Here is a 56,920-nt window from a genome sequence, read left to right on the forward strand (position 1 = left end):
ACCGCCCGCCTGCTGACCGGCCTGGGTCACGAAGTGGAGCTGGCCGGGCCGGACTTTGACGGTATGGCGCTGGCGCGCTGTTACCTGGCACTGTACTTCGGTGAAGTCTCTGCCCTGATGGCCCGGGCACAGGAGGAGTTTGGCGCCCGTGACAACGACTTTGAACTCGAAACCCGGCTGATCGCCATGCTGGGCAGGAGTATGCCACTGCCCGATTATGTGCGCCGTCGCCAGCAGTGGAACGACTTTGCCCGTGCCCTCGGGTCGTTCTTTGAGCGCTATGATCTCTACCTGTGTCCGACTACCGGCCAGTTGCCGGCCCGTATCGGACAGCTGGACACCCCGGCACACATGCAGCTGGCGGCACGGCTGATGCTTGCCCTGAAGGCCGGTACCCTGGTGCATCGCAGCGGCCAGGTCGATCAGATGGCGCTGGAAAGCCTGGCGCGAACGCCGTTTACCCAGCTCGGCAACCTGACCGGTACGCCGGCCATGTCGGTGCCGCTGCACTGGACTGAATCGGGTTTGCCGGTGGGGGTCCAGTTTGGCGCTGGCCATGGCGAGGATGCCCTGTTGCTGCAGCTGGCGGCCCAGCTTGAAGAGGCGTCACCCTGGTTTGCCCATTACCAGCGGGCGGAGGCTGCGGTGGCCCAGGGTGATCCGGGATAACGCTCTGCACGTTTATCTTTGTAGCCGGAACAGGCTATGCTGTGAATCAGGGAGTGCGCTGCTCCCTGATTTACCCCTGATGGCATCGAGGAGGCGAGCGTATTATGAACCAACCGATGGCAATCGACGAACTGGTGTCTGTAGCACAGGCTGAAGCCATGGGGGAACTTGACGCCCCCATGATGGCGATCGTCCTGTCCAGCGAACAAAGCTACGACTTGCCCATCAATTCTCTTGAAACTGATGCCGACAAGGCCCGCTGGGCCCTGATCCTCCGCGCTGCCCGGGAACACGTCGAGGCGGATGCGGTGGCGGTACTCTACCCGGCCTGGACCACCATCCGCCGCAAGCCCGGTGCGGACCCGGTCGTGGACGACGAGGACGACGGCACTTCCGGTGCCGATCCCGAACACCCCATCGATACCCTGTTTGTCCAGCTGCACACCAGAGACCGCATTTACTGGCGCGGCTTCGAGCAGATCCGCGATCCGCGTCACCAGCGCATCATCGGTTTCCGCCGCATCGGTGCCCTGTCCACCGATTACGACCGCAGTGAGGCGCCCTCCGTGACGGCCTGGCTGAGCACCCTGTTCGAGCCGTTGCCGGACGAAGGTGAGGAAACCGACGTCGATCGTGAGATGGCCGAGTTGCTGGAGGAGCCGGAAGTCAGCGCGGCGCTCTACCCCAGGCAGATGCGCGCGCTGCACTGACTGGTAGAAGACGGTAACGCCTGCCGGGGCTCACAGCGCCCCGGCGCGTTCCAGCATCCAGAATACACTCATCCCGCACACCCCCAGGACGACCATGGGCACCGCTGCGCGTCGATACAGCCGGTGACCGGCCAGCAGGTACAGCAGGGGGAAGGTCACCAGTAGCACCGCAAGTTGCCCCAGTTCCACGCCCAGATTGAAGCCTGCCAGTGCAAGCGTCTTGCCGCTCAGGCCACTGGTCAGTTCCGCAAGCACGCTGGCGAAGCCGAAGCCGTGGACCAGGCCGAAGCCGAAGGCCAGTTTCCAGGTTTTCTTGCCCAGGAAGGGCCACACCGTGTTGATCGCGGCCACCGCGATGGAAAACGCAATCACCAGTTCGACCCAGGGGACCGGAAGCCGCACGATATCCAGTGCCGCCAGCGCCAGGGTGATGGAGTGCGCGACGGTGAAGGCGGTGACCACCCACACCAGCCCGCTGAGCCGGGCCCGGAGGCCGCCCTCCCGGGCAGGCCGCTGGCGGAAGGTGGCGGGGAGGATCAGCACCAGCAGGAACAGCAGGTGATCCAGCCCGAGCAGCAGGTGGATAACCCCCTGCTGGACAAAGCTGGCAAAAACCCCGATGGCGGACGGGCGTGCGCCGGTCAGTGCCAGATGCCGCTGGTCGGGGCTGAGGACCGCAAGCTGTTCACCGTCCTGGCGGATGACCTGTATCAGGCCCCGGTGCAGGGGGTCGCGATCGAACAGCAGGTTATAGGTCAGACGGCCCGGCGACTCGCCCTGCGGGCATTGGATGTGCCACCGTCCGGCAGCGTAGGCGCCGTCACTGTGGCGGGACAGGCCCCAGGATGCGCCGCGCAGGGTGCAGGATGAGCCCCTGACATCCTCTATCCGGACAGTGTCGGTCACCGCCGCGATGATTGCGGAGCGCGCGGACCGCAGTTCGGCGCCGGTCACCTGACCGTCACGGTTGCTGTCGAGGCTGGTTAGCAGGGCGATGTCCCGCAACGCCACATCCACCCGCAGGGTGGCCGTGGCGCCGCGGTTGTCGAGGTACAGAAAGGCATCACTGGCCTTGTGGGCAGCGGCGGTGGTGGCGAGTAAACCGCAGCACAGGGCAAGCAGCAGGGCAAGCGGCCTGGTCATGGCAAGGGTGCTCCGGAAGGCGGCAGGTCAAATCTCCGGTCGCTCTGGTTGACACTGGCCAGCCATTGCCGCACCTGGCGGATAGATTCCTCATCGCCGGCCCGCTGTGCTGCCCGTAACAGCAGCCGGGTATCGGCGGCTTCCCTCTGGTCGCGCCAGTTGGCCACGGCGTAATCCAGGGCTTCCCCTGGCCGGTTGTCGATATCGAGCAGGAAGCGGGCATAATCCCGCCGGTGCAGGTCGCTCCCTCGCCACAAGGCTTCATCAAACCTTTCCCGCAACCTGCGGGTCAGCGAACGGGCCGCATCGGGCTGGCCCCCCGCTTGCAGGGCAATCACACGACGAATGGCCAGCGGGTCGACGCTGTCGTAACCATTGGTGAGTGCCACTGCCGCTGCGGGCTGTCCCGCCGCCAGCTGCCAGTCGGCAAGCTGGGCGCGGACATACAGGTCATCCGGGGTGAGTTGAAGGACGGTCTGCCAGTGAGTCACTGCGGTGACCAGGCCCTGTTGGGCGGCCATGTCACCGAGGGTGCCTTCCACCCAGGCCCGGAGCCGCGGATCTTCCGGGGGCCGTTGGAGCAGTGCACTGGCCAGCCGCTGATACGCGGTGGCGGCCTTGCCGGTGCGGGCGTCGACCCGGGCGAGGCAGTGCTGGGCCAGCAGTCCGGGGTAGCGTGTGGTGAGGTCGTTGCAGGCGTCCCGCGCGGCGCCATAGCGGCCGCGGACCAGCTCCATGTTGGCGAGGGTCAGGGTGGCCTGCAGGTACGGTTGTCCGCCGGCGGACCGGCTTCGTACAGTATCGAGATCCGCCCGTGCCTGGTCGAAGCGGTGCAGACTCTGGTTCAGGGTGGCCCGCAGCACCCGCAGGCGGTCGGTCATCGCGGTATCGGGCCAGGGCTCGAGCAGTGCCATGGCGTAGCCGAGGTGGCGGGGGTCGCCTGCGGTCCGGGCCCGGGTGATATGCCCCTGAATCCGGTCCGCCAGCCGATCAGGGTTGCCGGTGTCCGGGGTGTCATGGAACCCGGCGGGCAACAGGGCCAGCACTTCGGTATCGGAAAAATCGTTGGCAATGGGGGCCGGGGCGGCCTGCAGGCCGGTGGCCAGCGCCATCAGCCAAAGCATAAGTAAAAGCACCCTGCTCCGAAGAGCAGGGTGAAAGGCCGCCGGGAGGCGGCGGGGAGTGGACTCAGAACAGATCGTCATAGGCCTGTTCGTTGTCCTGGTCGTTGAACCGGAACGTCACATTTCGGAGGTCGACCGCCTGGCGATCATCACGGGTGTTGTTGATCTGCTGCTTGACGAACACCGTGAAGTCGGCACTCAGGGTGCCGCTGTGGTTGCTGCTGTCCGCGCAACCCGCGACGGCCAACCCAATCAGGGCTACTGCCAGCCATTTCAGTGTGATCATGGGGTTCTCCTTGCGCTTACATTGCAGTCACTGAGCCGGCCAGCGGGTGCCCCAGATAGGGGAAGCTGTCGAGTAGTCGGGTCTGGTCGGTGACCGCGCCATCGTCCAGGGACACGCCGTCGTTGGGGTTGGTTTCACCGAACAAGGGCAGCAGGGCGCCGATGGTGGCGTTCAGTGCCACGTCCACCACATCATCCACCGGTCGCCGTCCGTTGGGGAAACCGGCGGCGTCCCCGGCCACCAGGCCAAGATCGTTCTGGCTGGCAAGGTCAACCGGCGCGATGGCGGTGTTCAGTCGCAGCATGTCGGAGGCCTGTACGCCACCGGGCTGGTTGGAGAACAGCACGGCACCGGTGTCGTCGGTCACGGTCAGCCCGGTCAGGAAGGTGGCAACCAGATCAACCCGGGGAAACACCTGGGGTTCCGCGACCGCTTCGCCGGTCACAATCTGCAGCAGCTGGGGCAACGTCGGATTGGTCACGTAGGTTGCGAACTGGCCGTCGTCCTTCGGTTCGCTGGCGTTGAACGCATTCTTGTCGCGCAGGCCGATGACCACTTCGTTGACCAGCGGCATGCCGAGGCGGGAGACCTGGGCGTAGGCGCCGCCTTCCACGGTTGCGCCCTTGCCGTTGGCGCCGGGCGACGGATTGACAACCCTGGCCTGGCGGATGCTGGCGGTGGTCCAGGCGCCGATCACCGGGTCACCACTGGCACTGCGGGCGCTGCCGGTCAGGCAGGCGGTGGGTACCTCAAGGGCAAAAGCGGTGACGTTCTTGTCGGCGAGATCGTCAATGCCATCGTCCCGTATGCCGTTGGTGGCCTCAGCCAGTGGAATGCTGACCAGATCGAAGATCTTGCCGAGGTTAACCGCAAAGGCGTCCTTGCGCTGGCCGACGAACACCCGACCGGAACCGGTACAGCCCGGAATGGCCATGTCATAGACATGGGCAGCGGCATAGGCCGGGTAGTCCGGGATGGAGGTGGTGCCAATGTTGTCTATCGGCCTGGTGAAGGTTTCGGAACCGTCGGCATTGTTGGTGACGGCCATCACCGAGCCGGTACGGCGATCGCCCTGCACCAGCTTCACGCTGTAGGTCTGGCGTTGCTGCACTGCCCCGACATCGGCAGGCCCGGGGCCGATCGCGCCGGCATTCTTGAGCGGAATCGCCACTTTTTCCCCGCCCACGTCCAGCTCGATGTCACTGGTGACGTCCGTTAGCTGGAAGCGGAAGGTCAGGTCTTCAACCGCGTCGCCGGTATTGTCGACGTGGATCTCGTAGATGGCATCGGCATCCAGGTCGAAGTAATTGGGGCCGCCGTAGGCATCCTGCAGTGGCAGGTAGTTGGCGATCAGCGTGACAAAATCCTCACGACCGGCTTCGTAACTGCGGAACAGGTAGAAGTCGGAGCCGTCGACCTTGGGTATCTCGGTGATAAAGGGCGCTTCCCGGTGGCTGGAGCCATGGCTCAGGGTGGCGGTCATGCCCAGCCCGGCGAGCGCAAGTACGAGGGCGGAGCGCTTTAACATGATGTTCATTCCGTATTCCTCATCTGTGGTTGGTGGTACAGAAGAACAAACGGGTGGGTGTTGCCTCCGGATGCAGCGCCGTGAAAAAAAAACAGCAAGTCCCGTAAAAACCGGGAACCTCCGCATCCCCGGAGCGTGGTTTGTCGTAACAGTCTTTAACACCACCAGTAAGACCACGCCGGGACGGGTACCGTCAGGGCGTGGAATCCACCACTATCCGGTAGGGAGTCGGGACCACCATGGCGTTGATGGAAGCGGAACAGGAGGAGCTGATGCGGCTGCTGGGCTCGGTCGCCCAGGGCAATCGCAAGGCCTTCCAGCAGTTGTATGAGCGGATTTCCGGGCGGATGTACGGGCTGTGTTTCAAGCTGGCGGGCCAGCAGGAGCTGGCGGAGGAAGCGCTGCAGGATGCTTTCATCCGGATCTGGCACCACGCCGGTGAATACCACAGCGAACGGGGTGCCCCTTTGAGCTGGATGATGACCATTGCCCGGTACCGGACTCTCGATCTGATGCGTGCCCGCAAGGTGCGGCAGACGGCGGGCGACGACCTGCTCGAACATGTGGAGGACGAGCGCCACGGCCCGCTGGAAGCGTCTCTGCACCAGGCCGGCTCGGCGGCACTGACCGGTTGCCTGGAAGAACTCAGTGAGGTGCAGCGCGACAGTATCCTGCTGTCCTACTACCGGGGCTTTACCCACGATGAGCTGGCGGAAGCCCTCAGTTCGCCCATTGGAACGGTGAAAAGCTGGATCCGTCGCGGGCTGATCGCCCTCAAGAGGTGCCTCGAGCGATGAACAAGACACCGGAACGGATAGAGAGCCTGGCGGCGGAATATGTCCTGGGCAGCCTGCGGGGACCGGCACGCAGACGGTTCGAACGCTGGATGATGGAATCGGTGCGGGTGCGCCAGGAGGTCTGGTTCTGGGAAACGCGGCTCGGTGAACTCACCGGTGCAGTGGAAGAGAAGCGGCCCCCGGAAGCGGTGTGGCAGCGGATTGAACAGCGGTTGTGGTCTGACCGCGGCCATCCGGCGAAGGCCCGCACCACGACACCTCCTACAAGAACACCCCGGGGCGCCTGGTTCTGGCCGGGCTGGAGCCTGCTGGCTACCGCCGCCGCGCTGGTGATGGCGGTGGTGCTGGTGCGCCAGCCGGCCCCGGTTGCCTATCCGCAGTTGTCGGGTGCGATTGTCCAGCAGAACGTCGCCGATCCGCTCTGGCTGGTCAGTGAAACCACGGTGGACAACCGCCTGAAACTGCGGCCGGTGGCGGCAGCGGAGCCCGAACAGGGCAAGGATTACGAGCTGTGGATTGTTCCGGAGCAGGGTGATCCGCTGTCCCTCGGTGTCTTGCCGGTGGGTGGTATCTATCAGGTGACCCTCACCGATGCCGCCCGTGAGGCCCTCAGTCGCAGCCGTACCCTGGCCATCAGCCTGGAGCCCAAGGGCGGTTCGCCGACCGGTGCACCCACCGGGCCAATTCTTCACGTCACCAAGCTGTACGAACTGTAGACGGAGGCAGCGTGCCGGCCGTGGCTACCGTGGCAGGTGAGCGCACCGGGCCCCTCGCGGTGTAGGGGGAACTCCCGAGAGGGTTCCCCTCGGGTTTGGCGGTTAATTGGTCTATAATGGCCGGTTTTAACGCTGCACCCACAAGGCGCTGACAGGGCTCACACGTGATTGAATTTGATCAGGTCCAGAAGTCATACCAGGTGGCGGGCCGGGCGATCCCCGCGCTCCATCCTACCAGTATGACCATCGCAGCTGGCGAAGTCTTCGGCATCGTCGGCCACTCCGGGGCAGGGAAATCAACGCTGGTGCGTCTGATTAACCTGCTGGAACGCCCGACGGGCGGCCGTATTCTTATTGATGGCGAGAATGTGACCGGCTATGACGCCGGCGAGTTGCGGGCCTTTCGCCGCAAGGTCGGGATGATCTTCCAGCATTTCAACCTGCTGTCATCCAAGACCGTGGCCGACAACATTGCCTTCCCGATGAAGCTGGCCGGTATTTACTCCCGGAGTGAGATCCGTGACCGGGTCAGCGAGTTACTGGCCCGGGTCGGGCTGGCCGATCATGCGGACAAGTACCCCTCCCAGCTGTCCGGCGGCCAGAAGCAGCGGGTCGGTATTGCCCGTGCCCTCGCCTGCCGGCCGACCATCCTGCTGTGCGATGAAGCCACCAGTGCGCTGGACCCGCAGACCACCCAGTCGGTGCTGTCGCTGCTGGCAGACATCAACCGTGAGCTGGGGCTGACGATTGTACTGATTACCCATGAAATGGACGTGGTACGCCGGGTCTGTGACCGGGTGGCGGTCATGGACGCCGGTCGCGTGGTGGAGATGGGGGCGGTGAGCGATGTCTTCCTGCATCCGCAGCATCCCACCACCCGGGACTTCGTGTTTGAAAGCGAGAACATCGATCGCGGTGAGATGCAGCAGGATCTGGCCCATGCCGATGGCCGCATCCTGCGGCTCACCTTCCGCGGTGAATCCACCTACCGGCCGCTGCTGGGCAGTGTGGCGCGGCAGTCCGGTGTGGACTTCAGCATTCTGTCCGGGCGGATCGACCACATCAAGGATACCCCCTACGGCCAGCTGACCCTGTCCCTGGTCGGCGGAGACCTGGAGGTTGCCATGCAGGCGCTGGAAGCCGCCGACGTTCATGTGGAGGTACTGCGCTGATGGAAGCCTTGCTGAACGGATTGTTTACCAACGTGGACTGGGCGGAGATTGGCTGGGCGAGCTGGGACACCCTGGTGATGGTGGGGCTGTCACTGCTGTTCAGTGTGCTGATCGGCCTGCCGGTCGGCGTGCTGCTGTTCCTCACCGGCAAGCGCCAGTTGCTGGAGCAGCCGGTGGCCTACGCCATCCTGTCGTTTGTGGTGAACGTGCTGCGCTCGGTACCGTTTATCATCCTGCTGATTGTGATGATCCCGTTTACCGTGATGCTGATCGGTACCTCGCTGGGAGTGGCCGGCGCCATTCCGCCGCTGGTTGCCGGCGGTGCGCCGTTTTTCGCCCGGCTGGTGGAGACCTCGTTGCGGGAGGTGGACCGCGGCATCATCGAGGCGACCCAGGCGATGGGTGCCAACGTGCGGCAGATTATCCTGGGTGCACTGCTGCCGGAGGCCCTGCCAGGCATCATCGCGGGCATTACCGTCACCGCGATTACCCTGGTGTCCTACGCGGCCATGTCCGGCGTTATCGGCGGCGGTGGCCTGGGTGACCTGGCCATCCGCTTCGGTTATCAACGATTCCAGACCGATGTCATGGTGATTACTGTAGCCTTACTGGTAATTTTTGTGCAGTTGCTGCAGATGGCCGGGGATCGGCTGGTGCTGTATTTCAGCCGCAAATAATTCAAACAGGAGAATGCTTCTATGAACGTCAAGAAAACCCTGGTGGCACTGGCTGCCGTTGCAACTTTTTCCGCGGCCAACGCCGCTGACAAGCTGAGCGTGGCCGCCACTCCGGTGCCCCATGCCGAGATTCTGGAGTTCGTGAAGCCGATGCTGGCGGAGCAGGGCGTGGAGCTGGACGTCAAGGTGTTCACCGACTATGTGCAGCCGAACATCCAGGTGGACCAGAAGCGGATGGACGCCAACTTCTTCCAGCACAAGCCTTACCTGGACGAATTCAATGCCGGCCGGGGTACCGACCTGGTGACCGTCACAGGTGTCCATGTTGAGCCCTTCGGTGCCTACTCCAGCAAGATCAAGTCACTTGATGAGCTGAAAGAAGGCGCGGTGGTTGCTATCCCCAATGATCCGACCAACGGTGGCCGCGCACTCCTGCTGCTGCAACAGGCCGGCCTGATCAAGCTGGAAGATGCCAGCAAGATCACTGCCACGCCGCGGGATATTGCCGAGAACCCGAAGGATCTCGACTTCAAGGAGCTGGAAGCCGCCACCCTGCCCCGCATCCTGAACCAGGTTGACATGGCGCTGATCAACACCAACTACGCCCTCGAAGCCGGCCTCAACCCGACCGAGGATGCCCTGCTGATTGAAGGTGCCGAGTCGCCCTACGTCAACATCCTGGTGTCCCGTCCGGACAACAAGGACAGCGCCGCCATGCAGAAGCTGTCCGGTGCCCTGACCTCCCAGGCGGTGAAGGATTTCATCCTCGAGAAGTACGAAGGTGCCGTGGTACCGGCGTTCTGATCCGCGGTTTCATGGCTTACTGAAAAACCGGCTCATCGCGAGCCGGTTTTTTGTGGGCGACGAGTCTCGGTATTGACCCAACTGACGGACCGCCCGGCGAGAATGTCAAAGATCCCCGTGGTTGTTCAGTGTACAAGTGTGCGCTGAAGTAAAAACAACAAACTCTGGGGATACCCGATATGACATGGATGAATCGCAACCCTGGCCGGTTACGGCCGGTCACCCTGCTGCTTTGCACACTGTTGGCCCTGGCCGCGCCACCGGTACTGGCGGGCTGGTTTGGCACCAACGACAGCCGTGACACCAACCCCGGGGTAACCCGGGCGGTGATCTTCGTCGGTAACAACTGGGACGGCACGATCGATGTCGTGGATGCCGGCAGTTACCAGAAGCTGGGCCGGATCAATGGCATCCCGGACAAGCGCCAGCGGATGACCGAGATTATCCTCAACCCGGTACGACTGGCCTTTTTCGAGGCGATCCGCTACCTGATCGGGGAAGGCCATGACCAATACGTCGACGATATGTACAGCAGCCCCGATGGCCGCCTGCTGATCGTGTCCCGGCCCAGCTTTGGCGATGTGGTGGCGATTGAAACCGACACCGGCCAGATCGCCTGGCGCTTCCGGGTGGAGGGTTACCGTTCCGACCACATGGCCATCTCGCCGGATGGTACCCGGGTGGCGGTGTCCGCCTCCACTGGTAACGTGGTCCACATTCTCGACCTGCAGACCGGTACCGAGCTGGGCCGTTTTCCGACCGGCAACTCGCCCCACGAGAATGTCTATTCCAAAGACGGCTCGAAGATCTACCATGCCAGTATCGGCCACGTGTTCACCCCGCTCGACAACAACCTGCTGGACTTCACCAAGGGTGAGCGGGTGTTCCAGGTGGTGGATGCCGAGACCCTGGAAATTCTCCAGCGCTTCGATTTTGCGGAAAAGCTCAGTGCCGCCGGTTATCAGGATCTGAGCCCGGCCATCCGGCCCATGGCCCATACCCCCGACGAGCGCTTTTTCTACTTCCAGTTGTCGTTTCTGCACGGCTTTGTTGAATACGACATGCAGCAGGGCGTGGTCACCCGGCTGGCGCGGCTGCCAAACCTGGTGCCGGACTTGCCGGAGGAGCTCTACGTCAATGATTCCGCCCACCACGGCATCGCGATGAATGGCGCCGGAGACACCCTGTGCGTGGCCGGCACCATGAGTGACTATGTGGCCATCGTTGACCGGGAAACCTTCAGTTACCGGTTGCTGACCGGGTTGGGGGCGAAGCCCTACTGGGTCACCTCCGATGCCTCCGGCGACTACTGCTACATTTCCTGGAGCGGTACCGACCAGATGTCGGTGATTTCCTACCGTACCGCGACGGAAGTGGCACGGGTGGATGTGGGTGACCATCCCCAGCGGATCCGTGAGGGCCGGGTACCGGCCGGCTGGTGACGAAGGCGACCGACAAAAAAAGCCGGACAACGCAGGTTGGCCGGCCTTTGGTTTACTGCGGGATGGTGATCAGTCACCGCTCCAGTTGGTCTTCGGGTCCGGTGTCATCCGCAGGTAGGATTTCACCGCCTGGTAACCTTTCGGGAAGCGTTGCCTGATTTCATCCTCGTCCTGCAGGGACGGCACGATGACCACGTCGCTGCCGCGCTCCCAGTTGCCCGGGGTAGCCACCTTGTGCTCATCGGTCAGCTGCAGCGAATCAATAACCCGCAGCACTTCATTGAAATTACGACCGGTGCTGGCGGGATAGGTGATGATCAGGCGCACCTTCCTGTTCGGGTCAATGACAAACAGCGAACGCACGGTCAGGGTGTCGTTGGCGTTCGGGTGGATCATGTCGTAGAGGTCGGAAACCGTGCGGTCTTCGTCGGCAATGATCGGGAAGTTCACCACACAGCCCTGGGTTTCCTCGATATCCTTGATCCATTCCTTGTGGGAATCCACCGGATCCACGCTCAGGGCAATGGCCTTGACGTTGCGCCGGGCAAATTCATCCTTCAGCTTGGCGGTCAGGCCCAATTCGGTGGTGCACACCGGGGTGAAGTCCGCCGGGTGGGAAAACAGCACACCCCAGCTGTCACCCAGCCAGTCGTAGAAGCGAATCCGGCCTTCGCTGGAATCCTGTTCGAAGTCCGGTGCGGTATCTCCAAGACGTAAACTCATAGTGCTTTCTCCTTGCTCGATCAACATCGTTGAGGGTTACAACACGCTGTTGCCTGTGCCGACCCGGGGCCGGGACCTGCTTTGAGTCTATACGATAATGAGTGGGGATGACGGGGCCGGAACACAAGGGCGATGACCTGTCTCATCTGCCCTCGCCTTCCCGCCCCGCCGATTGCCCGGGTTTTCCCCGGCTAACCCCGGGAGTCCCCGTTACCCTTTTTGCACGCCGAGGCTCTTTTGCTTGTCAAAATGCTCGCGGGTGAGTTTGAACACCACCGGGCTGAGCAGCAGCAGCGCGATCAGGTTGGGCAGCGCCATCATCGCGTTGAGGGTGTCGGCCACCAGCCAGACAAAACCCAGATTGAGGGTGGCGCCTACGGGGATCGCCAGGATCCACAGTACCCGGTACGGGGTGATGGCTTTCACGCCGAAGAGGAATTCAACGCAGCGTTCACCATAGAACGACCAGCCCAGGATGGTGGTGAAGGCAAACACCGCCAGCGCGATGGCGACCACATAGTTGCCAATGCCCGGCATGGCTTCGGCAAAGGCCAGGGAGGTCAGCTCGGCACCGGACACACCGGAGGTCCAGGTTCCGGAGGTGATGATCACCAGACCGGTGATGGAACAGATGATGATGGTGTCGATGAAGGTACCCAGCATGGCCACCATGCCCTGGTTGATCGGGTCCCGGGTCTGGGCGGCTGCGTGGGCAATCGGTGCCGACCCGAGGCCGGCCTCGTTGGAGAAAATACCCCGCGCCACACCAAAGCGGATGGCAGCCCATACCGCCGCGCCGGCAAAGCCGCCTTCGGCGGCAATCGGGCTGAAGGCATGCTTGAATACCAGCGCAAAGGCGGCCGGAATCTCGCTGGCATTGATGGCCAGTACAACCAGTCCGGCAATGACATAGGAAATCGCCATCAGCGGTACCAGGGCGCTGGCAACATGGCCGATCCGGCGGATACCGCCGATCAGCACCAGGCCCACCAGCACCATCAGGATCAGGCCGGTTACCCAGTGTGGCAGCTGGAAGTTGGCCTCCAGAACATCCGCCACCGAGTTGGCCTGCACGGTATTGCCGATGCCAAAACCGGCAATGGCCGCGAAAATGGCAAACAGTACGCCGAGCCAGGCCCAGTTCTTGCCCAGGCCGTTGCGGATGTAATACATCGGACCGCCAACGTGAGCACCACGCTCGTCCACTTCGCGGAAACGGACGGCGAGGACGGCCTCGGAATACTTGGTGGCCATACCCACCAGGGCGGTCAGCCACATCCACAGCAGGGCGCCCGGTCCACCGAGGAACACCGCGGTGGCAACCCCCGCGATATTGCCGGTGCCTACCGTTGCCGACAACGCTGTCATCAGCGCCTGGAACGGCGGAATCTCACCCTCGCTGGCATCGTCCTTGCTGGCATGGCGGCCCTGCCACATCAGCCGGAAGCCGGCGCCGAGCTTGAGGATCGGCATGAGTTTGAGGCCGAGACTGAGGAACAGGCCCACACCGAGAATCATGACCAGCATGGGCGGGCCCCATACCAGGCCGTTAATGTCACCAATGAACGCTTGAATGGCTTCCATGGTTTCTCCTGTTGGTTCCGGGCGCGAAGCGGCCGGAAGGTGTAATGGATCGTCCTGCGGACGCATCAGGAATAGCTTTTTGCTATCGTAACCCGTTGAGTTTAGTCATTAATATTCAGCTGTAAATGGAAAAGTCCGATGAGCCGGCTGTGGCAGCCGGAGCGCGGGATTTTTTTTACCCTCTGCGTTGCCTGTTCCGGCCGGGATTGCCTATGGTTATAGGTACCCATCGGAAATCTGCAGCCGGTAAACCCTGGCCGCGTGAACTGCCCGATCCGGACCAGAAGGAGATTGACCATGCGTTCGCTCAAAGTGTCTGATGTAATGTGGAACCACATCGAACCCATCCGTTGTGGCACACCGCTGACCAGGGTGGTCAAGACCTTGCTTGCCAACCATGTAACCGGTTTGCCCGTTGTCGATGAACACCGTAAGGTACTCGGCTTTGTCTCCGAACAGGATTGCATCCACTCGCTGCTGGTGAGCAGTTACCATTGCGAAGGTGAACCCACGGTGGATGACGTGATGTTCCGCTCACCGCTGACGGTCGGTCCCGAAATGGCGGTGATTGACCTTGCCCAGAACCTCGGTGCCGGCAAGCCGAAGGTCTATCCGGTGGTCGATCATGACCGGCTTATCGGCGTCGTCACCCGTACCGCCATTCTGGCCGAGCTGGCAAAATCCGGGTGCGGCATTGAATTACCCAAATTTGTCGAGGCCGACTAGGCCCCGCGATCTCTCAAGCAACCGAGGTGGCCATGGAACTTATCTCAACCAACGTCAGCTTTGACGGTGAGCACCGCCGTTACCGGCACCGGTCCGCGGTGCTGGACTGCGATATGGAGTTTGCGGTTTTTCTGCCACCGCAGGCTCTGGGCCGGGAACCGCGGAAGGTTCCGGTGCTGTACTGGCTGTCGGGGTTGACCTGTACCGATCAGAACTTCATGCAGAAAGCGGGTGCGCAGCGGCGGGCCGCCGAACTCGGCCTGGCTATTGTGTGCCCGGATACCAGCCCGCGGGGAGTTAACCTGCCGGGTGAGGACGACAGCTACGATTTTGGCAGCGGTGCCGGCTTTTATATCAACGCCACCCGGGAGCCGTGGTCCCGTCACTACCGGATGTATGACTACGTGGTCAGCGAGCTGCCCGCGCTGCTGGAGAGCGAATTGCCGTTCACTGACCAGCGGGGGGTAAGTGGCCACTCCATGGGCGGCCACGGTGCCCTCATCTGTGCCCTGAAGAATCCGGGGCGTTATGCCTCGGTGTCGGCGTTCGCACCCATTGCCAACCCTACCGAATGCCCCTGGGGCATCAAGGCGTTTTCCGGTTATCTGGGGGATGACCGCGAGGCCTGGGAAGAATGGGATGCCACCCTGCTGATCCCCTATGCCCGTGAGCGCCTGCCGTTACTGATTGACCAGGGCACCGCGGACGAGTTTCTCGATCAGCAGCTCAACCCCGATGCGCTGGCGGACGCCTGCGAGAAGGTCCACCACCACATCAACCTGCGGATGCACCGGGGTTATGACCACAGCTATTTCTTCATTGCGACCTTTATCGACGACCACCTCAACCACCATGCCCGGGCGTTGGGGCTGCGTTAGGGCTGCGCTGGGGCGTCGGAGCGAATTCAGATAACCTGGCCCGCCGCAGGCGGGGGCGTTCAGCCCTTGCCCGCGGCGTGCAGCTGGAAAGCCTGCAACACGTGGTTGCGGATCTGCTGGTCGTCCCAGGGTTTGGTGAGGAACTTGTAGATCGCGCCCTCGTTGATGGCCTCGGTGACGGATTTCAGGTCGGTGTACCCGGACAGCACAATCCGCACGGTGTCGGGATAGATGGCTTTGACCTCGCTGAGAAACTCGGTCCCCGACATCTCCGGCATCCGCTGGTCGGAAATGATCACTTGCACGTCGTTTTCCGCCAGCAGTTCAAAGGCTTCACGGACACTGGTGGTGGACAGGATCCGGTAGCCGTCGCGGCGCAGCACCCGGGTCAGTGCGCGGAGGATGTTGGTTTCGTCATCCAGCAGCAGCAGGGTTTGTGCCGGTTGCGGCGCATCCTCACCGGTGGTTGCGCCCGGGTAGCCATTCCGGCCCTCACTGAGATAGCGGATGAGTTCGTCGAACGGCAGCGGCCGGGCGAAGGCAAAGCCCTGCAGCAGGTCGCACTGGTGTTTGCGCAGGAAGGCCGCGTGGGCTTCGGTTTCAACCCCTTCCGCCACCACTTCCAGGCCCAGGTGATGGGCCATGGAAATGACCCCCTGGGTGATCGCGGCATCGCTGCGATCCTTGATCACGTCTTTGATAAAGGTGCGGTCAATCTTGATCTTGTTGGCCGGTAACAGCTTGATGTAACTGAGACTGGAGAAGCCGGTCCCGAAATCGTCGATGGAAATCCGTACCCCCAGTTCACGCAGGTCGTTAAGGGCCTTGACCACTACCGCCGTATCGTAAAGCAGGGCCGACTCCACCACTTCCAGCTCGAGGAATTCGGCGGCCAGCCCGGACGCCTGCAGCACACTGCTGACCTCATCGACAAAACCGGATTTGCGCAGCTGGATCGGTGATACGTTGACCGATACGGTGCAGTCACGGAACCCCCTGGCATGCATCCGGATGGTGTCCTGGCAGGCCCGCTCCAGCACCCAGCGGCCCAGCGGGCTGATCTGTCCGGTTTCCTCGGCCAGCGGAATGAAGTCCTGGGGTGAGATCACGCCCCGCTCCGGATGCTGCCAGCGAATCAGCGCCTCGACGGATTTCGGGACGTTGGTACGGGCATCGACCAGTGGCTGGTAATAGACCGCGAGCTGGTCGTTATCGATGGCATCCTGCAGTTCGTTGCGCAGGATCACCCGTTTGTTGGCCTCGTCGTTCAATTCCGTGGAGTACCACTGATAGGTGTTACGGCCCATCTGTTTGGCGCGGTACATGGCCAGGTCCGCCTGCTGCAACAGTTCGATCGGGTTGTCGATGTGGCCACCGGCGGTGGCGATACCGACGCTGGCGGTCAGGTGCAGGGTGCGGTCATCGATACGGTAGGGGGCGGCAATCTCGTTGATGACCAGTTCCACCACCAGCAGCGCATCGTCGGCCTTGGCCAGGTCCGGCAGGACCACGATGAACTCGTCCCCGGAGAGGCGGGCGACGGTGTCGCCGGACCGCACCAGTTGTCGCAAGCGGCGCGCCACTTCCACCAGCAAGCGGTCGCCAATCCGGTGGCCGAGGGAATCATTGATCAGCTTGAAGCCGTCCAGGTCAATAAACAGCAGGGCGAGCTGGCGGCCGTAACGGTCGGCAAACTGGCAGGCCTGGGTAAGCCGGTCCTCCAGCAGGGAACGGTTGGGCAGCCCGGTCAGCACATCGTGGCTGACGTTATAGGCCAGTTCGCTCTCGGCAGATTTCTTGTCGGAGATGTCGTTCTGGACACCGATAAAATGGGTGACCCGACCCTGGTCATTACGTACCGGCCCGATGAAGAGGTCATTCCAGAATGGCGAACCGTCCTTGCGGAAGTTACGCAACACAACGGCAACATCCCGTTGTTCGGCGATGCTCTGGCGAATTTCCTGCAATGCGCTATCGTTGACCGCATCGCTGGTGCTGCCCTGCAGGAAGCGGCAGTTCCGCCCCAGCACTTCCTCCGCCCGGTAGCCGGTAATCCGCTCAAAGGCCGGATTGACATAGATCAGCGGCATATCGGGGCTCAGCGCATCTGCAATCGCGATGCCGTTGGAGGTGGATTCGATACCGCGTTGGAGTAGCCGCATCTGGCGGTTGCTCTGGATTTCCTCGGTCCGGTCGGTCAGCATCAGCAGCTGGTGGGGGCGCTGGTTGATGGCAATTTCCCGGGGGATGACTTCCATGCACAGGGGGCGCCCGGCACGGGTCAGGTGGAATTCCAGGCGACCGCCATTGCGGACAATGACACCTTCGCTGTCCAGCGGGCCCGTGGTGCCGGCCCTGAGCGTATCCAGCGTCAGTCCGGGCAGGTCGTCGGCGTGGTAACCATAGAGCTGCTGGGCCGCCTGGTTCATCGAGGTGATGGCGTCGGTTGCGGTGTCCAGCAGGCACATAGGTGCCGGGTTGGTATCAAACAACAGCCGGTAATGGGCCTCACTGGTGGCCAGCTGCTCGGTGGCCTGGGCGCGGTCAATGGCATAACGGATGCTGCGGATCAGGCCGTGGCCATCGAGCCGGCCCTTGACCAGGTAATCCGAGGCGCCCAGTTCCACCGCGCGGTTATCGAGGTCCTCGTCGCCCTGGCCGGTCAGCAGGATGAGCGGTGTGGTCAGTCCTTCGTCCCGGGCCTGGCGGATCAGGTCGAGACCGGAATCCGGACCCAGCCGCAGGTCTACCAGGCCGACGGCATAGCTGCCGCTGCGCAGGCCGTCGAGGCCGTCATCGAGGGAGTCGGCCCAGGTCAGTTGCACGTCTTTCCGGCCGGCGTCCTGCAGCAGGTCCCGGGTAATCAGAAAATCGTCTTCGTCATCCTCGATGAGAAGAATCTGCAGGTTCGGCTCGGTCTCACTCATGGTGCGGGTTCTGTGGCGGCAGGTTGACGGTGTCCATCCAGTAGCTTTGCAGGGAAGTCACGACCTCAAGCAGCTCCGAATAGCGATTGGGCTTGATGATGTAGGAGTTGGCGTGGTGGTCATAGCAGTCGTCGATGTCGTCGTCGCTGTGCGATGTGGTGAGAATCACCGTGGGGATGCGGCGGAAGCGCGGATCGGCCTTCAGCTCCCGCAGGGTTTCCCGGCCGTCCTTCAGCGGCATGTTGAGGTCCAGCAGGATCAGATCCGGTAACGGGCAGTCCGCCGTCTGCTTGTGCAGGGCGTTCTCGAGGAAGCGTAATGCTTCCTCGCCGTCCTCGACAAAGCACAGCCGGCAGTCGCGGCAGCGATCGGCGAAGGCGTCGCGAATCATCAGCCGGTCGTCCGGATCGTCGTCGGCAATCAGGATAGTGGGAGACAGGGTGCGTTCAGTCATCTGGTTTACAGGTCTCCTGGCCGCTGGTGGAAGCGGACCCTGAAAGTTGTGCCCTCACCGGGCTGGCTGGCGACGGTAATCCGGGCATCGTGCCGGTCCAGGATCTTCTTCACGATGGCCATGCCAATCCCGGTTCCGGCGTAGTCCTGACGCTGGTGCAGCCGTTGGAACGGATGGAACAGCTTGTCGGCATACTTCTCATCAAAACCGATACCATTGTCGCTGACCACCAGTGTCCAGCCGTCCGGGGTTTCATTCTCAGCGTAGACCAGAATTCGCGGTTTCTGGTCCTTTTTATGAAATTTGATGGCATTGCTCAACAGGTTCTGCAACACCTGGCGCAGCTGCACCGGGTCGCCGGTGACCGCGGGCAGGGGCTGCGTCTCTATGGTTGCCTGCTCGCGGCTGATCGCGGTTTCCAGATCCTGCAGGACTTCAGCGAGCAGGGTGTTGGTATCACAGCTGACAAACGGCCTGGCCCGGGTGGTGACCCGGGAATAGGACAGCAGGTCCTGGATCAGCGTCTGCATGCGGTTTGCCGCGGACTGCATCCGGCGCAGGTAGTCCTGCTCCTGCTCACCGAACTGCTCCGACCGGGTCAGCAGCCGGTCAGAGAACGCCTGGATCTTGCGCAGGGGTTCCTGCAGGTCATGGGACGCCACAAACGCGAAGTCCTGTAGCTCCCGGTTGCTGCGTTCAAGTTCCGCGAGGGTATCCTGAAGACGCTTTTCGGCAAGTTTTCGTTCCCAGATGCTGCGGTAATAAACGGCCAGGCCTTCCTCGGAAGGATAGGCGCTGATTTCCAGCCAGTTGTTCAGGGGGGCGTAATAGGCTTCGAAGCTGACGGATTCGCCGCTGGCGACGGCATGGCGGTAATGGTGCTCGAATTCGCTGCCAACGGCGGCCGGAAACTCGTCCCAGATACAACGGCCGAGCAGATCTTCGCGGCTGCGCTGGAGCAACTCTTCGGAACGCTGGTTGACGTAGGTAAAGCACCAGCTGGGATCCAGGGTAAAGAACGCATCGGTGATGCTTTCGAAAATGGTGGCCTGGCGCTCCGCCATGCGCCGGATCTGCTCGAGCGCCTCGCGGGAGGCGGTGATGTCCTGGAAGCCGCCCTGCAGCCGGATGATCTTGCCCTGCTGGTCGCAGACAGCGTGACCGATCGCCCGCACCCAGCGCAGCCGCCCCCTGGCGGTGCGCAGCTGCAGCTCCTCGTCAAAGGGGATGCCTTCGGTTTTACAGCGTTCCACCGCCGCCGAGATGCGCTCCAGGGACCCGGGCAGATAGTAGAACAGGCCGTCATTGAGCGGCGGTGCCTCGCCGATGGGCAATTCGTGAATCTCGAACAGCACGTCGGACCAGGTTGACTCACCGGTTCGAACATCCAGCATCCAGCCGCCAATGCGGGCGGCGGTCTCGGCTATTTTCAGCAACGCCTCGCTCTGGGCCAGTTGCTGTTGGGTTTGCCGGATGGCGGTGATATCCCGGGCCACCACATAGATCAGGTCGTCGCTGCTGAGCGTGGCGCTGACCTCCAGCCAGTGCTCGGCGCCGGCCCGGTCCTGCACGCGGATGAACAGATCCCGCACCGAATGACCTTCGATCAGGGACTGCACGGCCGCCAGCACCGCCGGCCGGTCCTCTGTAATCACCAGGTCCAGGTAGGACGTTCCGATCAGTTCCTCGCGACCGAAGCCGAGCTCGGTGACGAAGGCATCGTTGAGTTCAAAGAAGTGGCTGTTGAGGTCCACGATGCAGAACATGTCCGGTGACAGGGAGAAGAACTGGTCCCGCTCCCGGGTCAGGATCTCCGCCGTCAGCTCGGCCGAAATGTCACGGCCAACGCAGAACAGCGCGTCATCTTCGGCGGACCACTCGGCGGTCCAGGACAGGGTCACCACCTGGCCGTCCCGATGACGGTGGCGGTTACGGAAGCCGTGGGTGGCCATTTCCCCGGCCTCCTGCAGGCGGTGGATCTGTTCGGCGGTTGCGACCCGGTCTTCCTCCAGCATCAGGATGTCATAGGGCTGGCCGATCAGCTCTTCCGGCGCGTAGCCGAGGATGTCCCGGCAGGCCGGACTGACCATGGTAAACAGGCCGTCCTGGCTGATCGAGCACAGCATGTCCTTGGAGAACTCCATGATGCGTTCGTTAGTGGTGCGCAGGTTGCGCTCCTGCTCAAGGTGGAAATTGAGACTGTCGTTGAGGGCCAGCAGGTGGCCGGCACGATCCTCGGATTCCCGCCAGAAGAATTGGCTGAGCATCAGCAGGAAGCTCAGGCCGAGCCCGGTAAACAGCACCAGAAGGGACAGCATGGGAGTCTCTTCCGGCGTACCACCCGCTGGCAGGTAAACCAGTACCTGCCAGCGGGTGTCATGATGGGGGCTGAGCGCAATCATCGCCAGCGACCGGATGGCCGGCGGTTGCTGGCCTGGGGATTGCTGTGGTGAGTCTTGCTGTGGTGAGCCCTGCTGCTGGCTCAGCCGGGGCCGGTTGAGCGTGTCGAACACCACGGTATCGTCCCAGCTGATACGGGTATGCAGGCCGCCGGAGCCGAACTGCAGGACGTCGCGGTAAAGCTGCTGCAGGTCGATCGCGGCGATCACCATCCGGGCACTGCCTGTGGGGGTGAGGATGGGCACGGCAATCAGCGCCATCACATTGCCATCGTCATCCTGCAACGGGGTACTGACGTGGGGTGCCCGCAACTCCGCAACGTGGTTCAGCCAGCCGGTCGTGGCCGGCAGCTGGCGGAACTGGTGCAGCCAGAAGCGGGACGTGAGGTCGCGGGAATGGATCCGTACCGGCCGGTGCTGGTGATCGAGCAGGCCGATCAGCTGCAGTTCCGGAAAGTCACCGAGGTAGCTCTCGACTTCCTGCTCCCAGAAGTCCCGGTCGGGGAAGCCGTTCATCAGTTGCCAGCGATAGGCCAGGCGGCGGATCAGGGCCACCTTGTCAGTGATGATGGTTTCGCTGCTGACCCGGATCTGGTTGGCCAGTAATTCGGCGCGGCTGGTGAGGCCCTGGTCGTGCTCCACGCGGATGATGTGCCAGATGGTCGTAGTCACCACAATGCCCACCACGCCCGCCAGTACCAGGCCGCGTAGCGGGGTGGTGATGCGGTGGCGGCGCAGCAGTGTAAGCCCGGGTAACAGGAGGCCGGTGAGGATGATCAGCGGGCTGAGCACCACGGTGGCCTCCGGCACACTGCCCAGGGCAAAGGCATACAGTGACGGCAGCCACCAGGAGAGCAGGGAGAGGGAGCCGGCCAGCGCCATCAGGCCGGCTCCGATCAGGGCAAGTTGCCAGCCGGCACGGAGCTTAAGGACAGCGGCCACCGAGCCTGCGAACACCAGCGCAACAACGGCCAGCGCCGGGCTACCGAGGTAGGGACGGAGCCATGTCAGAAACTCTGTCGCACCCACCGGCAGGCTTGCCGCCAGACAGAGCAGTGCCGTGGCCGCCAGCATAATGGCCGCGACGATGGCGGCGGCGAAGTGGCGGAACAGGCAGCCCAGCAGGGTGGCGCTGACCAGCAGCGACAGCAGCCCGCCACCGGGCCGCAAGGTGACCCGGCCGGCGGAATCGGCGCCATGGCTGGCAAAATCGTACAGAATCAACAGGCCGACCGCCGCAAAGGTGGTTGCCAGGGTCAGGCCCAGGCAAAACAGCAGGCCGGCAAGGTTACGCGGGTTAACCATTCAGTACCTGGGGGCCGAGCAGGCGGAGGATTTCGTCCGCGGTGGTGAGCCCGCTGCGCAGTTTGTCCAGGGCATCGTCCAGCAACACCTTCATGCCCTGTTCGCGGGCAATATGCTCGATCTGCATGGCACTGGCGCCCTCGGTAATGGCGATCCGCAACTGCTCGTTCATCGTCAGCACTTCGTGCATGGCCACCCGGCCCTTGTAACCCTTATGGCATTTCTCGCAGCCGCGGCCCTGGTAGTAGGTCAGGCCGTCCTCGAGGAATTGCGGACCCAGCTGGCTCAGGACATCGGTGGGGGGCGCCACTTCTTCCCGGCAGTTCGAACAGATGCGCCGGACCAGACGCTGGGCAATGATCGCTTCCAGCGCCGAGGCGAGCACAAAGGGCTTCAGGCCCAGATCCAGCAGGCGGGCCACGGTAGCGGCAGCGGAACTGGTGTGCAGGGTGGAATAGACCAGGTGACCGGTCATTGCGGCATGGAAGGCCACATCGGCGGTTTCCTCATCGCGGATCTCGCCCAGCAGGATGACATCCGGATCCTGGCGCAGAATGGCCCGCAGCACGCTGGCGAAGTCCAGACCGATGCGATCCTTCACCGGCACCTGGCCGGCCATGTCGACGTGGAACTCCACCGGGTCCTCGATGGTGACGTAGTTGCGCTCCGGCGAGGCATTGTGTTGCAGCAGGGCATACAGGGTGGTGGTTTTGCCGCTGCCGGTGGGGCCGGTGGCCAGGATGATGCCCTGGGGCTTGGCCACCACATGTTTCAGCCGCTTCAGGTTGTGTTCGGACAGGCCGAGATCCTGCAGGGACTGGGCCGAGGACTGCCGTTCCAGCACCCGCATGACCACTTTTTCCCCGTTGATGGTGGGCAGGGTGGAAATCCGCAGGTCAACGATCCGCATCGGCGTCTTGACAGTAATCCGGCCGTCCTGGGGGCGTCGGCGTTCGGTAATGTCCAGTTCTGCCATCACCTTGATGCGGGAGACCACCGACATCAGCAGGTTGGTGGGAATGTGGATCTTGTCCTGCAGGACCCCGTCGATACGGTAGCGCACCACCAGTGACTTGGTGCGGGGATGGACGTGAATGTCGCTGGCCCCCAGGCGCAGGGCTTCGAGGATGATGGCGTTGACCAGGCGGATCGCCGGCGGCTCCTCGGAGCTGCCCAGCAGTTGCTCCAGGGATTCCTGGTCACCCTCGTCATCCAGCACGATTTCGATCCCCTCGTAGGGATCGTCGGTGCCGATTTTGGTAGCGATGTCGTCGAGCTGGTTGGTTTCACCGAAGATTTCAGCCAGCTTGGCCTGCATCTGGGCGGTTTCACACAGCAGTGGGTGGATGGTGTAGCCGGTCATGAAACCGAGTTCGTCGATCAGGCTGACGTCCATCGGGTCCACCATTGCCAGGCGCAGGCGTTTGCCCTGCACCCGCAGCGGCAACACCAGCTGGCGGGTACAGATGGTCTGCGGGATCAGCGACAGCAGGCTGGGATCGGGCTGGAATTCCCGCAGGTCGATGTCCTCGAACATCATCTCGTCCCGCAGCAGCTCGAAGACCTTGCGGAAGTCCACCCACTCGTGTTTCAGCAGCTGGCGCACCACCGGCGTCTTGTGGCTCTGCATTTCCCGATGCAGTTGCTGGATCTGCTGGGGATTCAGCCAGCCTTTCTTGTGCAGCAGGATGGCCAGCTGGCTGCGGTTGGTGGCGGTCAGCTTGGTGATGGTTTCAAGGTCGCGGTTCTGCTTCTTGTTCTCCTGCTCCAGTGCGCGGGTGCGCTGGATAAGCTCGTACTGTTCCAGCGCGAGTGCGATGGTCAGGCGGATGTCGTCATCGTTCCACGGCTTGAGGATGAAGCGGTAGACCGCGCCGTCCTTGATGGAGCCCATCACGGCATCGGTGTTGGCGTGGCCGGTGAGCATGATGCGGATGGTCTGCGGCCAGCGCTCGCGAACCTCCCGTAGCAGCTCGCTGCCGTTCATCCCGGGCATCATGAAGTCGGTCATGATCAGTTCGACCGGCTTGCTTTCCAGAATCCGGATGGCTTCCTCGGCGCTGCGGGCAAACAGCAGCTCGTAATTCTCGCGCTGGAATACCCGCCGCAGGGAGGCCAGGATGTGGGGTTCGTCATCCACCAGCAACAGCCGGTAGGGCGCCTTTTTCTCGGCGCTGGCCGATGCTGCGGCCTCGTCCTCGTTCTGGTCGAAGAACAGTGAAGCGTAGCGCTTGGCCATCAGAAGTCCTTAGTGAGCCGGTAGGGTAAGTGTAATGCGGGTGCCGCTGCCTTCATGGCTGTCGATGGCAATGCTGCCCCGGTGCGCGTGCAGGGTGTCCCGGGCAACCGTCAGCCCGAGGCCGGTTCCCGAGCCCACCGGCCGGGTGGTAAAGAACGCATCGAAGACCTGACTGCGGATGTCGTCGGGTATGCCACAGCCGTTGTCCTGGATTACGATGAGCACCTCCTCGCCGTTGCTGGCAGTCTTGATCTGGATGCGCTGGTCGGCCTGCTCCCGGTCGCCGTCGCGCAGGGCCTGGGCGGCATTATCAAGAACATTGTAGAAGGTCTGCGACAGCTTCGCCGGGTGGCCGGGAATGGCCGGTATTTCCGCCAGCTGTTCCATGATCTCCAGCTGGTGGCCGTAGTTGGTCTGCAGCAGGTGGGCGGCACTGCGCAGCAGGTCGTTGACATCACAGAGGGTGTAGTCGGCCTGGTCGATGCTGGAGAAGGTTTTCAGGTCGGCAACGATCCTGGCAATCCGTCGGGTGCCGTCGATCGACTCGGTGATCAGGTCGCGGAAATCCGCCAGCAGCTCCCGGTTGCTTTCGGTGTCCGGCAGCAGGTCCTGCAACTCGTCGACGTAGTCGCTGGCCACGCCCAGGTTGCTGTTGATAAAACCGATGGGGTTGTTGATTTCATGGGCGACTCCGGCGGCGAGCTGGCCCACCGAACGCAGCTTCGCGCTCTCGTACAGGTCCTGCTGGACCCCCTTGATCAGGGCGACCTGTTCATCGACCTTTTCCTGCAGCTGGTCAGACAATTCGCGGTAGCGGGCTTCCGACGCCCGCAGGGCCTCATTCTGCCGCTGCAGCTCGGCGTAGCTGGCTTCGGTGGTGTCATGATGCAGGTTGGCGGCCAGCCGGTACTTGGCAACGAACATCATCAGAAACGACACCAGGCTGGCGGCTGCCCGGCGTTCGTCGTCAGAACCGCCACCACTGAGCCAGCCCACCGTTTCCAGGTTGAACTCCACCGGCACGGCGTGGTCGCTGCGATCAGTGCCAATGCGGACCGGTTCGCGGCACAGTGCGCTCAGTCCGGCAGTCAGGCGCTGGAGCTGGTCGTCGGTCAGCAGATCCTGCAGTGACGGGTCGTCTTCGAAATTACGCATGGTGCAAGCCGTGGCTGGCGCTCAGCCGTTGAATGAACGTGTCCCGGTCGATGCTGTGAGTACCGGCCAGATCAAACTCCTGGTCGACGGCGGTGTACAACCGGTCCAGCAGTACCTGGAAGGTTTCGAGGACGCCCTGACCCTGCAGCGCGGAGGCCATCACCAGGGGTGCCCAGGGCGTGGCCGCCCAGCGTTTTTGCAGCACCGGCTCCTCGACGACGCCGGGAATGTCCCGTTTGTTGAACTGCACCGCCATCGGCAGGGAGTCGATATCCAGGCCGACTTTCTCCAGGTTCTCTTCGAGATTGCCGAAGGCATTGGCATTGTTATCCTGCTGGCTGGGCTGCGAGTCCGCCACGAACACCACGCCGTCGGCGCGGGACAGTACCGCCTTGCGGGTACTGTCGTGCTGGACCTGGCCGGGAACGGTGTAGAGTTTCAGCCGCAGGTCGAGACCGGAGCCACTGCGCAGGCCAATGGGCAGCATGTCGAAGAACAGGGTACGGTCGTCGCGGGTTTCCAGCACCATCAGCTCGCCCTTGCGCTCCGGGTTCAGCAGCGTGTGCAACTGCATCAGGTTGGTGGTCTTGCCGCTCAGTGCCGGGCCGTAGAACACCACCTTGAGGGTCAGCTTGTTGTCTTCGGCGATATAGTCAGCCATCAGTGCCTTCTTTACCGGGGTTCGTCGTCGTCGAGCAGAACCGAGCCATCGTCGTCCCGCATCACCCGGGTAATACCCGGATTTTCCTGTTCCAGGCGCAGCAGTTCCTGCTCGCGGGCACGGATCAGCGTTTGCTGGTGCTGCACCTGCTTCAGCAGATGGCGGTTCTCCGCCCGCAGCAGGTGCAGGTCGATGGCCGATTTGATCGCCGCCACAATCTCGTGCTCGTCCCAGGGCTTGGACAGGAAACGGTAGACTTCAGCCTGGTTGATTGCCTTGATCATGGAATTGCGGTCACCGTGGGCGCTGAGTACCAGGCGAACGGCGTCCGGCTGGCGTTGCTTGGCGAACTGCAGGTAGGTCACGCCGTCTGCGGTCGGCATCTGGTAATCGGAGATGATGACGGCGTAGTTGTGTTCACGCAGGCTGCCGAGTGCTTCCTCGACATCGGTGAAGCCGTGGATCTCCCAGCCTTGCGGGCGCAGCAGTCGTTTCAGGGCGCTGAGAATGTTGGCTTCATCGTCCACCAGCTGGATCTTGATCATGGTTTGTCCTCCGTGGCCGGCTGGCGCACCGGCAAGGAAATGCGGAAGCAGGTGCCCTGGCCCGGCGTGCTGTGAACGTCCATCCGGCCGTTGTGTTTCTCGATGATGTTGAATGACAGTGACAGCCCCAGCCCGGTGCCTTTGCCCACCGGCTTGGTAGTGAAGAACGGCTCGAAGATACGAGTCAGGTGCTCCTCGGCAATGCCCTTGCCGTTGTCCTCCACCTCCAGGATGACCTGGTCGTTGTCCTGGCGGGTACGGATGGTGATCCGGCCGAAGCCCTCAATGGCGTGGGCTGCGTTCACCAGCAGGTTCATCACCACCTGGTTGAGCTGGGACAGGATGCACTCGATATCCGGCAGGTCGCCGAAGTCGCGAACCACCTCGGCCTTGTACTTGAGTTCGTTATTGACCACGTTGAGGGTGGTTTCGATGCCCTGGTGGAGGTTGGCCAGCTTGAAGGCCTCGTCCTCGACGTAGGAAAAGTCCTTCATGGCGGCAATGATCTTCCGTACCCGCTCGATACCTTCCCGGGATTCGGCCAGCAGGTCGCCGAGGTCGGTACGGATAAAGTCGTAGTCAATGTTGCGCTTGATGGACTGGAGGTCGGCCACCGAGTCAGCACTGTCTATGGCATCGGTGAGCCGGAACAGGTCACCGAGGTAGGTTTCCAGGCTCTGCAGGTTGGAATAGACATAGCCTACCGGGTTGTTGATCTCGTGAGCGACGCCGGCGGCCAGCTGACCGATGGCAGCCATCTTCTCCGACTGCAGCAGCTGGCGGTTGGCCTGCTCGAGGCGGGCACTGAGTTGCTCACGCTCGGACATGTCGGTGTGGGGCATAAACAAACCTGCGCAATAATCCGTGTCGTTGGATCCGGGTTACCGGGCGCGGGCGCAAAAGCCCGGGCTGCCGCCATGATCCGTGTCATTTCAGCTCACAAAATTTGTGACCGGGTTCAAGTATAGAAGCTTTGAAAAGGGCCGGCCGTTATTTTTGGTATCTGGAATAATGAGTTAAGTAAAATAATCTTGCCCCCAGCAGCAGGCTGGCGGAAATCAGCCCGGCGGTGAGTCCCACCCAGAATCCGGCCGCCCCCATGGCGGGTACCAGTCCATCGGTGAAGGTCAGCAGATAACCCAGCGGCAGTCCCACCACCCAGAACGAAAACAGCATGATCAACATGGGGATGCGGGTGTCCTTGTAGCCCCGCAGGGCACTGATACAGGTCACCTGGATGACGTCGGCAATCTGGAAAATGGCGGCAAACAGCAGCAGGTTGGTGGTGACAATCCGCACCGCGCTGTCGCTGCTGTAGAGCCCGGCAATGGCATCGCGGAACAGAAACAGCAGGCTGGCGAACACCAGGGCTACTGCAGCGGACAGGATCAGTGAACTGCGGGACAACAGCCGGGCGGTGCCCGGTGCGCCGGCACCGATCAGGAAGCTCACCCGCAGGGTCAGTGCCATGCCAATGCTCAGCGGCAGCATGAATAGCAGGGAAATAACGTTGAGGGCAATCTGGTGGCCGGCAACCACCACCGGACCCAGGGGGGCCAGGAACAGCGCAATCACCGAGAACATGCTGGCCTCCACGAAAATGGTAAAGCCGATGGGTACGCCGATACGCAGGATATAGCCAATGCCGGCGGGGTCGGGCCGGGCCCGTTCGGCAAGCAGGTGAAAGCGGCGGAACAGCGCGGAACGGTTGAGGTAGACCAGCAGCGCGAGGGCCGCGACGCCATTGGACAGTGAGGTCGCCCAGCCACACCCGATGCCGCCCATGGCGGGCAAGCCGAGTTTGCCGTAGATGAAGATGTAGTTCAGCGGGAGGTTGATCAGGGTGCTGAGCAGCGAGAACACCATGATCACCCGGGTGTGGCCGAGACCGTCCGTCAGCCCGCGCAGGGCGGTCATCAGCAACAGTGCCGGGATGCCCCAGGCAAAGGCGTCCAGGTAGCCCTGGGTAATCCGCGCGGTGTTGGCTTCCAGGTTGAGCAGGTTGAGCACCGGGTGGACGTTGGTCAGCAGCAGCACCATGATCACGGTGGCGCCGGCGGCAATATACAGGCCCTGCCAGGTTGCCGGCATGATCCGTTCCACGGCGCCGGCACCGCGATACCCGGAGATGATGGGCTGCAAGGCGCCGAGCATGCCCATAAACAGCAGGAACAGGGGCATCCACAGGCTGCTGCCGATGCCGACCGCAGCCAGGTCTTCGGCACTGGCATGCCCCGCCATCACGGTATCGATCACCCCGTTGGCCATTTGCGCCAGCTGGGCAATGAGAATGGGGCCACCGAGGATTGCCAGGGTACGCCACTCCAGGAGGGTGCGGGCAATCAGGGGTTGGCGGGTTTCGGGCAAGGGCTGATGGTTTTCGTCCATGAACGCCTGTGTTGTCGGTGTGGAACGGGGGAATTATGAAGGCGGATGTTACCGCGAAAGCGCCACGGGGTGCATAAGGGAAGTCGCTTGTGGATAATAGCCGGCTTGTCTTGCCGCCGGCATCGGCTGTTGTGGTCCGGTGATCCGGTATTTTGCCCTGGCTCGTATCTCTAGCGACGTTACCCGATAAGCGGAAATCATCATGCTCAGCCCTGAAGCTCTTGCCGTCCGGTCTGCCCTGGTTGACCGGGGCCTGGAAACCCCCGTCAAAGAGAATGTCCTGACCCGCGATGAGAAAGTGGAACGCATCACCGGCCTGATGGCTGAGGTCACCGCCACCCTCGGGCTCGATCTGAATGACGACAGCTTGCAGGATACTCCGGCGCGGATCGCCCGGATGTATGTGGACGAACTGTTCTCCGGTCTCGATTACCACCAGTTTCCCCGGATCTCGCTGATCGAGAACAAGATGGGGGTGGACGAGATGGTGAGGATTCGGGACATCGCGGTGCTGAGTACCTGCGAACACCACTTTATCACCATCGACGGCCATGCCCGAGTTGCCTATATTCCCGGTGACCGGGTGATCGGCCTGTCCAAGATCAACCGGGTGGTTGGCTTCTTTGCCCGCCGGCCCCAGGTGCAGGAGCGGCTCACCCAGCAGATCCTGGTGGCCTTGCAGACCCTGCTGGGGGTTGAGGATGTTGCGGTGCGCATTGAAGCCACCCACTACTGCGTCAAGGCCCGAGGTATCCGTGATGCCGGTTCGGCCACCGAAACCACCGCCCTGGGGGGCGTGTTCCGCAGCGATCGTGAGCGGCGGCGGGAGTTTCTGGCCTGAGCCGGCACTGGCTGGCAGCCCTGCCCGCCCCGCGTTCGCCAGCGGCGCAGCCGGGCAATCTGTGCTAGAGTCCCGCGCCTGAACAACCGGGGGAGTTGAGTTATGGGGCTGCTGGTCTTTGTTACTGTATTGTGGGCATTCTCGTTCAGCCTGATCGGCGAGTTTCTGGCCGGACGGGTCGACAGTGATTTCGCGGTATTGAGCCGGGTATTACTGGCGGCGATGCTGTTCCTGCCATTCACCCGCTGGCGCGGTGTGCCGGGAGGCCTCCGGCTGGGAATCCTGGTCACCGGGGCATTGCAGTTCGGCATCACCTATCTGTGCCTGTATCGCTCGTTCAGTTACCTCACGGTGCCCGAGGTGCTGCTGTTCACCATCTTTACCCCGCTCTATGTCACCCTGATTGACGACGCCCTCAACCGCCGGTTCTCGCCCGTGGCCCTGGTGGCGGCTGCGGTTGCCACCCTGGGGGCCGGTATCATCCGTTACGATGGTCTGAGCCAGGATTTCATCACCGGGTTTGTCCTGTTGCAGGTGGCCAACGTCACCTTCGCTGCCGGCCAGGTTGGCTACAAACACCTGATGGCCAGGTACCAGACCGGTATCCCGGCCTTCCGTACCTTCGGCTACTTTTTCTTCGGTGCCCTGGTGATTGCCCTGCCGTCGTTCCTGATCTTTGGTGACGCCAGCCGGCTGCCCCAGACCGGCCTGCAGTGGGGCATCCTGGTGTGGCTCGGCCTGGCGGCTTCGGGTCTTGGCCTGTTTCTGTGGAACCGGGGCGCCTGCTATGTGGATGCCGGCACCCTCGCGGTCATGAACAACGCGCTGGTGCCCGCGGGCCTGCTGGTTAACCTGTTGATCTGGAACCGCGATGCCGATCTGCTGCGGCTGGCGGTGGGCGGCAGCGTGATCGCTGTTTCCCTGTGGTTCAATGCCCGCTTTCACCCCCGGGCCCGGCTGACGGCCGCGGCCTGAGCCGTCGCGCAGCGGATGCCGACTGGCATCCTGGCGCTGCTGCTGGCAGAATCTCGCCCCAATTGCCGGGATCCGTCCCGGCAGAGCGAACAGTCTGCGATCTATCAGCAACGAACAGGATCAAGTCATGTCTGAGTCTAACCTGGCGTCCGCAAGCGCCCAGGCCCCCCGCGGGCTCTGGTCGTCACGGCTCGCCTTTATCCTGGCCGCAACCGGTTCTGCCGTCGGCCTGGGTAATATCTGGAAGTTTCCCTACATCACCGGCGAGAATGGTGGTGGTGCCTTTGTCATCGTGTACCTCGCCTGCATTGCGGTGATCGGTATTCCCATCATGATGGCCGAGGTGTTTATTGGCCGTAATGGCCGCCATAACCCGATTACCAGCCTGCGCACCGTCGCCGAGCGTAACCTGAGCTCGCCGTTGTGGCGGGTGTCGGCAATCATCGGCATGCTGGCGGCGTTTGTCATCCTGTCATTCTATTCGGTGATTGGTGGCTGGGCCGCGGCCTACGTTGGCCATTCGGCGATGGGTGACTTTAGCGGGCAGGATGCCGAGGTTGTCGGCGGTATCTTTGGCAGCCTGCTGGCCAGTCCGGGTACCCTGCTGTTCTGGCACAGTGTGTTTATGGCCCTGGTGATTGTGGTGGTTGCCCGCGGCCTGAAGTCCGGCCTTGAGCGTGCGGTGAACATCCTGATGCCGGCGCTGTTTGTGTTGTTGCTGGTTGCCGTGGGCTATGCCACCACCACCGGACACTTCGGCGAGGCCGTCAAATTCCTGTTCCGTCCGGATTTTGCTGCCCTTTCGATGAACGGTGTGCTGATTGCCCTGGGGCATGCCTTCTTCACCCTCAGCCTCGGCATGGCCATCATGATGGCCTACGGTTCCTATCTTGGCCGGGATGTGTCGATCGGCCGCACCGCCATTACCGTCGGCTTTCTCGATACCGCGGTGGCCCTGCTCGCCGGCCTGGCGATTTTTCCGGTGGTGTTTGCCAACGGCCTCGAGGCCGGTGCCGGCCCGGGCCTGATTTTCCAGACCCTGCCACTGGCGTTCGGCCAGATGCCCCTCGGCAGTCTGTTCGGTACCCTGTTCTTCATCCTGCTGGTGTTCGCCGCCTGGACGTCGGGCATCTCCCTGCTGGAGCCGGTGACCGAGTGGTTTGAGGAAAAGTTCAGCACCAGCCGGGTCGCCAGCGCGATCGTGGTGGGCGTTGCCTGCTGGGCGCTCGGTATCGCCTCCATCCTGTCACTCAATGAGTGGTCGGGCTTTGCGCCGCTGGGCATGTTCGACAAGTTCGCCGGCAAGACCATCTTCGACCTGCTCGACTTCTTTACGGCCAACATCATGCTGCCGCTTTCCGGTCTGCTGACCGCGCTGTTCGTGGGCTGGTGTGTGGCTCGCGAAACCCTGCAGCGGGATGTGGTGACCGGTACCGGCTTTACCCTGTGGTACAGCCTGCTGCGGTTTGTCACCCCGGTGGCCGTGGTGATTGTGTTTGTCTACAACCTGATGGCCTGACCCTGCCAGGGCCACCGGCGCGTGCCGGTGGCCGCCTGTCGCATCCGCTAATCGGCTTCGGTAATTGCCCGTAACTCGGCGGCGTGGGGACGAACGGCGCGGATGTCTTCCTCCGGTGCCTGACCGATCTGTTCCATGGCCACCACCGCACCTCCCATCATTGCCCGCATCTGTTCCTTCTGGGCCGCCGTCAGGTTGGGGTTATTGTCGATCTCGGCCAGTGCCTGCGCCATTTCCTGCTGAATACCGGGCCGCTGGCCCTGCATCTGGATGGCCATCCAGGCCAAGAAGACACGATCGCCGGTGGCGCCCCAGTCCTCGGGCGAGTCAAAGCCATGCCGCGATACCACCTCGTCCAGGCGGTCGTAGGCCGGATGGTCGCGGAACTGGCGTACCGAATCCGACATGATGCTCGACAGGTCCGGCATGCCGGCATTGCCTGCCTCTTCCCCGAGGTCGTCCGTCAGGTCGGCAAATTCCTCTTCCATGGTCTGCAGTTCGGCAAGGCTGCTGATGAACCCGCGTACTTTGGGCTCCGTGAGGGCTTCTGCCGAGGCGGTGGAGGTGAGCAGTAACAGGGACAGCAGTGCGGTCCGCAAAAAGGAATGGATAGGCATGGGGTTGTCTCCCTGACAAGTTTCCCTGAGTGACCGGAGCCTGGGCTCCGGTCACTCAAAGATAGGGCCTTCCCTGGCCCCGGGCAAGTCTCAGAAGAACAGATCGGGCAGGTAGGTGGCGATCTCCGGGAAGATCATGATCAGGGCCAGGCCCACGATCTCCACCAGCACAAACGGGATGATGGACTTGTAGATGTCGTTCATCGAAATGCTTGGCGGCACCACGCCCTTGAGATAGAACAGGTTGAAGCCGAAGGGTGGCGTCATGTAACCGATCTCCATATTGATCACAAACAGGATGCCGAACCAGATCGGATCAAAACCCAGTGACTGCACGATGGGGATGAACACCGGCAGGGTGATCATCATGATGCCGACCGGATCCAGCACCATGCCCAGCAGGAAGGTGATCAGCATCATCGAGATGATAATGCCCCAGGGACCGCCGGGGATCATTGCCATCAGTCCTTCGATCAGCGCCTGGGCGCCCATGCTCTGGTAGGCGGCACTGAAGGCGTGAGCGGCGAACAGGATCCACATGATCATGCCGGTCAGCTTGAAGGTACGGATCGCGGCTTCCTGCATCACCGGCCACTTCAGCTCGCCGTAGACCGCGGCGGAAATCAGCGCACCGAGTACGCCCATGGCAGCGGCTTCGGTCGGCGTGGTAATACCGCCCATGATGGAGCCCAGCACCATCACCACCACACCAATCGGCAGCAGGACCGCCCGCACCGCGCGGAGCTTCTCACCCCAGCTGGCGCGCTCTTCTTTTGGCAGCGCCGGCGCCAGTTCCGGCTGCAGGGCGCAGCGAATCACGATGTAGAGCGTGGTCAGTACCATCAGCAGCACGCCCGGCAGGATACCGGCGGCGAACATCTTGCCAACCGAGACCCCGGTAATCAGGGCATACAGGATCATCAGGATGCTGGGCGGAATGAGAATGCCCCAGCCACCGCCGGTGTTGATCACGCCCAGCGCCATGCGCTTGTCGTAACCCCGTTCCAGCATGGATGGCAGGGCAATGGTGCCCATGGCGACCACGGCGGCGCCGCTGATCCCCACCATGGCGGCAAACACTGCGCAGATGGCGAGGGTGCCGATGGCCAGGCCGCCACGCAGGCCACCGAACCACAGGTGCATCATCTTGTACAGGTCGCGGGCAACGCCGGTGCGTTCCAGGATCATTGCCATGAACACGAACAGCGGTATCGCCACCAGGGTAAAGCTGCCCATGGTGCCCCAGATTTGCGAGGCCACCATGTAGAAGGAGTCAAAGCCCCAGGTGAAATACAGGAAAATAACGGACACACCACCCAGCACGAAGGCCAGGGGCAGCCCCAGGAGCAGGAAAAACAGCAGGGAGCCGAAGAACAGCAGCGTCAGGATTTCAATACTCACAACATCTCTCCTTCAGACGCTTCGGGTTCCGGCTGGTAATAGCTCAGGTTGAAGGCAATCGCGATGTCCTGCAGCAGCTTGACCACCCCCTGCAGTACCAGTAACAGGGTGGCCACGGCAATGGCGCCTTTGGCCGGCCAGATGGGCGGGTTCCAGGCCGAGAAGGAAGTCTCCCGGCTACCGAAGGACTCCTGCGCCATATCCACCGCGAAGTACAGCAGCGCCAGGGTGAAGATAAAGAAAATGGCCGAGGTCAGGATGTCGACAAACGCCCGCACCCTCGGTGACAGCTTGGAGTGGAGCAGGTCAACGTTGACGTGGCCTTTGTGAGCCAGGATATAGCCGCCGGACATCACCGCGTACACGCCGAACAGCAACTGGGTCAGTTCGTTGGTCCAGACGGTGGGGGAATTCAGGAAGTAGCGGAATCCCACCTCCAGCAACAGGAAGACGAACATGGCAAAAACCAGCAGGGCTATCCAGCGCCCGATGAAATCATTGAGACGGGTGACCCCGCTCATGAATGCGGTCAGCACACTCATGGCACTCTCCATGGCAATTTCCGGGAGGATTGGGTTTCAGGTCGGAACAGCCAGCAGCGGAGGGACTCCGCTGCTGGCCTTGTGCAGATACTGCTTACAGATCAGAGGTAACCGAGGCTGGCCAGGTATTCTTTCAGCATGTCCAGGGCCTTCTTGGCCTCGGGGCTGCGCTTGCCTTCCTCGTCCCACATGCCCTGAGCGGCTTTTACCAGGCGCTCCTGGACATCATCCGGCATGGTGTTGACGGTGACGCCCTGCTCGGCAATGGCCTTGGCCAGGGTGATCCGCTCCTTGTACAGGTACTCGTTGGTGCGAACCCAGAACTGCTCTTCGAGCGCCTGCTTGACGATGGTCTGCATGTCTTCCGGAAGCTTGTCGAGGGCCTTCTGGCTGACGATGATGACGTCGGTACCGGCGATGTTCAGCGCCGGCTGGACGTGGTGCTTGGCAACCTCGTACAGGCCCATACTGTAGGCACCCTGGGCGGCACCCCAGTGGGCACCGTCAACAATGCCGGAATCCAGCGCAGTGTAGAGCTCGCCGCCCGGGATGTAGGACGCCGCCGCACCCGCTTCGGTGAGGAACTTCTGCAGTGCGCCGGATGAACGGATCTTCAGTTTGGTGAAGTCTTCCCAGCTGTTGATCGGGTTCTTGATCACCATCTCGGTGGGGTAAACCTTATCGGTTGCCCAGTAAACGTTGTGCTTGGCGGCTTCGTCGCGCAGCATCTGCTCGAAGCCCAGGCCCTGATGGAAGTAGGCCGCTTCCCAGACGTTACGGAAGGCAAAGGGCAAGCCGGAGGCAATACCCGCCAGGGTGATCTTGTCCTGGGCGTAGGACGGCGAAATGGTGCCCATTTCAAGGATGCCACGACTGACCGCGTTAAAGGTGTCCTGGGCCTTGAACATGGCGCCCGCTTCAAACAGTTGCAGCTTCAGGCGACCTTCGGTGCGCTCTTCGATCACCCGCTGCAAGCGGACCAGGCTGTCCTGGTAGGAGCTGCTGGAGCCCGGCCAGTGGGACTGGACTTTCCAGGTGAATGTGTCTTGTGCGGCTACGGGTGCGCTTGCAACAACGGCCGATACCCCCAGGGTTAAAGCTGACGCGTAGGCGGTGAGTTGTTTACCTACATTGTCACGAAGGGTGCTAAGGATGCTCATGACTTGACCTCTTTCATTATTGTGGTGTTTCGTTGCGTCGCTGTTCCACTATGCGGAATATATAATTGCACAATGAATCATGATTCCCAGAATTTATCACATGCTTCAGCTTTTGCAATAGACTTGTTGGCTGTCTTCTTCATCAGATCCCCTCTTTTTATAACCAAATGTTCGGACCAGGGGGTGTTTGCCACCATCAGGGCAGATTGCTGCCAATCTTTTGCGAAACTCTGTTCCGCATAACAGGTTGGCGCCGCCACACCCCCTCCCCTAAGCATAGTCTGCTTCACGGCAATTATCGGTAATCGACAGCGCCAGGCGCCGCAGCGGCAACCAGATGGTGACTGCCGTTGCTATGGCCCCGGTGTGTCACTGACGCCAGTATGGCTCCCGCAGCTCGCGTTTGAGTACTTTGCCAATGGTGGAACGGGGCAGCTCGTCGCGGAACTCGACGGCGGCCAACCGCTGGGTCTTGCCCAGCCGTTCGTTGGCCCAGGCCAGCAAGCCCTGCTCAGTGACGGTAGCGGCAGGCTTGCGCACCACCAGGCCAAGTGGGGTTTCGCCCCAGTGGGTGCTGGGAATGCCGATCACCGCTGCGTCCGCCACCTCCGGATGGCTCAGCAGAACCTTCTCCAGGTCGACGGCATAAATGTTGAAGCCGCCGGAAATGATCATGTCCTTGCGGCGGTCGAGAATGTGGATAAAGCCGTCCTCATCGATGCGGCCCATATCCCCGCTGCGATAGAAGGCCAGGCCTTCAGGGCTGGTCCACAGCATTTCGCGGGTCTGTTCCTCGCGGTTGACGTAGCCCCGCATCATTGAAATGGCGCGCCCGACAATCTCGCCTATCTCGCCTTTTGGCAGTTCGTTGCCCTGTTCGTCGATGACCCGCACTTCGGCACCTTCGGTGGGCAGGCCAACGGTGTTCCATTTGTCCGGGTAGGCGCCGCAGTCGAGGCTGGTGGATATGCCGCCTTCGGTGAGGCCATACACCTCACGGACATTGCCCGGCCAGCGCTGCATGGTCTCGGCGATCACTTCCGCCCGCAGTGGTGCACTGGTGCAGAGTTTGAGCTTGAAGGATGACAGATCGAAGCGGTCGAAATCCGGCTCTGCCAGAATCCGGGAGAACTGCACCGGGACCAGCATGGCGTGCGTGACCCGGTGCTGCTCGGCGAGTTCAAGGAAGCGATGGGCATCAAACTTCGCCATCAGCACCAGCGTGCCGCCGTTGAACAGCGTGGGTAGTGCCGACACCAGGGTGGTGTTGGAGTACAGCGGGGTGGAGACCAGGTTGATGGCATCGCCGTCGAGGCCGAAGCGGCTCATCCGCACCATCTGGCGCTGACGGAAGCGGTAATCGTGCAGGATGCCCTTTGGCGTCCCGGTGGTTCCGGAGCTGTAGATGATGTTGAACGGATCGTCGAGGGTCACGCTGGCGGGCGCGGCGGCGTCGTCAATGTCACCGAGCCATTGGTCCAGGGTCGGGTTGCTGGCTGACGGAGCGAAGTCGATACCCACCAGATTGGCTGCGGGGATGGCGGGCAGTCGGTCGCGGATCTCTTCCAGCAGCGGCTGGTTCTTGTGGGAGACAAACAGGAAGCGGGCGCCACAGTCTTCGATCATCAGCGCCAGGGCATCGCCGCTGGCCATGCCGGACAGCGGAACCATGCAGCCGCCCGCAATCAGGGTGCCCAGGTAAACCGCCATATAGTCTGCGGTGTTCTCCGAAAGGCCGGCCACGGTATCGCCACCCTGCAGGCCGGAGGCCCGCAGCCGGTTGGCGATCCGGTTGGCGTGGCTCACCAGTTCAGACCAGGTCATCTGGCCGTGGTCATCTATCAGGGCCGTTTTGTCGGGTTGGCTGGCGGCCCATTGCTGAAGTTTCTCGCCGATGGGCTCCATGGTTTCCTGGGGGTCCATTGGCGCGTAAACGGGCATCTCTTGCAGATGATTTTTCACTTTTTTCGCCTCTTGGTGTTATTGTGTTTTATCTAGTGAAATTACCTTTCGAATATATTGACTCAAAACCGTGTGCCGTGACAAATTAACTGCAACCTGGTTGCGGCCATGATGACAAGAATAAGGAGCATCGGCGTGAAACGCTTCATCAAGAAGGTAGCGATAGTTACCGGTGCCGGCAGTGGCATCGGGCGGGCGACGGCCCTGAGGCTGTCCCGGGAAGGCGCCAGTGTGGTGCTGGTGGACCGTTCCGAGGCCGGTTTGCTGGAAACCGAAAATGGCCTTGCCGAAGGCACCCGGGCCCTGAAACGGGTAATGGATGTGTCCGATGAGGCGGCGGTGCAGGCCCTGGTGCAGGACGTCATGGCCACCTTCGGCCAGATCGATGTGTTGTGCAACAACGCAGGCATTGCCGGCTCCCATCCTCCGGTGACCGAAAATGATGCTGCCGAGTGGCAGCAGATTCTTGCAGTTAATCTGATCGGTACCATGCTGTTTATCAAGCACGTGGCGCCGCACATGCAGGCCCGCAAGCTGGGCGCGATCGTGAATACCGCATCGGTGGCGGGTATCCGCTCCGGTGCCGGAGGCAATGCCTACAGCGCCTCCAAGGCCGGCGTGATCAACCTGACCCAGACCGCCGCCTGCGACCTGGGCAGTGATAACGTCCGGGTGAATGCGGTGTGCCCGGGCCTGGTGGAAACCGGGATGACCCGACGGGTTTTCGATTACGCCCGCGCCAACGAGAAGGCCCACAAGCTGGGTTCGCGCTGCGAATTGCGGCGCTACGGTGCGGCGGAGGAGATCGCTGCGGCGATCCTGTTCCTCGCCAGTGACGACGCCAGCTACATCACCGGCCAGGCGCTGCCCGTTGATGGCGGCAATACTGCGTCCCTTAACCTACCGGGAATGAAAGTCTGATGAGTGACCAGCAACACCTTATTACCAGTGCCAGGGATCTGCCCGGCTTCCACAACCTGCTGGGATACCACCACGTGTCCTGGGTGGAAGACGAAACCGTCATCGAACTCGAGATCCGGCCTGAGCATCTGAACCTGGCGGGAGTCATTCACGGCGGGGTGCTGAGTGCCCTGATGGATATCGTGATGGCGGATGCCGGCACCTATTGCCCCTATCCCGGGCGGCGCCGCAAGGCACTGACCCTGACCATGACCACCACCTTTACCGGGCAGTGTTCCGGTGGCGTGATCCGGGCGACCGGACGCAAGCGCGCCGGTGGTGCCCGCATTTTCAACAGCAGCGGCGAGATCCATGACGACAAGGGCAACCTTTTGGCCATGGGGGAAGGCACTTTCCGTATCCGTTCCGGCAGCGAGGGCCCTGAAGGGGTGCCGATCTGACACTACGGGTTCCGACAACAACAGCGACCGGCCGACAGCACACCGGTATACCGAACCAACGACAATGAGAGGTAACGGACATGTTTGAACTGTCTGACAAGGCGAAGCAGCTGCAGGTGCAGCTGACGGAATTCATGGATGCTTATATTTACCCGAATGAGCACACCCATCATGAGCAGCTTGAGCAGGCGGAGAACCGCTGGGCTCCGGTGCCTATTATTGAAGAGCTCAAGGCCAAGGCGAAGGCTGCCGGGCTGTGGAACCTGTTTCTGCCGGAAAGCGAGTACGGCGCCGGGCTGACCAACTTCGAATACGCCCACCTGTGCGAAATCATGGGCCGTTCCGAAATGGCACCTGAAGTGTTCAACTGCTCTGCCCCCGACACCGGCAATATGGAAACCATTGCCCGGTACGGTAACAAAGAGCAGCAGGAACAGTGGCTGAAGCCGCTGCTGGCGGGCGAGATTCGCTCCTGCTTCTCGATGACCGAGCCGGACGTGGCATCCTCCGACGCCACCAACATCGCCTGCGAGATCCGTCGCGACGGCGACGAGTATGTGATCAATGGCAAGAAGTGGTGGTCGTCCGGTGCCATGACCACCACCTCCAAGATCGCCATTGTCATGGGCAAGACCGATCCGGACGCGCCGAAACACCAGCAGCAGTCGATGATCCTGGTGCCCCTGGACACCCCGGGTGTCCGGATGGTGCGTCCGCTGACGGTGTTCGGATACGACCATGCTCCCCATGGCCATGCCGAGATCCATTATGAAAACGTGCGGGTACCGGTCAGCAACATCCTGCTGGGTGAGGGGCGCGGTTTCGAAATTGCCCAGGGCCGCCTGGGGCCGGGCCGTATTCACCACTGCATGCGTACCATCGGTGTTGCCGAGCGTGCGCTGGAGCTGATGTGCAAGCGCGCCAATGCCCGTGAGGCGTTCGGCAAGCCGCTGTCCAGCTTTGACTCCATCCGCAAGGACATCGCCCGCAGCCGTATTGAGATCGAACAGGCTCGCCTGCTGACCCTGAAGGCCGCGCACATGATGGACACGGTGGGTAACAAGGTCGCCCGCCAGGAAATTGCCATGATCAAGGTGATTGCGCCGAGTATGGCGCTGAAGGTGCTCGACCGGGCGATTCAGGTCCATGGCGGTGCCGGGGTCAGCCAGGACACCTTCCTCGCCTCGGCCTGGGCCAAGGTGCGTACCCTGCGGCTGGCAGACGGTCCGGATGAGGTGCACCTGGATTCCGTGGCCAAGATTGAGCTGCGCCAATACCGCTGATTTCTGTCGGCCCGTAACAACGGGGGCACGAACAGACGGGGAGGCACCTGCCTCCCCGTTCGTTCCCCAAGCATTGAGCATGAGGTTCGAACAATGACTAATCCCCTTTTTGACATGACCGGCAAGGTCGCCCTGATTACCGGCTCCACCAAAGGTATCGGCCGCTCCATCGCCGAGGAAATGGCCCGGTGTGGCGCCAAAGTCGTCATCTCAAGCCGCAAGGCCGAGGCCTGCGAGCAGGTGGCCAGTGAATTGAAGGCACAGGGCTTCGAAGCTATCGCCATACCCTGTCACGTTGGCAAGAAGGAAGACCTGCAGAACCTGGTGGACAAGACCAACGAAGCCTGGGGCAGCATTGACGTGCTGGTATGCAACGCCGCCACCAACCCGGTCTACGGCCCGACTGCGGAAATGACCGACGAGGCCTGGGACAAGATCATGGACACCAACGTCAAAGGCACCTTCTGGCTCACCAACATGGTGCTGCCACAGATGGCCGAGAAAGGTGAGGGCGCGGTGGTACTGCTGTCCAGCATTGCCGGCATTCGCGGTAACACCACCATCGGAACCTACGGTGTGTCCAAGGCCGCGGAAGCCGCCCTGGCCCGCAACCTGGCGGTGGAGTGGGGCCCCAAAGGCATCCGTGTCAACAGCATCGCCCCTGGTCTGATCAAAACCGATTTCGCCAAGGCGCTGTGGGAAGACCCGGTGCGGGTGAAGCGCGCGGAAGACAAAACCCCGCTGCGTCGCATTGGTGACCCGATAGACATCGCGGGCCTGGCCGTCTTCCTGTCAACCAGGGCCAGTGCCTACATTACCGGACAGGTTATCGTCGCGGATGGTGGTGAAACCATCTGCTGAGGCGCACCCTCCGGATAGGCCGCCCCGCGGAACCGAGTGCGGGCCGTGACCCGCAGAGACGAAAAAGGCTATAACGAGCAATGAGTATGACGCCGGAGTTGGTAGAGGTTCTGCCAGCACACAAGTTTGACGAAGCCAGGCTGCTGGCCTGGCTCCAGAAAGAAATGCCGGAGATCGGCAGCCGCCTGGCGGTCAGGCAGTTCCAGGGCGGACAGTCCAATCCGACCTACCTGCTGGATACCGACAGCGGACGCTATGTGCTGCGCAAGAAGCCGCCCGGAAAAACCCTGCCCTCTGCCCATATGATCGAGCGGGAATACAAGGTTATCCGTGCGTTGTCAGACCACACGAACGTACCGGTGCCGCAGGCCCGCGTGCTGTGTGAAGACAGCAGCATCATCGGCACGCCGTTTTACGTCATGGACTATATGGACGGCCGGATTGTCAGCCACTCCGCATTGCGGGCCATCGACCGGGAAGAGCGGATGCCCGCCCACCTGTCGGCTATCGATACCCTGGCCCGGCTGCATTCGGTGGATGTCAACGCCGTCGGCCTGACCGACTTCGGCCGGCCGGAAGGCTATGTTGCCCGCCAGGTGGCGAGGTGGAGCAAGCAGTACCTGGCGTCGAAGACCGACGAAATGCCCGAGATGGACAAGCTGATGGCCTGGCTGCCAGACCACCTGCCGTCCACCGACGAGTGCGCCATCGCCCATGGCGACTACCGTTTCGGCAATTTGATGCTGGCACCGGACCGGCCCGAGGTGATCGCCATCCTGGACTGGGAGCTCTCCACCCTCGGCCACCCGCTGGCGGACCTGGCCTACTACTGCCTGCCGTACCACCTGCCCTCGGATATGCCGGGCATGCGCGGGTTGCTGGGCGAAGATCTCGAGGCCCTGGGGATTCCGGACGAGCAGGAAACCATTGCCCGTTATTGCCGCCAGACCGGCCGCGATGGCATTGCCGACTGGCACGTATTCCTGGCGTTCTCGCTGTTCCGCCTCGCGGCCATCCTGCAGGGTGTCTATAAGCGTGCGCTGGACGGTAATGCCGCCAATGCCAACGCCCTGGAAGTGGGCAAGCGTGCCAGCTTGCTGGCCCAGGTGGGCTGGCGGATTGCATCCGGGGGGGATCAGTCATGACCATTCCCGTGCTCAGGGAGCCGCTGGTTCGCCGCATTCTGATTACCAACGACGATGGCATCAATGCGCCGGGCCTTGCCGTGCTGGAGGAGATTGCCCGCACCCTCGCCGAAGAAGTCTGGGTGGTGGCGCCGGAGCATGACCGCAGCGGCGCCGGCCAGAGTATCTCCATCCACAGTCCCTTGCGGGCCTACGAAGCGGGCGACAAACGTTACGCGCTGTCCGGCACGCCGGCAGACTGTGTGCTCTATGCCCTTGCCCAGTGGTTCGGTGAAACCCCGCCGGACCTGGTGTTGTCCGGGGTGAACTGTGGCGCCAATATCAGCGATTCGGTGCAGTACTCGGGAACGGTGGGTGCGGTGCTGAGTGCCAGCCACATGGGTATCCCGGCCATCGCCCTCAGCCAGGCCTTTCTCACCCGTGACGGCATCAACTGGTCACCGGTGAGCCGCTATGGCGAAGAAATGGTGCGCCGCCTCTACCAGCCCGGCGCGGTGCGGGCCTGGAACGTCAATTTCCCGGCCTGCGATGCTGCGGAGATCTCACAGGCCCGATACTGCCGCCAGTCCACCGGCTCTATCCAGCGGGCCCGGCTGCTTGCCGGCCAGGATGCCCGCAGCCTGCCGTACTGGTGGTTGGGCTTCGAGCGCAGTTCGCGGCATATCGTCGAACCGGATACCGATGTAGCGGTATTGCGGGACAAGGCCATTGCGATCACACCCTTACGACACGAAGACCCCCTGCCCGGGGGTATTGAGAGCTTTGACCTGGCCGCAGGCCAGGCGGGCTGACTAATAAGAACAGGGGAGTACAACAACGATGTTCACACGCCATTACCAGGTCTGGCCCAAAGAACTGCCCAAGACCATGACTCTGCCGCACACCAGCCTGTTTACCAACCTGGCGGTGACGGCCATGCGCTACCCCGACCACAATGCCATCATCTTCTACGATGCCCCCCTGAGCTACCGTCGCCTGCTGGCGGAGGTCGAGGCGCTGGCCGGCTACCTGCAGGCCCAGGGTGTCCAGAAGGGTGACCGGGTGCTGCTTTACATGCAGAACTCGCCCCAGTACGTCATCGGCTACTACGCCATCCTGCGGGCCGATGCGGTGGTGATCCCGGTCAACCCGATGAACCGCGCGGCCGAGCTTGAGCACTACGTTGCCGATACCCGTGCCCGGGTCTGCCTTGCCGGCCAGGAGCTGGCGGGCTTTATCAGCCCGCTGATTGGCGAGACCGACCTTGAGCAGGTGGTGGTTGCCTCCTACAGCACCTATATCGATCCGGACACCGACCTTGACCTGCCGGCGGAAGTAGCCGCGCCCGCCTGGTCGAAAGACATCGCCGGTGTGGTTTCCTGGGAGCAGGCCCTGGCGGCCGGCCATACGCCGGCGGCGCATACCGCAGAGCCCGGGGACCTCGCGGTGATTCCCTACAGCTCCGGCACTACCGGTGCGCCCAAGGGCTGCATGCACACCCATCGCAGTGTGATGGCAACGGCGGTGCACCGGGTGTTCTGGAACCTGAGTACGGTGAACAGCGTACAGCTGGCCACCCTGCCGTTCTTTCACGTCACCGGGATGACCGGCTCGATGAACGGCCCCATCTTCTGTGGCTCCACGTCGGTCATCATGACCCGCTGGGACCGCACCACCGCCGCCCGCCTGATCGAGCGTTACCGGGTCACCGGCTGGACCAACATTGTCACCATGGCAGTGGATTTCCTGTCCAACCCGGATCTTGGCAAGTACGACCTCAGCAGCCTGAACATGATTGGCGGCGGCGGTGCGGCGATGCCGGAAGCCGTGGCGGCCAAGCTCAAGCAGCTGACCGGTCTCGACTACATCGAGGGCTACGGCCTGTCCGAGACCATGGCGGCGACCCACATCAACCCGGTGGCCAGGCCCAAGCCGCAGTGCCTGGGCATCCCGGTGTTTGACGTCGACAGCCGGATCATCGATGTGGACACCCTGGAGGAGAAGGGACCGGGGGAAGTGGGGGAAATCGTGTCCAACGGCCCCCAGGTCACGATCGGATACTGGAACCGTCCTGCGGAAACCGATGCTGCATTCGTCGAAATCGACGGCAAGCGCTTTTTCCGCACCGGTGACCTGGCGTACTACGATGAACAGGGTTATTTCTTCATGGTGGACCGGGTCAAGCGCATGATCAACGCCTCCGGCTTCAAGGTCTGGCCCTCCGAGGTGGAAGGCCTGATGTATCGCCACCCGGCCATCCACGAGGTATGCATCATCTCGGCTCCGGACCCCAAGCGGGGCGAGACGGTCAAGGCCTGTATCGTGCTGACTCCGGAAGCCGATGGCCAGACCACCGAGCAGGACATTATTGCCTGGTGCAAGGAACAGATGGCCGCCTACAAGGTGCCTACCATTGTCCAGTTCGTCGATGAGTTGCCCAAGTCCCCCACCGGCAAACTGATGTGGCGTGCGCTGCAGGAAGAGGAGTGGAAAAACCGGGGTTAAGCCCGGTTAAAATGTCTCCATGGTTCGCACTGCGAAACTGAATTTTAATGTTTGACATGTGAGACGTTTGGTGTAATTGTTTCAAGACATCCGCGGGCCCACCCGGGCCCTGCGGATCACAGCCTCGAAAACTTCCGATAACAACAAACAGGGGAGGGGCACGCTTGAACCTTTTCTTTCAGCAAATCATCAACGGGTTAACCCTTGGGAGCATCTACGGTCTCGTAGCCCTTGGCCTGACCCTGGTCTACGGCATACTGCACATTCCGAACTTCGCCCACGGCGCGTTGTATATGGTCGGTGCCTTCATGTCCTACTTCTTCATGGTTGACCTGGGCGTGCATTACTGGCTTGCCATGGCCGGTTCCGCCGCGGTGGTGGCCATCCTCGGCGTCCTCTGCGAGCGCCTGGTCTTCCATCCGCTGCGCCATTCCCCGCCGATCCACGACAAGATCGCCGCCATCGGTATCCTGCTGTTCCTGGAAGCGCTGGTGCAGATGTTCTGGGGGTCGGATTTCCGTCGTATGAGCTCGCCGTTTACCGGCATCATGAACTTTGACGGCCTGATCATCCCCGAGCAGCGGCTGCTGATCATTGCCGGCGCCTTTACCCTGGTGTTTGCGCTGCAGATGTTCCTGCGCAAGACCATGACCGGAGCCACCATCATTGCGATGGCCCAGAGCCGGGAAGGGGCCTTCCTGGTGGGTATCGATGCCAACCGGGTGGCGATGATGACCTTTGCCATCTCCGGTGCCCTGGCCGCCATTGCGGCCACGCTCTATGCACCCATCAACCTGGTCTATCCCGCCATGGGGCACCTGGTGATCATGAAAGCCTTCGTGATCATCATCCTCGGCGGCATGGGCAGCATTCCGGGGGCCATCGCCGGTGGCATGATCATCGGCTTTGCCGAAGCCTTCGGCGGCTTCTACATCTCCACGGCCTATAAAGACATCATTGCCTTCGGCCTGCTGGTACTGATCCTGTCCGTCCGCCCGCAGGGCCTGTTTGCAAAGGGGGCACACTGACCATGCTGTTCAAGATCGGATCCCTGTTGATGACGCCGGCCGCCCGATATGGCTTGCTGGCACTGGCCATCCTGTTCCCGTTCCTGGCCAGTAACGAGTACCAGGTCTACGTAATGGCGTCGGCGTTTGTCTGGGCCATTGCGGTGTATGGCCTGAACATCATTACCGGCTTTTGCGGCCAGCTGAACCTCGCCCACGGTGGCTTCTTCGCCATTGGCGCCTACACCCTGGGCCTGCTCACCGCCGACCACGGTTGGAGCTTCTGGCCGGCGTTCCTGGCGGCCCTGCTGATGACTGCAGCCCTCGGCTTTCTGGTGGGGGTGGTGTCGCTGCGCCTGAAGGAGCACTACTTTGCCATCTTCACCCTGTGCGTCGGCTTTATCATCTACCTGCTGATCGACAAATGGGAGGAGCTTACCCACGGCCCGATTGGTGTCCGCGATATCGCGGCGCCCTACGGCTTCGGCCTGGTGGACTTCACCGAAACCACTCCCTTCTATTACCTGGTGCTGGCGTTCCTGGTGCTCGCCATCTGGTTCATGGGCCGGTTGTCCCGGTCATTGCTGGGGCGGACCTTCATCGCCATCCGCAACGGTGACGAGCTGGCGGAATCCCTTGGCATCAACCTGATGCGCAACAAGGTCCTGGCCTTCGTGCTGTCCACCACCTATGCCGGCCTGGCCGGGGCGCTGTATGCCGGGATGGTGCGCTTCATCGGCCCGGAAGAAGCCAACATCACCCACACCTTCGACATGATCACCTACCTGCTGGTGGGGGGCATCGGCACCATTACCGGTCCGCTGCTGGGCACTGTCGGCATTGTCTGGATTACCCAGTCGCTGCAGTTTCTCGAGGAGTACCGGATGATCATCTTCGGCCCGTTGCTGGTGGTACTGGTCATTTTCTTCCCCCGCGGTATCACCGGCCAGTTCCTGAGCTGGATGCATCACAAGGCCCAGGCCATGCAGCCGCGGCACAAGGCCCGGGCGAGCAAGGTAACCGCGCCACAGGAGGCCCGCAACAATGCTTAAGGTAGAGCACCTCACCAAGATGTTCGGTGGCCTGGCGGCGGTCAACGATGTGTCCGTAGTCTTCGAAGCGGGCAAGATCAACGCCATCATCGGTCCGAACGGTGCCGGCAAGAGCACCTTCTTCAACCTGATCTCCGGCATGCACCAGCCCACCTCCGGGCGGATCCTGCTGGACGGCGTGGACGTCACCCGGCTGCGCTGTGACAAGGTGGCGCAGCTGGGGGTTGGACGAACCTTCCAGACCACCAACCTGTTCGAGCAGGCCACCGTGCTGGATAACCTGATTGTCGGCCACCGGCTGCGGACCAAGTCCGGCCTGTGGGATGTGCTGGTCAACTCGAAACGACTGCAGGCCGAGGAGAAGGCCTCCCGCGACAAGGCCCGTGAGGCGCTGGATTTTGTCGGCTTGTCCCACGTTGAAAACCAGTACATCGCCGACATCACCCAGGAACAACGCAAGCGGGTGGCGTTTGCCCTCGCCCTCGCCACCGATCCGAAAATCGTGCTGCTGGACGAGCCCGCTGCCGGCGTTAACCCGGAAGAAACCGAAGGCTTTGCCGCGCTGATGAAAAAGATGGTGGCCAACGGCCTCACCGTCTGCCTCATCGAGCACAAGATGGACATGATCATGAGCCTGGCGGACAAGATCATGGTGCTGGATCACGGCGAGAAGATCGCTGAGGGCACGCCGGAACAGGTCCGCAGCAATCCGCTGGTCATCGAAGCCTATCTGGGGAGTGACGAAGATGTTGCAGCTTAACAATGTCGATATCTGCTACGGCAGCTTCAAGGCACTCAACGACATCTCCATGGTGGTGGATACCGGCGAGCTGGTGGTGCTGCTGGGCGCCAATGGTGCCGGCAAATCCAGCCTGTTTAACGCCATCAGCGGGTTGCACCGGCCCAGTGCCGGGGTCATCGAGTTCGAGGGCCGGCGGCTGAACGGCGTGAAAGCCAGCACCATTGTGTCCTCCGGCGTGGTGCAGTGCGCCGAGGGCCGCAAGCTGTTCCCCCAGATGACGGTGTTGCAGAACCTGATGATGGGCGCCTTCGTCCACCGCAGGGACCGGGCCGGCAACCGCAAGCGCCTGAACGAGGTGCTGGAACTGTTCCCGATTCTTGACGACAAGGCTGGCGAGCCGGCGGGGTCACTGTCCGGGGGGCAGCAGCAGATGGTTGCCATCGGTCGCGCCATGATGAGCCGTCCGCGGCTGCTGATGCTGGACGAACCCTCCCTTGGCCTGGCCCCGCTGGTGGTCAGGCAGATGTTCGAAACCATCAAGCAGATCAACAGCCTGGGCACCACGGTACTGCTGGCTGAACAGAATGCCTTTGCCGCCCTGAAGATTGCCCACCGGGCCTATGTGATGGAGAACGGTCGCCTGGTGATGGAAGGCGACCAGGCAACCATGCTGGGTAACGAACAGGTCCGCAAAGCCTACATCGGGGCCTGAGGGCTCCGCGGATTACCCTTGACTCAACACACGACAAGCGCAACAACCAGGAGAAAACAATGAAAATAGCCAAGAAACTGGGTCTTGCTGTTGCGGCGGCGACGCTCGGCATCAGCCTGAATGCCGGCGCCCTTGCCGGGGAAGTGAAGATCGGCTTCACCGGACCGCTCAGCGGCGGTGCTGCACTGTACGGTGAGAATACCCTGTCCGGCCTGCGGATGGCGGCAGAAGAGATCAATGCCGGCGGCGGCTTTGACCTCAACGGCGAGCCAACCACCATCGAACTGGTATCACTGGACGACCGTTATTCACCGGCCCAGGCCGCCACCAACGCCAAACGTCTGAAGCAGGAATCCAACGTGCCGGCGGTTTTTGTACCCCACTCCGGCGGTATCTTTGCGCTCCAGGATTTCAACGAGAAAGACAACTTCCTGGTGATGGCCTACTCCAGCGTGCCGAGCATCACCGAGAAGGGCAACGGGCTGACCCTGCGGATCCCGCCGACCTTTGACGGCTATGTGCGGGCGTTCACCGCCTATGCCCAGGAAAACTTCGGCACTACCCTCGGCATGGGTGGCGCCACCCACGAGTATGCCAAGATCTGGGCCACCATGGTGGAGCAGGAGTGGACGGGCAAGGGTGGCAAAGTGGTTGCCAATAACCCGATGGACTACAACAAGTCGGCCGACTTCTTCACCGGGGTCAGCCGTATCATTGCCGGCAATCCGGACGTCATGTTTGTCGGCGGTGCCTCCGAGCCGACCGGCCTGGTCATCCAGCAGGCCCGCCAGATGGGCTTCCAGGGTGCGTTCATGATCATGGATCAGGCCAAGATCGATGAGGTGGCGGAAGTTGCCGGTGGCCTGGAGATGATGGAAGGCTCGATCGGCGTGGTGCCGCTGAGTGTCTACGAGACCGAGACCGCCAAGAGCTTCATCCAGCGTTACAAGGCCCGCTACGGCAAGACCCCGGGCTCCGAGGCGGCCTACAACTACCTGGCGCTGCATGCCCTGGTGGAAGCGATGGATGCCACCGAATCGACTGACCCGAAGGTGATCCGCGGGGCCGTCGCCGACGCGCTGAAGACCATGGACGCCAGCAAGAACCCGTACCAGGTGACCGCCGTCACCGCCGACGGGGGCTTTGTAACCCAGACCACCCTGGCGGTGGTGAAGGATGGCAAGATCGTTCGCGAAGCCATCAAGTAACTGTCAATCAACCAACAATCCGGGCGCCAGCTACGGGGCAGGCTATCAGCGATGGTCTGCCCCTTCTGGTCACAGGGGGATAGCATGAAACTGAAAGATTCCGTCGCCATCATCACCGGTTCATCTTCGGGTATTGGCGCTGCCATTGCCCGCTTGTTTGCCGAGCACGGTTGCCACGTGGTGATCAATTACAGCAGTAACGAAGCCGGCGCCCGGGCGGTGGCAGCCGATTGTGAGCAGTTCGGCGTCGGTGCTCTGGTGTGCCAGGCCAATGTGGCGGAGGATGCCGACTGCCGTGCGCTGGTCGAGGCCGCGCTGGCGAAGTTTGGCCGGGTGGATATCCTGGTCAACAACGCCGGCACCACCAAGTTCTGCGACCATCGCAACCTGGAAGGGCTGGACATGCAGGACTTCCTCGACCTCTATGCCATCAACACGGTAGGCCCCTTCCAGATGACCCGTGCCGCTGAAAAGGCCCTGCGTGCCAACGGCTCCGGTCACATCATCAATATGGCGTCGATTGCCGGTCTGGCCGGAATCGGCAGCTCCATCGCCTATGCCGCGTCAAAGGGGGCACTGATCACCATGACCCGGTCACTGGCCCGGGTCATGGGGCCGGAAGTGCGGGTCAATGCGGTGTGTCCGGGCTTTGTCCAGGGCGAGTGGCTCAAGCAGGGGCTGGGTGAGGCCAATTACCAGACGCGGCTGGAAAAGACCAAGGCCGCAGCGCCCCTGCACGATGCGGCGTCCCCGGAAACGGTGGCTGACGTCTGCCTTGGCCTGATCATCGGTGGCGATCTGACCACCGGTGAGACCCTGCTGATTGATGGCGGCGCCCATCTGGGGATGGCACCGGTCCGGCGCTAGGCTACAATGGCCGGCAGTACCCATGCCGGTCGCCTGATTTGTTGACGTTGGCCGGGCCGGGTTTCCACGTGCTTTCAGGGTCATCGTTTTGAGTCGTCCACAGCCTCCGTTCAGCGCCACCATCCACGTCGTGGATGATGATTTCGGCATCCGGGAATCGCTGCGGCGGGTTCTGGGGCGGGCCGGTTACGCCGTCTCTACCTATCCCGGCGGCCGGGAGTTCCTGGCCGCCTACGATGGTTCACCGGGGTGCCTGATTGTCGACCTTGCCATGCCGCACATGCGGGGTGAGGCCTTGCTGGAAGAAATCGCCCGGCGCCAGCTCAACCTGGTCATTCTGGTACTGACCGCCCATGCGACCATCCGGTCTGCGGTCAGGGTCACCCAGTCCGGCGCCCTCGACGTGCTGGAAAAACCCATCGACAATCCCCGGCTGCTGGCCAAGGTCGCCGAAGTCCTCGAGGGCGCGCAGCCATTCTTTGCCCGCAACGCACTGGTCCGGGACTTCAAGGCCCGGTTCAGCGCGCTCACCTCGCGGGAAAAAGAGGTCATGGAGCTGATGCTGGCCGGGCTGACCAGCCAGGAAATTGCCGATACCCTGGGCAACAGCCGCAAGACCGTTGATATCCACCGTGCCCGCGTGATGCAGAAAATGGGTGCGGCCACCCTGGCCGAACTGGTCAGGGAATGGTCGCTGCTTGGCTGACCCGCAGTCTTGCCGGGGCGCCGGCGTTTACACGCCGTAGCCCGGATTCTTGCTGTCCAGCAGCCGCAACAGTGCCGGCCAGGTCAGCTTCGCGGCCATGCCCAGCTGCTGCGACTGTTCCGCGGTGGTGGCGATGGCCTGTTCGGACGGCATCCACGTCGGCCCGCAGGCCAGGGTCCGCACCTGGATTTCACAGGCCTTCATCAGGAAGTACAGGTAGGTGAAGGTTTCCGGAACATCCCTGCCGGCAGTCAGTACGCCGTGGTTGCGCAGCAGCATCATCGACTTGCTGCCCAGGTCGCGGATCAGCCGCTCCCGTTCGTCCAGATTCAGCGCCACCCCTTCGTAGTCGTGATAGCACAGGTGATCCAGGCACAGCATGGCGGTCTGGCTCAGCGGCAGCAGGCCGTCGCGGTGGGCGGAGACCGCAACGCCGTCCGGAGCGTGCAGGTGCATCACCGCCCCGGCGTCCTCGCGGCCCATATGCACCGCGCTGTGAATGGTAAATCCGGCCGGGTTGACCCGGCTGACGCCACCGGACTCCACCACCTGGCCGTCACGGTCCACCTTCACCAGCGAAGACGCGGTGATCTCGTGGAACAGCAGGCCGTAGGGATTGATCAGGAAGTGATGGTCCGGTCCGGGCACCCGCGCCGACAGGTGGGTGAAGACCAGGTCGTCCCAGCCAAACAGCGCGACCAGCCGGTAGGCCGCGGCCAGTTCGGTACGGACTTGCCATTCGGCCTTTTTCAGATCCTGTGGGGTCGATGGTTCGCTTGTTGTTGTCATCGTCATGTCCTCAGTCCTCGGATGGGAGATTGCTGGCAGTGTACTGCATAAAAAAGGGGGTGGCTGACGCCACCCCCGCAAAAAGGTCTCTGACCGGAGGGCGAGACCTCAGGCTCACTGATGAGGGGTTTAGCTTGCCTGTAACCGGCTGGCGTAGTGCGCCAGATGGAAATCATCATCGCCCAGCTGGTGGTTGATCATCACCAGACGTTTGGCGTAGTGCGCAAAGTTGTATTCCCAGGTCATGCCGATACCGCCGTGGGACTGGATGCCCGCCTCGGAGATGAACTGGCCGGCACGGCCGATCACGTTCTTGGCGGCAGCGAGGATCTGGCGCCGTTCGTCGCTCTGTTCCCCATCGGCCACGCTGGCAGCCAGGATTGCCATGGATCGGGCCTGCTCCAGCTCTGACATCATGTCGACCATGCGGTGCTGCAGCACCTGGAACTTGCCGATGGGAACGCCGAACTGCTTGCGCTGCTTGAGGTAGTCCAGGGTCAGCTCGCAGGCCACTTCCATGACCCCTACGGCTTCGGCGCACAGGGCGGCGATGGCACGGCCGGTCTGGTACTCGATAACGGCCGCCGCATCGCCTTCGCTGCCGAGCAGGGCGTCAGCGCTTACCTGGACGTTGTTCAGGGTGATGTCGCAGCCCTTGAAACCGTCGATGGTCGGATAGTTGCGACGCTCTACACCGGCGCTGTCCGGATTGACGGCAAACAGGCTGATACCGGCGGCATCCCGGCTGTCGCCGCTGGTGCGGGCCGAGACGATGATCAGGTCGGCACAGTGACCGCCGATTACCACCGCCTTGCGACCGTTCAGCAGGTAGCCGTCAGCGGATTTCTCGGCACGGGTTGCCACATCGTTCAGGTCGTAATAGCTCTGGGGCTCCTGCAGCGCGACGGCAACTTTCAGTTCGCCGCTGGCCACACCACCCAGCCAGGCCTCGTGCTGGCTGGCGTTGCCCGCCTGGCTGAGCAGGCCGCCGCCGAGGATGACGGATTGCAGGTAAGGCTCCAGGCACAGCCCGCGGCCCAGTTCGGTCATGACCGACTGCACTTCCACACCGCCGCCGCCAAAGCCACCGAGTTCCTCGGCGAAGGGGACTGCGGTCAGCCCCAGCTCGCTCAGCTGCTGCCAGAATCCGGCGCTGAAGCCCAGTTCGCTGGCGCTGAATTCCAGGCGTTTTTCAAAACTGTATTCACCGCGCACCAGGCGGGCCACGGTGTCCTGCAGCATCTGCTGCTCTTCGTTGAGTCGGAAATCCATGGTCGCCTCCTTAAAGCCCGAGAATCATTTTCGACACGATGTTCTTCTGGATCTCGTTGGATCCGCCGAAAATCGAGAGCTTGCGGTTGTTGAAGTAGAGCGCGGACAATGGCGCGGCGTCCTTGTCAGACAGGAACTCGCCGTCGTAGTCCAGCTTCAGTTCTTCTTCAACGAACGGAATGGCGTAGGGGCCGATGGCACGGCGGGCCAGGTCATTGATGGCCTGCCGGATCTCGGTGCCACGGACTTTCAGCATGGAGCTCTCGGCACCGGGCACGCCACCCCCTTCGACGGAAGCGATGATTCGCAGGTTGCTGATGCCCGCAGCCATCAGGTCGATTTCCACCTTGGCAATGCGCTGGCTGAACACCGCGTCTTCAATCAGCGGCCGGCCGTTCTTGATGCAGCGTGCGGCGAGCTGCTTGAGATGGGACAGTGCGGCCTTGGACATGCCGATACCGGCCAGGCCGGTGCGCTCGTACGTCAGCAGGTACTTGGCGTAGGTCCAGCCCTTGTCTTCCTCACCCACCAGGTTTTCCACCGGTACCTTCACGTCTTCGAAGAACACTTCGTTGACTTCGTGTTCGCCGTCGAGGGTGATGATCGGGCGCACGGTGATGCCCGGGGTGTTCATGTCGATCAGCAGGAACGAGATGCCTTCCTGGGGCTTCACCTCGGTATTGGTGCGTACCAGGCAGAAGATCATGTTGGCGTGCTGGCCGAGGGTGGTCCAGGTCTTCTGGCCATTCACGATGTAGTGATCGCCGTCGCGGACTGCACGGGTCTTCAGCGAGGCCAGGTCAGAGCCGGCGCCGGGCTCGGAATAGCCCTGGCACCACCAGTCTTCCCCGTTAAGGATACGGGGCAGGTACTGCTGTTTCTGCGCTTCGCTGCCGAAGCGGATGATGACCGGAGCCACCATGCTGACCCCGAAGGGAATCGATTTGGGGGCACCGTAGCGGGAGGATTCTTCGTCCCAGATGTGCTTCTGGACCGGAGTCCATTTCACTCCGCCATGTTCCTCCGGCCAGTGGGGCGCGTACCAGCCCTGTGCACTGAGAATTTTCTGCCAGCGCTGGTGGTCCTCCTTGGACAGGCGACGGAAGCCTTTCACTTTGGCGGCAATATCCGCTGGCAGCTTTTCATCCAGGAACGCCCGCACTTCGTCACGGAAGGCGAGTTCCTCGGCCGTGTAGTTCATGTTCATGGGATCACCTCTTTGTGCGCTTTAGCGAAAATATATACCGCATAGCAGAATTCATCAATGATCTTTCATCAATGCGGTTGCTGTCAATTACTGTGAAACAATAAAGCTCCAGGTAATTACGAATTTCATTAAAAGCCGGTTTCAATAATGAAGTGACCAAAAATCATCCCGGAATTCAGAGATTGCTGAATCGAATACTGCGCAGCGGAATCACTGAAAAACCTCAGCTCACGATGGAACAGCACGCGATCCCGGTTTGTCGGCCCTGCCGGGGTGGCAGCAGGCCCGAATCGCCAAGGTTGCCGGCAACCGCCACTGTTACTCTGCAGGGCATCGGGAGTGACGCCAGGCTGTCATTCCCTTCCTGTCATTGAAGGAGCGCAGCCATGATGAGCAATACCCGGGTAATGAGCCATGGTGTCCGGCTGAACGTGGTCAGCTATGGTGATCCGGCGGCGGTGCCGGTGGTGCTGGTGCATGGCTACCCGGACAACCATGCGGTGTGGCAGGACGTCGCCGAACGGCTGGCGGAGCGCTATTTCGTGATTGCCTACGATGTCCGGGGAGCCGGCTACTCCCAGGTTCCGCAACGCCGTGCCGATTACCGGATGGAGCTGCTGGCGGCGGACCTGGCAGCGGTGGCCGACGCGATGGTACCGGGCCGCAGCTTTCATCTGGCGGGCCATGACTGGGGCTCGATCCAGTGCTGGGAGGCGGTCACCCGGGGCCCGCTGACAGAGCGGATACTCAGTTACACCTCGCTGTCCGGGCCTTGCCTCGATCACGTCGGTTTCCTGCTGCGGCGCAAGGCCGTCAGCCGGTCCTGGCAGGACAAGGCCGCGGTACTCAGCCAGTTGGCCAGCTCCTGGTATGTGCTGTTCTTTCACCTGCCTGTGCTGGCGCCGGCGCTCTGGCGGGCCGGGCTGGGCGAATGGTGGCCCCGCTACCTGCAAAAGCGCGAGCAGATTCCGCAGCCGCCGCTGAATCCGACGCAAACCGGGGATGGCCGGCACGGGGTGGAGCTCTATCGCGCCAACTTTCTCCACAAACTGTTCCGGCCGGAACCCCGCTATGCCTGTTGCCCGGTGCAGCTGATTGTGCCGGCACAGGATCACTATGTCGGAAGCCAGTTGTTTGATGATCTGGAGCGCTGGGTGCCGGAACTGCGACGGCAGGAGGTGGATGCCGGCCACTGGGTACTGGTGAGCCATCCGGACCTGGTGGCAGGCTGGATTGCGGGCTTTGTGGCCGAGATGGAGGGCCGGGCTGCGGGTGCGCGGGGAGCGCGTCGGCCTCTCAAAGGGGACAGCCCCAAGGTCAAAGAGGGCAGCCCCAGGGTCAGTCCCCTGGCGTAATCAGATGCCCGCCCCAATACATGGGGCGGGCTCAAGACCAGGGACTGTCCCCGGGAAGGAAGCTGGCATTCCACCAGGGCAGCAGGGCTGGCGCCCTGCTGCCGGTCGTTCAGTTGGTGCTTAGCTGAACGCCTGAATCCCGGTCTGGCCACGGCCCAGGATCAGGGCATGGACGTCGTGGGTGCCTTCGTAGGTATTGACCGCTTCCAGGTTCATCACGTGACGGATGACATGGTACTCGTCAGAGATACCGTTGCCGCCGTGCATGTCCCGGGCCACCCGGGCAATGTCGAGGGCCTTGCCGCAGTTGTTGCGCTTGAGCAGGGAGACAGAATCCGGCGTGGCTTCGCCGGCATCCATCATCCGGCCCAGTTGCAGTACCGCCTGCAGGCCGATGGTGATTTCGGTCTGCATGTCGACCAGCTTCTTCTGGATCAGTTGGTTGGCCGCCAGTGGCTTGCCGAACTGCTTGCGCTCCATGGTGTAGTTGCGGGCGGCGTGCCAGCAGAACTCGGCGGCACCCAGGGCGCCCCAGCTGATGCCGTAGCGGGCCTTGGTCAGGCAGCTCAGCGGACCTTTCAGGCCTTCCACTTCCAGGCGGTTCTCTTCCGGGACAAACACCTCGTCCATAAAGATGGAGCCGGTATCGGAGGCGCGCAGTGAGAACTTGCCCTGGATCTTCGGCGTGTCGAGCCCCTTGGCTCCTTCACGCTCGATGACAAAGCCGTTGACCACGCCATCAAGCTTGGCCCAGACCACGCAGATGTCGGCAATCGGGGAGTTGGTGATCCACATCTTGG

The 56,920-nt window shown here is 62.2% G+C and carries 53 protein-coding genes (2 of these 53 only partly in view); 28 read left to right on the forward strand and 25 right to left on the reverse strand.

Translation table 11 applies throughout. The features are described from left to right. Positions 1-669 carry the final stretch of an amidase gene (locus CLH61_RS09320; protein WP_099614440.1) on the forward strand. Its footprint begins 837 nt before the window's first position, so only the last 669 of its 1,506 coding nucleotides appear in the window; its start codon lies off the left edge, out of view; the stop codon is at positions 667-669. Positions 670-773: 104 nt separating this feature from the next. Beyond that, positions 774-1,379, forward strand: a complete 606-nt coding sequence (locus CLH61_RS09325) for a hypothetical protein (protein ID WP_099614441.1) — start codon at positions 774-776, stop codon at positions 1,377-1,379. 30 nt (positions 1,380-1,409) lie between these two features. Here the strand turns inward: CLH61_RS09325 and CLH61_RS09330 are convergent, their stop codons facing one another. The 4 genes from CLH61_RS09330 to CLH61_RS09345 all read right to left on the reverse strand — a co-directional run bounded on the left by CLH61_RS09330 (position 1,410) and on the right by CLH61_RS09345 (position 5,469). Continuing rightward, positions 1,410-2,522: a HupE/UreJ family protein gene (locus CLH61_RS09330; RefSeq protein WP_099614442.1), complete on the reverse strand. Its 1,113-nt coding sequence runs from the start codon at positions 2,520-2,522 to the stop codon at positions 1,410-1,412. Further along, positions 2,519-3,646 (reverse strand): tetratricopeptide repeat protein, encoded by a 1,128-nt coding sequence (locus tag CLH61_RS09335; protein WP_228152593.1) that lies wholly within the window; start codon positions 3,644-3,646, stop codon positions 2,519-2,521. The genes CLH61_RS09330 and CLH61_RS09335 overlap by 4 nt, the downstream gene beginning before the upstream one ends. A 64-nt stretch (positions 3,647-3,710) precedes the next feature. Then, complete coding sequence (locus CLH61_RS09340) at positions 3,711-3,932, reverse strand: hypothetical protein (RefSeq protein ID WP_099614443.1); 222 nt, start codon at positions 3,930-3,932, stop codon at positions 3,711-3,713. 16 nt (positions 3,933-3,948) lie between these two features. Beyond that, positions 3,949-5,469: a DUF4331 domain-containing protein gene (locus CLH61_RS09345; protein WP_099614444.1), complete on the reverse strand. Its 1,521-nt coding sequence runs from the start codon at positions 5,467-5,469 to the stop codon at positions 3,949-3,951. Positions 5,470-5,699: 230 nt separating this feature from the next. Here CLH61_RS09345 and CLH61_RS09350 point away from each other — a divergent pair, with 230 nt between their 5' ends. The 6 genes from CLH61_RS09350 (at position 5,700) to CLH61_RS09375 (ending at position 11,068) form a co-directional block, all read left to right on the forward strand. After that, entirely contained in the window at positions 5,700-6,257 is a 558-nt protein-coding gene (locus tag CLH61_RS09350) for an RNA polymerase sigma factor (RefSeq protein WP_099614445.1), read from the forward strand. After that, positions 6,254-6,973, forward strand: coding sequence for an anti-sigma factor (locus CLH61_RS09355; protein WP_099614446.1), 720 nt, complete (start codon positions 6,254-6,256; stop codon positions 6,971-6,973). Before CLH61_RS09350 ends, CLH61_RS09355 begins: the two co-directional genes overlap by 4 nt. 164 nt (positions 6,974-7,137) lie before the next feature. Next, positions 7,138-8,145, forward strand: coding sequence for a methionine ABC transporter ATP-binding protein (locus tag CLH61_RS09360; RefSeq protein ID WP_099614447.1), 1,008 nt, complete (start codon positions 7,138-7,140; stop codon positions 8,143-8,145). Continuing rightward, on the forward strand, positions 8,145-8,822 hold the full coding sequence (locus CLH61_RS09365; RefSeq protein ID WP_099614448.1) for a methionine ABC transporter permease: 678 nt from the start codon (positions 8,145-8,147) through the stop codon (positions 8,820-8,822). The genes CLH61_RS09360 and CLH61_RS09365 overlap by 1 nt, the downstream gene beginning before the upstream one ends. A 21-nt stretch (positions 8,823-8,843) precedes the next feature. Beyond that, a complete protein-coding gene (locus CLH61_RS09370; protein WP_099614449.1) occupies positions 8,844-9,626 on the forward strand; it encodes a MetQ/NlpA family ABC transporter substrate-binding protein in 783 nt (260 codons plus the stop codon). Positions 9,627-9,805: 179 nt separating this feature from the next. After that, positions 9,806-11,068: a YncE family protein gene (locus tag CLH61_RS09375; protein WP_211289092.1), complete on the forward strand. Its 1,263-nt coding sequence runs from the start codon at positions 9,806-9,808 to the stop codon at positions 11,066-11,068. 69 nt (positions 11,069-11,137) lie between these two features. Here the strand turns inward: CLH61_RS09375 and CLH61_RS09380 are convergent, their stop codons facing one another. Both CLH61_RS09380 and CLH61_RS09385 read right to left on the reverse strand, forming a co-directional pair. Further along, positions 11,138-11,791 (reverse strand): peroxiredoxin, encoded by a 654-nt coding sequence (locus CLH61_RS09380; RefSeq protein WP_099614450.1) that lies wholly within the window; start codon positions 11,789-11,791, stop codon positions 11,138-11,140. A gap of 210 nt (positions 11,792-12,001) precedes the next feature. Beyond that, positions 12,002-13,375 carry an alanine/glycine:cation symporter family protein gene (locus CLH61_RS09385; protein ID WP_099614451.1) on the reverse strand — a complete coding sequence of 458 codons (1,374 nt, stop codon included), beginning with the start codon at positions 13,373-13,375 and terminating at the stop codon, positions 12,002-12,004. Positions 13,376-13,672: 297 nt separating this feature from the next. Between CLH61_RS09385 and CLH61_RS09390 the strand changes: the two genes are divergently transcribed. Continuing rightward, positions 13,673-14,101: a CBS domain-containing protein gene (locus CLH61_RS09390; RefSeq protein ID WP_099614452.1), complete on the forward strand. Its 429-nt coding sequence runs from the start codon at positions 13,673-13,675 to the stop codon at positions 14,099-14,101. 32 nt (positions 14,102-14,133) lie between these two features. Beyond that, positions 14,134-14,979, forward strand: coding sequence for an S-formylglutathione hydrolase (gene fghA / locus CLH61_RS09395; RefSeq protein WP_099614646.1), 846 nt, complete (start codon positions 14,134-14,136; stop codon positions 14,977-14,979). A gap of 59 nt (positions 14,980-15,038) precedes the next feature. On the opposite strand, the gene CLH61_RS09400 is transcribed toward fghA, so the two are convergent. The 9 genes from CLH61_RS09400 to CLH61_RS09440 form a co-directional block, all read right to left on the reverse strand. After that, on the reverse strand, positions 15,039-17,906 hold the full coding sequence (locus CLH61_RS09400) for an EAL domain-containing protein (RefSeq protein ID WP_099614453.1): 2,868 nt from the start codon (positions 17,904-17,906) through the stop codon (positions 15,039-15,041). Beyond that, positions 17,899-18,360 carry a response regulator gene (locus tag CLH61_RS09405; RefSeq protein WP_099614454.1) on the reverse strand — a complete coding sequence of 154 codons (462 nt, stop codon included), beginning with the start codon at positions 18,358-18,360 and terminating at the stop codon, positions 17,899-17,901. Before CLH61_RS09405 ends, CLH61_RS09400 begins: the two co-directional genes overlap by 8 nt. Positions 18,361-18,365: 5 nt before the next feature. Beyond that, a complete protein-coding gene (locus CLH61_RS09410) occupies positions 18,366-22,064 on the reverse strand; it encodes a PAS domain S-box protein (RefSeq protein ID WP_099614455.1) in 3,699 nt (1,232 codons plus the stop codon). Next, positions 22,057-24,303 carry an ATPase, T2SS/T4P/T4SS family gene (locus CLH61_RS09415; RefSeq protein WP_099614456.1) on the reverse strand — a complete coding sequence of 749 codons (2,247 nt, stop codon included), beginning with the start codon at positions 24,301-24,303 and terminating at the stop codon, positions 22,057-22,059. Before CLH61_RS09415 ends, CLH61_RS09410 begins: the two co-directional genes overlap by 8 nt. 9 nt (positions 24,304-24,312) lie before the next feature. Beyond that, positions 24,313-25,458 carry a sensor histidine kinase gene (locus tag CLH61_RS09420; RefSeq protein WP_099614457.1) on the reverse strand — a complete coding sequence of 382 codons (1,146 nt, stop codon included), beginning with the start codon at positions 25,456-25,458 and terminating at the stop codon, positions 24,313-24,315. Further along, positions 25,451-26,119, reverse strand: coding sequence for a GTP-binding protein (locus CLH61_RS09425; protein WP_099614458.1), 669 nt, complete (start codon positions 26,117-26,119; stop codon positions 25,451-25,453). Before CLH61_RS09425 ends, CLH61_RS09420 begins: the two co-directional genes overlap by 8 nt. A gap of 11 nt (positions 26,120-26,130) precedes the next feature. Then, positions 26,131-26,664 (reverse strand): response regulator, encoded by a 534-nt coding sequence (locus CLH61_RS09430; protein ID WP_099614459.1) that lies wholly within the window; start codon positions 26,662-26,664, stop codon positions 26,131-26,133. Beyond that, on the reverse strand, positions 26,661-27,506 hold the full coding sequence (locus tag CLH61_RS09435; protein ID WP_099614460.1) for an ATP-binding protein: 846 nt from the start codon (positions 27,504-27,506) through the stop codon (positions 26,661-26,663). Before CLH61_RS09435 ends, CLH61_RS09430 begins: the two co-directional genes overlap by 4 nt. Before the next feature lie 148 nt (positions 27,507-27,654). After that, positions 27,655-29,052, reverse strand: a complete 1,398-nt coding sequence (locus tag CLH61_RS09440; protein WP_099614461.1) for an MATE family efflux transporter — start codon at positions 29,050-29,052, stop codon at positions 27,655-27,657. 202 nt (positions 29,053-29,254) lie between these two features. Here CLH61_RS09440 and folE point away from each other — a divergent pair, with 202 nt between their 5' ends. From folE to CLH61_RS09455, 3 genes are all read left to right on the forward strand, one after another. Beyond that, positions 29,255-29,893 (forward strand): GTP cyclohydrolase I FolE, encoded by a 639-nt coding sequence (gene folE, locus CLH61_RS09445; RefSeq protein WP_099614462.1) that lies wholly within the window; start codon positions 29,255-29,257, stop codon positions 29,891-29,893. A 102-nt stretch (positions 29,894-29,995) separates the two neighbouring features. Next, complete coding sequence (locus tag CLH61_RS09450) at positions 29,996-30,868, forward strand: carboxylate/amino acid/amine transporter (RefSeq protein ID WP_099614463.1); 873 nt, start codon at positions 29,996-29,998, stop codon at positions 30,866-30,868. A 127-nt stretch (positions 30,869-30,995) separates the two neighbouring features. Next, complete coding sequence (locus CLH61_RS09455; RefSeq protein WP_099614464.1) at positions 30,996-32,387, forward strand: sodium-dependent transporter; 1,392 nt, start codon at positions 30,996-30,998, stop codon at positions 32,385-32,387. 47 nt (positions 32,388-32,434) lie between these two features. Here the strand turns inward: CLH61_RS09455 and CLH61_RS09460 are convergent, their stop codons facing one another. The 6 genes from CLH61_RS09460 to CLH61_RS09480 all read right to left on the reverse strand — a co-directional run bounded on the left by CLH61_RS09460 (position 32,435) and on the right by CLH61_RS09480 (position 38,069). Next, on the reverse strand, positions 32,435-33,004 hold the full coding sequence (locus CLH61_RS09460) for a hypothetical protein (RefSeq protein ID WP_099614465.1): 570 nt from the start codon (positions 33,002-33,004) through the stop codon (positions 32,435-32,437). Positions 33,005-33,094: 90 nt separating this feature from the next. After that, on the reverse strand, positions 33,095-34,405 hold the full coding sequence (locus CLH61_RS09465) for a TRAP transporter large permease (protein ID WP_099614466.1): 1,311 nt from the start codon (positions 34,403-34,405) through the stop codon (positions 33,095-33,097). Then, the gene (locus CLH61_RS09470; RefSeq protein WP_099614647.1) at positions 34,402-34,947 is read right to left on the reverse strand and encodes a TRAP transporter small permease subunit; all 546 of its coding nucleotides are present in this window, start codon (positions 34,945-34,947) and stop codon (positions 34,402-34,404) included. The genes CLH61_RS09465 and CLH61_RS09470 overlap by 4 nt, the downstream gene beginning before the upstream one ends. Positions 34,948-35,048: 101 nt before the next feature. Beyond that, positions 35,049-36,107, reverse strand: a complete 1,059-nt coding sequence (gene dctP / locus CLH61_RS09475; protein WP_099614467.1) for a TRAP transporter substrate-binding protein DctP — start codon at positions 36,105-36,107, stop codon at positions 35,049-35,051. A gap of 77 nt (positions 36,108-36,184) precedes the next feature. Beyond that, the gene (locus CLH61_RS18340; protein ID WP_143752134.1) at positions 36,185-36,367 is read right to left on the reverse strand and encodes a hypothetical protein; all 183 of its coding nucleotides are present in this window, start codon (positions 36,365-36,367) and stop codon (positions 36,185-36,187) included. 109 nt (positions 36,368-36,476) lie between these two features. Beyond that, positions 36,477-38,069 (reverse strand): class I adenylate-forming enzyme family protein, encoded by a 1,593-nt coding sequence (locus CLH61_RS09480; protein ID WP_099614468.1) that lies wholly within the window; start codon positions 38,067-38,069, stop codon positions 36,477-36,479. Positions 38,070-38,180: 111 nt separating this feature from the next. On the opposite strand from CLH61_RS09480, the gene CLH61_RS09485 reads away from it, so the two are divergent. From CLH61_RS09485 to CLH61_RS09550, 14 genes are all read left to right on the forward strand, one after another. Beyond that, positions 38,181-38,990 carry an SDR family NAD(P)-dependent oxidoreductase gene (locus tag CLH61_RS09485; protein ID WP_407657570.1) on the forward strand — a complete coding sequence of 270 codons (810 nt, stop codon included), beginning with the start codon at positions 38,181-38,183 and terminating at the stop codon, positions 38,988-38,990. Further along, on the forward strand, positions 38,990-39,430 hold the full coding sequence (locus CLH61_RS09490; RefSeq protein ID WP_099614470.1) for a PaaI family thioesterase: 441 nt from the start codon (positions 38,990-38,992) through the stop codon (positions 39,428-39,430). Before CLH61_RS09485 ends, CLH61_RS09490 begins: the two co-directional genes overlap by 1 nt. Positions 39,431-39,510: 80 nt before the next feature. Continuing rightward, positions 39,511-40,713, forward strand: coding sequence for an acyl-CoA dehydrogenase family protein (locus CLH61_RS09495; RefSeq protein ID WP_099614471.1), 1,203 nt, complete (start codon positions 39,511-39,513; stop codon positions 40,711-40,713). A 93-nt stretch (positions 40,714-40,806) separates the two neighbouring features. Next, positions 40,807-41,574, forward strand: a complete 768-nt coding sequence (locus CLH61_RS09500; protein WP_099614472.1) for an SDR family NAD(P)-dependent oxidoreductase — start codon at positions 40,807-40,809, stop codon at positions 41,572-41,574. Between the two features lie 80 nt (positions 41,575-41,654). Further along, positions 41,655-42,719, forward strand: a complete 1,065-nt coding sequence (locus CLH61_RS09505; RefSeq protein ID WP_099614473.1) for a phosphotransferase — start codon at positions 41,655-41,657, stop codon at positions 42,717-42,719. Then, on the forward strand, positions 42,716-43,510 hold the full coding sequence (gene surE / locus CLH61_RS09510) for a 5'/3'-nucleotidase SurE (protein ID WP_099614474.1): 795 nt from the start codon (positions 42,716-42,718) through the stop codon (positions 43,508-43,510). The genes CLH61_RS09505 and surE overlap by 4 nt, the downstream gene beginning before the upstream one ends. A gap of 28 nt (positions 43,511-43,538) precedes the next feature. Then, entirely contained in the window at positions 43,539-45,203 is a 1,665-nt protein-coding gene (locus CLH61_RS09515; RefSeq protein WP_099614475.1) for a long-chain fatty acid--CoA ligase, read from the forward strand. Positions 45,204-45,367: 164 nt separating this feature from the next. Continuing rightward, the gene (locus tag CLH61_RS09520) at positions 45,368-46,231 is read left to right on the forward strand and encodes a branched-chain amino acid ABC transporter permease (RefSeq protein WP_099614476.1); all 864 of its coding nucleotides are present in this window, start codon (positions 45,368-45,370) and stop codon (positions 46,229-46,231) included. Positions 46,232-46,233: 2 nt separating this feature from the next. Then, positions 46,234-47,262, forward strand: coding sequence for a branched-chain amino acid ABC transporter permease (locus CLH61_RS09525; protein ID WP_099614477.1), 1,029 nt, complete (start codon positions 46,234-46,236; stop codon positions 47,260-47,262). Continuing rightward, complete coding sequence (locus CLH61_RS09530; RefSeq protein WP_099614478.1) at positions 47,255-48,022, forward strand: ABC transporter ATP-binding protein; 768 nt, start codon at positions 47,255-47,257, stop codon at positions 48,020-48,022. Before CLH61_RS09525 ends, CLH61_RS09530 begins: the two co-directional genes overlap by 8 nt. Next, a complete protein-coding gene (locus tag CLH61_RS09535; RefSeq protein WP_099614479.1) occupies positions 48,009-48,716 on the forward strand; it encodes an ABC transporter ATP-binding protein in 708 nt (235 codons plus the stop codon). The genes CLH61_RS09530 and CLH61_RS09535 overlap by 14 nt, the downstream gene beginning before the upstream one ends. Positions 48,717-48,775: 59 nt before the next feature. Further along, on the forward strand, positions 48,776-49,924 hold the full coding sequence (locus CLH61_RS09540) for an ABC transporter substrate-binding protein (RefSeq protein WP_099614480.1): 1,149 nt from the start codon (positions 48,776-48,778) through the stop codon (positions 49,922-49,924). Between the two features lie 84 nt (positions 49,925-50,008). Then, on the forward strand, positions 50,009-50,791 hold the full coding sequence (locus CLH61_RS09545) for an SDR family NAD(P)-dependent oxidoreductase (protein WP_099614481.1): 783 nt from the start codon (positions 50,009-50,011) through the stop codon (positions 50,789-50,791). 88 nt (positions 50,792-50,879) lie between these two features. Continuing rightward, a complete protein-coding gene (locus CLH61_RS09550; protein ID WP_170003675.1) occupies positions 50,880-51,497 on the forward strand; it encodes a response regulator transcription factor in 618 nt (205 codons plus the stop codon). Between the two features lie 27 nt (positions 51,498-51,524). Here CLH61_RS09550 and CLH61_RS09555 read toward each other — a convergent pair whose 3' ends face one another. The 3 genes from CLH61_RS09555 to CLH61_RS09565 all read right to left on the reverse strand — a co-directional run bounded on the left by CLH61_RS09555 (position 51,525) and on the right by CLH61_RS09565 (position 54,765). Further along, the gene (locus CLH61_RS09555; RefSeq protein ID WP_099614483.1) at positions 51,525-52,286 is read right to left on the reverse strand and encodes a class II aldolase/adducin family protein; all 762 of its coding nucleotides are present in this window, start codon (positions 52,284-52,286) and stop codon (positions 51,525-51,527) included. A 129-nt stretch (positions 52,287-52,415) separates the two neighbouring features. Beyond that, positions 52,416-53,558, reverse strand: a complete 1,143-nt coding sequence (locus CLH61_RS09560) for an acyl-CoA dehydrogenase family protein (protein ID WP_099614484.1) — start codon at positions 53,556-53,558, stop codon at positions 52,416-52,418. Between the two features lie 10 nt (positions 53,559-53,568). Continuing rightward, on the reverse strand, positions 53,569-54,765 hold the full coding sequence (locus tag CLH61_RS09565; protein WP_099614485.1) for an acyl-CoA dehydrogenase family protein: 1,197 nt from the start codon (positions 54,763-54,765) through the stop codon (positions 53,569-53,571). 386 nt (positions 54,766-55,151) lie between these two features. Between CLH61_RS09565 and CLH61_RS09570 the strand changes: the two genes are divergently transcribed. Next, positions 55,152-56,120 carry an alpha/beta fold hydrolase gene (locus tag CLH61_RS09570; protein ID WP_228152594.1) on the forward strand — a complete coding sequence of 323 codons (969 nt, stop codon included), beginning with the start codon at positions 55,152-55,154 and terminating at the stop codon, positions 56,118-56,120. Between the two features lie 120 nt (positions 56,121-56,240). On the opposite strand, the gene CLH61_RS09575 is transcribed toward CLH61_RS09570, so the two are convergent. Next, positions 56,241-56,920, reverse strand: partial view of an acyl-CoA dehydrogenase gene (locus tag CLH61_RS09575; protein ID WP_099614486.1) — the 3' portion only. It continues 490 nt past the right edge of the window; 680 of the gene's 1,170 nt are visible here — the last part of the coding sequence; its start codon lies beyond the right edge, outside the window; the stop codon is at positions 56,241-56,243.

The organism is Marinobacter profundi (assembly GCF_002744715.1).
GTDB classification, from domain to species: domain Bacteria; phylum Pseudomonadota; class Gammaproteobacteria; order Pseudomonadales; family Oleiphilaceae; genus Marinobacter; species Marinobacter profundi.

What these genes read in the sequence shown, in the direction of transcription:
- CLH61_RS09555 (WP_099614483.1), bottom strand. Translation starts at nt 52,286, where the DNA reads ATGACAACAACAAGCGAACCATCGACCCCACAGGATCTGAAAAAGGCC.
- CLH61_RS09525 (WP_099614477.1), top strand. Translation starts at nt 46,234, where the DNA reads ATGCTGTTCAAGATCGGATCCCTGTTGATGACGCCGGCCGCCCGATAT.
- CLH61_RS09365 (WP_099614448.1), top strand. Translation starts at nt 8,145, where the DNA reads ATGGAAGCCTTGCTGAACGGATTGTTTACCAACGTGGACTGGGCGGAG.
- CLH61_RS09340 (WP_099614443.1), bottom strand. Translation starts at nt 3,932, where the DNA reads ATGATCACACTGAAATGGCTGGCAGTAGCCCTGATTGGGTTGGCCGTC.
- CLH61_RS09545 (WP_099614481.1), top strand. Translation starts at nt 50,009, where the DNA reads ATGAAACTGAAAGATTCCGTCGCCATCATCACCGGTTCATCTTCGGGT.
- CLH61_RS09375 (WP_211289092.1), top strand. Translation starts at nt 9,806, where the DNA reads ATGACATGGATGAATCGCAACCCTGGCCGGTTACGGCCGGTCACCCTG.
- CLH61_RS09515 (WP_099614475.1), top strand. Translation starts at nt 43,539, where the DNA reads ATGTTCACACGCCATTACCAGGTCTGGCCCAAAGAACTGCCCAAGACC.
- CLH61_RS09460 (WP_099614465.1), bottom strand. Translation starts at nt 33,004, where the DNA reads ATGCCTATCCATTCCTTTTTGCGGACCGCACTGCTGTCCCTGTTACTG.
- CLH61_RS09420 (WP_099614457.1), bottom strand. Translation starts at nt 25,458, where the DNA reads ATGCGTAATTTCGAAGACGACCCGTCACTGCAGGATCTGCTGACCGAC.
- CLH61_RS09455 (WP_099614464.1), top strand. Translation starts at nt 30,996, where the DNA reads ATGTCTGAGTCTAACCTGGCGTCCGCAAGCGCCCAGGCCCCCCGCGGG.
- CLH61_RS09535 (WP_099614479.1), top strand. Translation starts at nt 48,009, where the DNA reads ATGTTGCAGCTTAACAATGTCGATATCTGCTACGGCAGCTTCAAGGCA.
- CLH61_RS09560 (WP_099614484.1), bottom strand. Translation starts at nt 53,558, where the DNA reads ATGGATTTCCGACTCAACGAAGAGCAGCAGATGCTGCAGGACACCGTG.
- CLH61_RS09380 (WP_099614450.1), bottom strand. Translation starts at nt 11,791, where the DNA reads ATGAGTTTACGTCTTGGAGATACCGCACCGGACTTCGAACAGGATTCC.
- CLH61_RS09505 (WP_099614473.1), top strand. Translation starts at nt 41,655, where the DNA reads ATGAGTATGACGCCGGAGTTGGTAGAGGTTCTGCCAGCACACAAGTTT.
- CLH61_RS09400 (WP_099614453.1), bottom strand. Translation starts at nt 17,906, where the DNA reads ATGAGTGAGACCGAGCCGAACCTGCAGATTCTTCTCATCGAGGATGAC.
- CLH61_RS09490 (WP_099614470.1), top strand. Translation starts at nt 38,990, where the DNA reads ATGAGTGACCAGCAACACCTTATTACCAGTGCCAGGGATCTGCCCGGC.
- CLH61_RS09370 (WP_099614449.1), top strand. Translation starts at nt 8,844, where the DNA reads ATGAACGTCAAGAAAACCCTGGTGGCACTGGCTGCCGTTGCAACTTTT.
- CLH61_RS09345 (WP_099614444.1), bottom strand. Translation starts at nt 5,469, where the DNA reads ATGAACATCATGTTAAAGCGCTCCGCCCTCGTACTTGCGCTCGCCGGG.
- folE (WP_099614462.1), top strand. Translation starts at nt 29,255, where the DNA reads ATGCTCAGCCCTGAAGCTCTTGCCGTCCGGTCTGCCCTGGTTGACCGG.
- dctP (WP_099614467.1), bottom strand. Translation starts at nt 36,107, where the DNA reads ATGAGCATCCTTAGCACCCTTCGTGACAATGTAGGTAAACAACTCACC.
- CLH61_RS09470 (WP_099614647.1), bottom strand. Translation starts at nt 34,947, where the DNA reads ATGAGTGTGCTGACCGCATTCATGAGCGGGGTCACCCGTCTCAATGAT.
- CLH61_RS09450 (WP_099614463.1), top strand. Translation starts at nt 29,996, where the DNA reads ATGGGGCTGCTGGTCTTTGTTACTGTATTGTGGGCATTCTCGTTCAGC.
- CLH61_RS09530 (WP_099614478.1), top strand. Translation starts at nt 47,255, where the DNA reads ATGCTTAAGGTAGAGCACCTCACCAAGATGTTCGGTGGCCTGGCGGCG.
- CLH61_RS09325 (WP_099614441.1), top strand. Translation starts at nt 774, where the DNA reads ATGAACCAACCGATGGCAATCGACGAACTGGTGTCTGTAGCACAGGCT.
- CLH61_RS09540 (WP_099614480.1), top strand. Translation starts at nt 48,776, where the DNA reads ATGAAAATAGCCAAGAAACTGGGTCTTGCTGTTGCGGCGGCGACGCTC.
- CLH61_RS09485 (WP_407657570.1), top strand. Translation starts at nt 38,181, where the DNA reads ATGACAAGAATAAGGAGCATCGGCGTGAAACGCTTCATCAAGAAGGTA.
- fghA (WP_099614646.1), top strand. Translation starts at nt 14,134, where the DNA reads ATGGAACTTATCTCAACCAACGTCAGCTTTGACGGTGAGCACCGCCGT.
- CLH61_RS09570 (WP_228152594.1), top strand. Translation starts at nt 55,152, where the DNA reads ATGATGAGCAATACCCGGGTAATGAGCCATGGTGTCCGGCTGAACGTG.
- CLH61_RS09440 (WP_099614461.1), bottom strand. Translation starts at nt 29,052, where the DNA reads ATGGACGAAAACCATCAGCCCTTGCCCGAAACCCGCCAACCCCTGATT.
- CLH61_RS09405 (WP_099614454.1), bottom strand. Translation starts at nt 18,360, where the DNA reads ATGACTGAACGCACCCTGTCTCCCACTATCCTGATTGCCGACGACGAT.
- CLH61_RS09565 (WP_099614485.1), bottom strand. Translation starts at nt 54,765, where the DNA reads ATGAACATGAACTACACGGCCGAGGAACTCGCCTTCCGTGACGAAGTG.
- surE (WP_099614474.1), top strand. Translation starts at nt 42,716, where the DNA reads ATGACCATTCCCGTGCTCAGGGAGCCGCTGGTTCGCCGCATTCTGATT.
- CLH61_RS09430 (WP_099614459.1), bottom strand. Translation starts at nt 26,664, where the DNA reads ATGATCAAGATCCAGCTGGTGGACGATGAAGCCAACATTCTCAGCGCC.
- CLH61_RS09495 (WP_099614471.1), top strand. Translation starts at nt 39,511, where the DNA reads ATGTTTGAACTGTCTGACAAGGCGAAGCAGCTGCAGGTGCAGCTGACG.
- CLH61_RS09500 (WP_099614472.1), top strand. Translation starts at nt 40,807, where the DNA reads ATGACTAATCCCCTTTTTGACATGACCGGCAAGGTCGCCCTGATTACC.
- CLH61_RS09350 (WP_099614445.1), top strand. Translation starts at nt 5,700, where the DNA reads ATGGCGTTGATGGAAGCGGAACAGGAGGAGCTGATGCGGCTGCTGGGC.
- CLH61_RS09415 (WP_099614456.1), bottom strand. Translation starts at nt 24,303, where the DNA reads ATGGCCAAGCGCTACGCTTCACTGTTCTTCGACCAGAACGAGGACGAG.
- CLH61_RS09410 (WP_099614455.1), bottom strand. Translation starts at nt 22,064, where the DNA reads ATGGTTAACCCGCGTAACCTTGCCGGCCTGCTGTTTTGCCTGGGCCTG.
- CLH61_RS09425 (WP_099614458.1), bottom strand. Translation starts at nt 26,119, where the DNA reads ATGGCTGACTATATCGCCGAAGACAACAAGCTGACCCTCAAGGTGGTG.
- CLH61_RS09355 (WP_099614446.1), top strand. Translation starts at nt 6,254, where the DNA reads ATGAACAAGACACCGGAACGGATAGAGAGCCTGGCGGCGGAATATGTC.
- CLH61_RS09385 (WP_099614451.1), bottom strand. Translation starts at nt 13,375, where the DNA reads ATGGAAGCCATTCAAGCGTTCATTGGTGACATTAACGGCCTGGTATGG.
- CLH61_RS09390 (WP_099614452.1), top strand. Translation starts at nt 13,673, where the DNA reads ATGCGTTCGCTCAAAGTGTCTGATGTAATGTGGAACCACATCGAACCC.
- CLH61_RS09330 (WP_099614442.1), bottom strand. Translation starts at nt 2,522, where the DNA reads ATGACCAGGCCGCTTGCCCTGCTGCTTGCCCTGTGCTGCGGTTTACTC.
- CLH61_RS09335 (WP_228152593.1), bottom strand. Translation starts at nt 3,646, where the DNA reads ATGCTTTGGCTGATGGCGCTGGCCACCGGCCTGCAGGCCGCCCCGGCC.
- CLH61_RS09435 (WP_099614460.1), bottom strand. Translation starts at nt 27,506, where the DNA reads ATGCCCCACACCGACATGTCCGAGCGTGAGCAACTCAGTGCCCGCCTC.